The sequence below is a fragment of the Longimycelium tulufanense genome, assembly GCF_014645795.1.
In the GTDB taxonomy this organism is placed as follows: domain Bacteria; phylum Actinomycetota; class Actinomycetes; order Mycobacteriales; family Pseudonocardiaceae; genus Longimycelium; species Longimycelium tulufanense.
In genome coordinates this window covers 1-56,006 of sequence record NZ_BMMK01000004.1, presented here as the reverse complement: position 1 = coordinate 56,006, position 56,006 = coordinate 1, and the positions used below count along the sequence as shown (strand labels likewise).

Below are 56,006 nucleotides of genomic sequence, written 5' to 3'. Positions count from 1 at the left end.
CGCACCTGGCCGGTGGTCGGGCGGAGCAGGCCGGAGACCGAGCGCAGCAACGTGGACTTACCGCAGCCGGACGGTCCCACGATGCACACCAGCTCCCCGGACCCGACGGTGAACGAGAGCCCGTCGATCGCGGTGTACACACCGTCCTTGGCGGCGTAGCGGTGACCGAGGTCGGTCACCTCGAGCATGGTCGGCACGTCATCCTCCAGTCGCCTGGGCGTGGTTGCCCACCGGCTGCCAGGCCAGGGCCCGGCGCTCCACGGCGAGCAGCAGTGTGTTGAACACGTATCCGAGCACCCCGAGCAGCACGATGCCCGACCACATCGCGGGTAGCTCGAACTGCCGTTGCGCGTAGATCATCTGGTAGCCGATGCCGTTGGTGGTGCCCACCAGCTCGGAGATCACCATCAGGATCAACGCCAGCGACAGGCTCACCCGCAGCCCGGCGAAGATCTTCGGCAACGCCGACGGCAGCACCACACCGAACAGCCACTGCGGACCCTGGATGCGGAAGGCGCGCGCGGTGTCCACCTTGACCTTGTCGACCGCCCGCACACCGTCCACGGTGTTCAGCACGATCGGCCACACCGTGCCGAACACGATGGTCGCGAGCTGCATGGGTGTGCCGAGACTGAACAGCACCAGGAACACCGGCACCAGGGTGGGCGGCGGAATCGCCCGGCCGAACGCCAACAGCGGGCCCACGAAGTCCATCGCCACCGCGGACCGGCCGAGCAGCACCCCCAATGCCACCCCGACCACCGTCGCACCGGCCCAGCCGCCCAGCATCCGGCCGATGCTGGGGAAGACGTGGTCGAACACGTCGTCGGTGAGGAACAGCCGGGACGCCGGACCGGACAGCCACTGCTGGTACATCGCCCGCGCGATCTGGCTGGGCGGTGGGAAGAACGGGGCCCGGGCGGCACGGGTGGCCAGCTCCCACACCGCCACCAGACCGGCGAACACCAGCCACTGTTGCAGGAAACGCGTTGTCCGGGCGGTCACTGCGGCACCTCCCCGGTGGTCGCGCTCCACGCGAACAGCTTGCGTTGCAGGCCCTCGAAACCGGCGTTGACCAGGTAACCGAGCACGCCGGCAACGAGGGTGCCGGCGAACACCAGGTCCATGCGCCCGCTGCCGCTGCTCGCCTCCAGGATGAACTTGCCGATGCCGGCGCCGGCGCCGGCGAGCAGCTCCACGCTCACCACGAGGATGAGCGCGATCGAGGCCGACAACCGGATCCCGGTGGCCACGAACGGGGCGGCGTTGGGCAACACCACCCGGGCCAGCACCTGGCCGCGGTTCAGGCCGAACGAGCGGGCGGTGTCCACCAGCAACGGGTCGACCTCGTCCATCGCGTAGATGGTGTTGAACAGGATCGGCCACACCGCGGCGTAGACCGCCAGGAAGATCTTGGTGTCCGGCCCCATGCCGAACACCACGATCGCCAGCGGGATCAACGCCACGGACGGGATCGGACGCAGGAACTCGACGACGGCGCGAGTCCCGTGCCGCAGCACCGGAACGCTGCCCAGCAGCAGGCCCAGCGGTACCGCGACCGCGACCGCGATGCCGAGCGCGATCGCCCACGCCAGCACGGTCGCGACCACGTCGAGCACGAAGGATTGGTCGCCGAGCAGCTCGACGAGCCGGGTCAGCACGACGGAGGTCGGGGGCAGGTATCCCTCTGGGGCCAGCCCGGACCGGCCGACCACCTCGCCGAGGGCGAGGAGGCCGGCCAGCCCGAGCAGGCCGCGAACGGCTCGCCGCATCAGTTCTGCGGGAGGTGCAGGAGCAACGGCTTGACGTCGAGGCGACTGTTGACCACCCCGAAGGTCTTCATCAGGTCGGCGACCCGCTGCAGCCGGGTGGCCTCCAGCGTGGTCGGGAAGGTGCCCAGGTGCACCAGCGGGGCGATCTCCGCGCTGATGCCGGCGTAGTCGACCAGCAGGTTCTCCACCTTCTTGCGGTCGGCGGAGCACTCCCCCTGGGCCTTCTTCATGGCGCGTTGGAACGCCGCCACGGTCCTGGGGTTCTGCTCGGCGAACTTCTTCGTCGCCACGTAACCGGCGATCGGCAGGTCGGCGGTCGGGCCCTGCATGGAGTCCAGCACCGGGAGCGCGCCGAACTTGTTCTGCGCGAGCGTGGCGAACGGCTCGATCACCGAGGCGGCGTCGACGTTCTTGTTCTGCAGGTTCGCCGGCATGTCCGGGAACGGCATGGTCGCGAACTTGATGCTGTCGGTGTCGACGTTGTTGGCCTGCAGCACCGACTTCAGCGTCAGCTCGTTGACGTTGCCGGTGGTGTTGACCGCGACCGTCTTGCCCTTGAGGTCGGCCGGGCCCTTGATACCGGAGTCGGGCCGGGCCAGCACCATGAACATGCCGGGCTTGGCCTGGTAGCCATCGGACACCACGCGCAGGTCGAGGGTGCCCTTGGCCTGCGCGGCGAAGAACGAGATCCAGTTACCGAAGGCGATGTCCAGGCTGCCGCTGGCCAGCCCGGGCACCGCGTCGGCGCCACCCTGGATGGTCCGCAGCTCGACGTCGAGGCCCTCGTCCTTGAAGTAGCCCTCCTTGAGGGCGAGGTGCACCGGGGCCACGTCGATGGCCTTGGTGATCAGGCCAACGGTGATCTTGGCCTTCTCGACCTTGTCGTTGCCGCCGTCGGCGCCGTTCGAGCCGCCGAGCAGACTGCAACCGGAGACGGTGATGGCGAGCAGGGCAGCCGAGGTGACGGCCAGTGCCCTGCGCAGGTAGCGGGTTCGGCGGCCGGGGAAGCCGTCGCGTCGAGCCATTCTTCAGCACTCCCTGGGGGATGGGATCGAGCACTGTTTTTCGCGGGTAACCGAATTACTAAAAGTCACTACTTGTCACTTCAAGTAACCCGACTGCGGAACATCCTATAGGTGGGCATCGGATACCTTCCGTGGCGTGCAGACCCCCGATCACTCCCCCGAGCCGACCCCGGCTGATCCGGGGATCCCGGAGCGTGTCAAAACGACCAAGGTGGCCGTCATCGGCGCCGGCCCAGCCGGCCTCACCGTGGCCAACCTGCTGCGGAAAGCGGGTGTCGAGTGCATCGTGCTGGAACGCCACACCCGGGAGTACATCCAGACCCGCCCGCGTGCCGGCATGATCGAGCACCGCGTGGTGGAAATGTTGCGCAAGTATGGGCTCGCCGACCGTCTCCTCCGAATGGGTGATACGCACGGTGCGTGCGAATTCCGCTTTGGCGGTCGTCGGCACCTGATCAACTATGCGGAGCTCTACGGTGGGCGGCAGCACTACATCTACCCGCAGCAGGAACTCGTCACCGATCTCGTCGACGCCTTTCTGGCCGCGGGCGGGGACCTGCGGTTCCATGCCTCCGAGGTCGAGCTGCACGACCTGGACGGGTCGCGGCCCACGGTCACCTACACCGACGAGACCACCGGCGAGCGGCACCGGATCGAGTGTGAGTTCGTCGCCGGCTGCGACGGCTTCCACGGGGTGAGCCGGCAGAGCATCCCGGCCGGCGAGATCACCGAGCACAGCTACCAGCACGGCATCGGCTGGCTGGCCGTCCTCGCCGAGGCGCCGCCGTCGACGAGGTACCTCATCTATGCCAGCCACCCCGACGGCTTCGCCGGCCACATGCTCCGCACGCCGACCGTCAGCCGGTTCTACCTGCAGTGCCCGGTCGAAGACAGCGTGGGCAACTGGCCGGACGAGCGGGTCTGGGCGGAGCTGCGGAAGCGGTTCGCGGTGACCGACAGCGACTGGCAGCTCTCCGAGGGGCCGATCATCGAGAAGCGCGTCCTCGACATGCGCTCCCACGTCACCGAACCGATGCGTTACGGCCGGCTCTACCTCGCCGGCGACGCGGCGCACATCATCACCCCGGTCGGTGCCAAGGGCATGAACCTGGCGATGCACGACGCGGAGCGGCTCGCCGAGGCGTTGGTCGCGCACCTCGGCGAGGGTCGCTCCGACCTGTTGGACACCTACTCGCAGACCTGCCTGCGCCGGGTGTGGCGCTGCCAGGAGTTCTCCCGCTGGATGACCGAAATGGTGCACGCGCCCGCGGAGGGCTCGGGGTCCTTCCGCGCCCGGCTCGCGCAGGCCCGGCTGGAACACCTGCTGACCTCGCCGAGCTACGCGACCTCGTTCGCGGAGAACTACCTCGGTCTGGACTGAGATCTGGACTGGGACGGCACACATCGGCACATGTCGGCGCTCAGTCGACGGGCAACCAACGGGTCCGGTCGGCCGCGCGGGCACCCCGGGCGGCCGACCGGACCACGAAAATCAGTGCGGCAACGGCACGATCATGTCCTTGACGTTGATCCGCTGATCGATGACGCCGAACGCGTTGAGCAGGTCCGGGACCCGCTGCAACCGGGTCGGCTCCAGGCTCGACGGGAAGCTCCCCAGCTTCAGCAGCGAGGCGGTCTCCTTGTCGATGCCGGCGTACTCCGGCAACAACGCCTCCACCTTGGTGCGGTCCTGCTCGGCCTCCCGCTGTGCCCGGAGCAGTGCCCGCTGGAATGCCGCCACCGTCTTGGGGTTCTTCGCCACGAACTCCGCGGTCGCGCCGTAGCCCGCCAGCGGAAGTTCCGCGGTCGGGCCCGATGCGGCGTCCAGGACCGGCCGCGCGCCGATGTTCTTGGACGCCTTGGTGATGAACGGCTCCACCAGCAACGCCGCGTCCACGTCACCCCGGTCCAGGGCGGCTTCCATCTGGGGAAACGCCATCGGCACGAACTGGATCGTCTCCGGCTTGCCCCCCAGTGTCTTCACCGCGGACTTCACGCTCAGGTCGGAGATGCTGCCCGTGCTCGTCACCGCGACCCGGCGGCCGGACACCTCGCGCGGGTTGTGAATCGGCGAGTCCCTCCCGGCCATGAGCATCATCGTGTTCTCCTTGGCCGCATAGCTCTCGGCGACGATCCGCACCTCGGCAACCTTCTTCGCCTGCGCGGCAATGAAAGCCGGGTAGCTGCTGAACGCGATGTCCAGATCGCCGCCGATCATCTTGTTCAGCGCCTCGGGACCGCTCGGCGTGACCTGCAGCTCCACGTCCAGGCCCTCGGCGTCGAAGTAGCCCTCCTTCTTGGCGAGGTGGAGCGGGGCGAGGTCGATCACCGGCAGCACGCCGACGACCACCCGCGACTTCTCCAGGCCGTTGCGGGTGGGCCCGCTGGCGTCGGACCGGTCGCCGAGAAGGGAACAGCCACTGAGGGTGACGAGGGCGGTGATCGCCGCCAGGACCCCGGTGAGCAGGCGAAGCGGACGTAACGCCGATCTGGCGCCGTCACGTCGAAGCATCATTGCACCCCTCGTAAAGATAACTCTGTGTAGTTGTTTATGCGCCATGAGTGGCGGCGAACACCCTAGACGCGGTGTGGTATTCCCAACAGGGCGTGTTGACAGCGCAAGCACCCCGCGCTTTGCTGCGCCCGAACGGTGGATAGTCACCCGTTGGGGTTGCCGGGGGTGAGTACACTCCGCCGCGTCTGGGGTGTCCGGCGCCACGCGAAGCAGACCGAGGAGTGGGATGACTGGTCCAACGGCTGCGGCAGCGGGTGCCCGGCCAACCCCGGAGCGGGGCGGGTCAGCCTTAGCTGGCCGGCTCCCGGCACCCAGACCCGCACGCGGGCGCACCGGCGCGCCCGACCGACCCCCGACGACCCCCGACACGACAACCCCCGACACATCGAGAAACCCCGACATCACAAGGCCCGCGCGGGCCGGCTCGCCGCCGCCCCGGACCGCCGGACCAGCGCTGGACCCGGCTCTGTCGAACCGCACCGCAGCCCGGGTGGGCGCTGGTGCGACGTGGAGGACCTGTTAACCGTGGCCCGTCAGGACACCACCCCCTCGGTCAACGCCGGTGACGGCTCGGCGGGACCGTTCGAGGACCACCACACCGAACACGAGGAGACCCACCCCCGCTCCTCGGCCGAGTCCTCCGCGACACCCGAGTCCACACCGGACCATGCCGTCGATCCGCGGCGCCCGCGCCCGTCCGGCTGGTCCCGCTGGAGGCTGCAGAACTTCCGGCTGCGCACCAAGCTGATCGCGGTGTTCCTGGTCCCGGCCGCGGCCGCCGTCGTGCTGGCCGGCATGCGGATCGACACCGAGCTGGACAACGCCGAGCAGTTCGACAAGTACGTCCGGCACGTCGAGCTGGCCGAGCGCACCGCCGAGCTGGTGCAGGACCTGCAGGGCGAGCGCAACCTCGTCGCCGCCTACGTCGCCAACGGCCGCGACGGCGACCGCAGCGCCATGGACAGCCAGACCGCCAAGGTCGACAACGCCATCTCCCAGGTCGTCAGCACCGCGGTCGCGCTGGACCAGACCAACAGCGCGGTCAAGGAGCCGTTCCGCCGCGCGCTGGACCGGCTCTCCAGCGTCCGCCCGCTCCGCCAGGCCGCGTTGAGCAGCAAGTACCCCGACACCGCGGTGGTGGCCAACTACACCGAGATCATCGACGCGCTGCTGGAGGCCAACCACGCCGCGGCCAACGCCACCGCCGGCACCGAGATCGCGCAGACGGCCCGCGCCGCCGACGCCGTCGGCCGCGCCAAGGAGCAGGTCGCCGAGCAACACGCGCTGTTGCTGGTCGGCGCGGCGCACGACACGCTGCTGCCCGCCGACATCGAGGAGGTCCGCGACGCCGACGCGCGGTTCCACGCGGCCCGCGAGGAGTTCATCAACGCCGCCACCCCCGACCAGAACGTCCTGTTCACCGACAAGGTCAGCGGCCCGGAGGTGGACGAGCGGTCCCGCATCAAGCAGGCCGCGCTGGCCCGCGCCAGCCAGAGCACCGGCCTCGGCTTCCAGGCCGACCTGTGGGACAAGGCATCCACCGTCACCACGCAGCTCGTCCGCGACGTCGAGAAGAACCTGGCCCAGCAGCTGCGCGTCAAGTCCCAGGAGCTCGCCGACGAGGCCCGCGGCAACGCGCTGCGCGACGCCGCGCTCGTGCTCGCCGCCCTGCTGCTGGCCCTGGGCGTGACGTTGATCGTGGCCCGCGCCATGCTCCGCCCGCTGCGCGTCCTGCGGGTCACCGCCCTCGACGTCGCCCGGGCCCGGCTGCCCGAGGCCATCCAGCGGATGCGCGACGCCGAGAACGAGGTCCCCGAGGTCAAGGTCGAGCCGGTCCGGGTCCGCTCCACCGAGGAGATCGGCGAGGTGGCCCGCGCGTTCGACGCGGTGCACAACCAGGCGGTCCGGCTGGCCGCCGAGCAGGCCCTGCTGCGGGCGAACGTCAACGCGATGTTCGTCAACCTCTCCCGGCGCAGCCAGACGCTGGTCGAGCGGCAGCTGTCCCTGATCGACCGGCTGGAGCAGGACGAGCAGGACCCCGACCAGCTCGGCCACCTCTTCGAGCTGGACCACCTGGCCACCCGGATGCGGCGCAACTCCGAGAACCTGCTGGTCCTGGCCGGCACCGACCTCACCCGCCGGCTCAGCCGGCCGATCCCGGTCTCCGACGTCATCGGCGCCGCGGTCAGCGAGGTCGAGCAGTACGCCCGGGTCGACGTCGCCCCCACCCCGGAGCTGGCGGTCCAGGGCCGTGCCGTCAACGACCTGGTGCACCTGATCGCCGAGCTGCTGGACAACGCCACCGCGTTCTCCGACCCCAGCTCGCGGGTCAGCGTGCGCACCGCGCGCACCCGCGGCTCCGAGCTGGTCATCGAGATCACCGACCGCGGCGTGGGCATGCCCGACGAGGACCTCGCCGTCATCAACGAGCGGCTGGCCGACCCGCCCCGCGTCGACGTCGGTGTGTCCCGCCGGATGGGCCTGTACGTGGTCGCCCGGCTGGCGAAGCGACACGACATCAAGGTCCGGCTGCGCTCCGAGGAGCTCGAGGGCGGCCTGATCGCGCTGGTCACCGTGCCGCGCGAGCTGCTGGTGCAGCTCAGCCCGGACCCCGGCCCCAGCTCGCTGCCCTCCGGCAGCGGCACCATGCCACCGCTCACCGGCACCCAGCCGGGGTTCCTCCCGCCGCCGGGCCGCAACGAGACCACCGGCGGCCAACCCGCGGTGCCCGACCCCGGTCCGCGCACCGGCGAGCAGCCGGCCGTCACCGAGGCGCCCACGAGCTTCACGCTGCCGGTCAGCTTCACCACCGGCGACGGCGTGCAGGACCCGGCCGCGGTGCCCCAGGTATCCGCCGACGGGGCGCCGACCGAGCGCTGGCCGGAGTCCGGCCCGGACTCCCGGCCCGAGCTCGAGCTGGAGCTGGCCGACGCCGACGGCCGGTGCGACCCGGCCGAGAGCCCCGGCAGCCTCTTCTGGTCGGCCTCCGAGGCGGAGACCGCCACCATGGACGCCGCCGAGATCGCCGCCGGCCATCCCCTCCCCGCCGCCCAGACCGGGGCGGCCGATGCCACCGCGGGGTGGACCGTCGGGACGAGCCAGGAGGGCGTGCACGAGGTGGTGGACGCGCCGACCGAGCGGCTGCCCATCTACGAGGCGGTCCTCACCCAGTGGTTCCAGAGCGTCGCCGACGAGGTGACCGACGAGAACTCCTCGCCGAAGTCGTCGGCCGGCGCGCGGCCCGACCCGCTGGCCTCGCTCGGCCGCTCCGGAGAGCCCGCCGAGCCCCCGGCCGCGGCCCCGGAGCCGGAGCCGGCCGAACCGCTGCCCAAGCGCACCCCGCGCCGGCCGGAGGACATCGCGGCGGAGGCGGCGCCGTCCCGCCCGGCGCCGTCCCGGCCCAGCACCCGGCTCGGCCGGCCCCGGCCGGACCAGCCGCCGGTGCCCTCGGTCCCGTCGTCCCCGGCCACCCCGCAGAACAACTCCAGCTGGGGTTCCGGCGACGAGGGGTGGGCCAAGGCCAAGGAGCTGCTGACCCCCAAGAGCGACGGGGTCACCTCCGCCGGCCTGCCCAAGCGCGTGCCCAAGGCACACCTGGTGCCCGGCTCGGCAGCGCCCCGCCAGCAGCAACAGCCCAGCAAGCCGCTGCTGCCGACACCACCCCGTTCCGCCGACATGGTGCGGGGCCGGTTGTCCAGCTTCCAGCAGGGTCTGCGTCGTGGCCGGCACCGGCTCGACGACCGGCCACCGGCCGATGAGACCCCCAATCCGTCCCAGAGCCGTCACGACGAGGAGCACGAGTGACCACCGCGTCCGTCCAGCAGCCTGGCAGCTTCGGTTGGTTGATCACGGACTTCGTCCGCAGGGTGCCCGGCGTCGCGCACGCCGTGGTGGTCTCCGCGGACGGTCTGCTGCTCGCCGCGTCCCAGGGACTTCCCCTCGACCGCGCCGAGCAGCTGTCCGCCGTGGCCTCCGGCCTGGTGAGCCTCACCCAGGGTGCCGCCCGGTGTTTCGAGGCCGGCACCGTCGCCCAGACCGTGGTCGAGATGGAACGGGGCTACCTGTTCCTGATGTCCGTCAGCGACGGCTCCTGCCTGGCCGTGCTCGCGGCGCCGAACTGCGATATCGGTCTGGTGGCCTACGAGATGACATTGCTGGTCGAACGGGTCGGTCAGCAGTTGACGCCGGAGCTGCGCGCGCAGCTGCACGGCAATGTGCGCCAGTGAGCGGGCCAGTAGGGGGTGACGGTGCGGTGAACGCAGGTCCGGACTACGGCGACGATCGCTTCAACTACCGCGAGTGGGCCGCCAGCGGGTTCCGCTACGACGGTTACCTCGGCCCCGAGGAGGACGAGCCGGAGCCGCCGCGGCAGCGCGGGTCCGAGCCCGTGGACGAGGTGCCGGCGCCGACCGGTATGGACGGTTACGGCAGCGGGCTGTTCGGTGGCCCCGGTGCGGACCTGTTCGGCACCAGCGGTGTGCCGGACTATCCGCCGCCGGACGCGCGTCCGGCGCGGCCGGTGAACGAGTGGTCCATGGCACCGGGCTCGGCGGGAGCGCCCGAGCCGGTGGAGGAGGTCGGATCCCTGGTCCGGCCCTACACCAGGACCCGGGGCCGCACCCGGCCCGACTACGACCTGGCGATCGAGGCCCTCATCTCCACCAGCGAGCGGGGCCTGGACCGCGAGGCCACCGCGCTCCCCGAACACCGGTCCATCTGCGGGTTGTGCGTGGAGACCCGCTCGGTGGCCGAGATCGCGGCGCACCTACGGCTCCCGCTCGGGGTGGTGCGGGTGTTGATCGGCGACATGGCCGGTCTCGGCTTAGTGCAGATTCACGAGGGCGGCTTCGTGACGGGGGATCGGCCGTCCCTGGCGTTCCTGGAGAGGGTGCTCAGTGGGCTCCGCAGGCTCTAACCGTCCGGACACCAGGCAAGCGACCACCTCGGCCAAGATCGTCGTGGCGGGCGGGTTCGGTGTCGGCAAGACAACCTTCGTCGGCTCGGTGTCCGAGATCGTCCCGCTCACGACGGAGGCGGTCATGACCCAGGCCAGCGTGGGCGTGGACGACCTGTCCGCCACGCCGGGCAAGGTCACCACCACGGTCGCGATGGACTTCGGGCGTGTCTCGCTGGACAGCGACCTCATCCTGTACCTGTTCGGCACCCCCGGCCAGCACCGCTTCTGGTTCATGTGGGACGACCTGGTCAAGGGCGCCATCGGCGCGGTCGTCCTGGTGGACACCAGGCGGCTGGCCGACGCGTTCGCGTCCATCGACTTCTTCGACGACCGCGGTCTGCCCTACATCGTGGGGATCAACTGCTTCGACGGGCTGCTGCACCACCGCGTCGAGGATGTGCGGGACGCGTTGACGATCGACGAGTCGGTCCCGATCGTCACGTGCGACGCGCGCACCCGCGAGTCCACCAAGCAGACCCTGATCACGCTGGTGGAGCACGCGATGCGGCAGTGGATGACCGTCAAGGCCGGCTGAGGAGCTCGTCGCCGACAGCCGCGGGGCGCCGCGCCTCACGGCTGTCGGTCATCCGCGGTCCACAGGCTGGCGCCGGGGGCCGGACGGACGTTCGCTCGCGCCGGGCGCGGCCGAGGCCCGCGACCAGCCGGGATGTATGGGTGAGGCGGCGGGCACCGGCCGCGCCGGACGCCTGACCCGTCAGAACGCGCCTGGACAATGTGCCGCGGTGGGCGGTCAGGCCACTGATTGCGGCGACTGCCCTTCGGGGACCAGATCTCGTGCTCTCCCCGGGGGCTTGGCAGCAGGACCTTCGGCGACCGGCAGATGCGGGTCCGGGGCGGGTGACTCGAGCACCGGCCGGAAGGCCCACCTGGCCCGGCCGTGCCGCCCTTCTGCCATGCCCTCCCCGCCCCAGCGACTCCCCACACGTCGCGGGGCCCGGGCAGTGGCGCACGAGGCGTGGGCTGGCCACGCCGAGATGGGTTCGCTCCGTAGCCGCCCGCACCCCGTGCCCAGACCCTTGCCTGCCTCGCCGAGCGCGGTGTGGCGTTTCGGGAACCACTCCGGTTGATCCCGCAGCGTGCGCGAGTGGCCGCGGAATGTCATCCAGGCCGACATGATCTGGCCAGGGCGCGCGTTTTCCACTCTCCGGCGTGCGGTCCGTCACTTTTTGGGCATGATCGGGAGAGATGTCGCGTGCCCCTATCTCCCGTTTCTCCGGTTTGTCCGTCCTGGTTGCCGAAGCGACACAAGTCCGGCGATTCCGTTCCCGGGAGTCTATAAATTCCGCGTATACACTCGGCTTATAGTCACTGTGCGTGCAGACGGGGGAGAAGCCTTGGTTTCGGAGAGCGGAACGACTGACCGCCCGGTTCCAGCCGGTGTTGCGTCCGGAACCGGCCAGCAATCGCCACTCTGGGTAATCGTCCTTGTCTTGTTCGGTGGTTTCCTCGTGCCCGTCGTGGGCTGGGTGGTCGGCGTTGTGGCGCTGTGGACCCGGCATTGTTGGAACCTCCGCACCAAGGTGCTCGCCACCCTCGTCTGGCCGTTGTCCGCCCTCCTCATCTCCGGGTTCAGCGCCCTGTGGTACTGGCTGCTGCTCCCACTGAAGGCGCCGTACTCCTCCCTGGGAACCTCGCTTTTCCTGCTGGTCCCGAACAGCTGGCTGGTGGCGCTCCTGCTCGTCGGCCGCTGGCTGTACCTGACGGCACGGCCGATTCCGGCCACGCCGCGGGACATCCGCTGAGCCGCACCAACCCTCCGGTCCCGCAGGAGTCGCAATGCGTCGAACCACGCGCCGTACCGCGTCTGGCGTGCTCGGCACGGCAGCCCTGATCCTGGTAGCGGGGTGCGGTCCGAACCAGGCGGCGGGCGGCTTCCCGCCACCACCGCGGCCCGCCCTCGTCGGTGCGAAAACCGCCAGCGAGCCCGAGGACCTGCCCGCAATTACCCCCAAACCCCGACAGATCCGGCGAACCAGCCCCGACATCCCGATTCCGGAACGCGTCCAACTGCGCACCGGGCAGGGTGTCGACGAGGCGACGAAGGAACTCGTCCGCAGGACATTCGAATCAGCCGGCGCACAGCACGTGGACTCCGGTGAACAGGGGAACGACGCCGGAAACACCGCACTGACCGTAATCGTCGGGACGACCGACGACCCGATGGTCACCCAATCCCTGAAGGCCGCCGATGTCACCGTGACGGCACCGCTTCCCGACGAGGGATACGTGCTCACCGTCGAGCAGCGCGACGACGGCGGGCTGGTGGTCCTGGCCGGCAACGACTCCTCGGGCGCCTACTACGCCGCGCAGACCCTCCTTCAGTTGGCGGGCGGGGGAAAGATTCCCGGCGTCTCGATCGTCGACTATCCGGCCGCGCCCCTGCGCGGGGTGGTCGAAGGCTTCTACGGCCGGTCCTGGTCCTTCACCGAACGCCTGGATCAGCTCGCGTTCTACGGGGCCATGAAGATGAACACCTACCTCTACGCCCCGAAGGACGACCCTTACCACCGGGACCGGTGGCGCGAGCCGTATCCGCCGGACGAGAGGGAGAAGCTCCGCAAGCTCGTCGAGCAGGCCCGCAGGAATCACGTGCGCTTCACCTTCGCGATCTCGCCCGGGCAGTCCGTGTGCTACAGCAGCACGAGGGACAGGGATGCACTGCGACAGAAGATGCGTACCGTCCACGACCTCGGCGTGCGGGACTTCTCGATCGCCTTCGACGACACCTACCCGCTACCGACATGGGGCTGCTCCGAGGACATCGCGCGATACGGCGTGCTGTCCGAGGCGACTGCCGGCATGGCGCAGGCGGACCTGCTCAACGCCATCCAGCGTGACTTTCTCGACACCCTGGACGGAACGCGGCCAGTGCGGATGGTTCCCGTCCAGTACAGCGAGGTGCGGGAGTCCCCCTACAAGCAGGCCCTCCGCGAGCAACTGGACCCCCGGATCCAGGTCATGTGGACTGGGACCGACGTGCTGCCCGCCGCCATCAGCACCGAAGACGCGCGCCAGGCGCGCGCGGTGTGGGGGCGGAAGGTGTTGCTGTGGGACAACTACCCGGCCAACGACTTCGACAAAACCAAGGGACGGCTCCTGCTCGCGCCCTACGACAAGCGCGACAGCGGAACCACCGACGAACTGGCCGGTTTCGTCCTCAACCCGATGAACCAGGCTTCCGCCAGCAAGCCGGCACTCTTCACCGCCGCCGACTTCACCTGGAATCCCGAGGGATACGACCCACAGCGGTCCCTACGGAACGCCGCCGAGTTCCTCGCCGGTGGCGACGAGGCGACGGCGGAGGCGCTGCGGGTTCTCTTCGACGTCGAGCACTACGCGGCGAGCTGGACCGGAGAGATCTGGCAGGCCCCGGCACCGGAGCTGAAGCGCCGCCTGGACATCTTCCGCACGAAGTGGGCCACCAGTGACCGTAAGGAAGCCATTGCCGAGCTGCGTTCATATGCCAAACGCATGACCGACGCCCCGGCGACCATCCGGAAGGGCGTGGTTGATTCGAGGTTCGTCAGCGACATCGAGCCGTGGCTCGACGCGTTGCAGATCTGGGGGCAGGCACTCGCTTCCGCCTGCGACGCGCTCGACGCCCGCGTCGGTGGGAACGAGCGCGAGGCCCAAGCCCGCTTCGCCGAGATGAGGAACCTGGCTACGCAGGCGGAGAAGATCCGTACCCGTCCCGGCACCACCCGCGAACAGGGTCCGATCAAGATTGCCGATGGTGTGCTCGACGCCTTCCTCCGCGAGGCACCAGGGCCGTGAACGTCAACAGAGCCGGGAGCTGCCCGCCCGGTCAGTCGTCGGACTGCTCGGGCTCGGGCAGCCTTCGGAGGACCTCGCCGACCATCTGGGTGAGCGAGCGCATCTGCGCGTCGACCGAGTCCAGGCGACCGTCAAGCGAGTCGAACCTGCGGGTGTGCTCGTCCAGGGTGCTGCGCACCTGGCGCATGTCGTCGCGCAGTTCCTTGACGTCGTTGTCGACCCGGAGCGACAGCCAGCGGGTTTCGGCGTGCTCGACCCGCAGACTGCGTACCTGTCGCTCAAGCTCGTCGACGGCCATGCCCGTACTTTACCGTTCGAGATCGTCCTCGACGAGGGCGGCGCTCGTAATGCGGTGCAGCGGGAACCTCCGCACGGAGCCCTGCGCCTGGTCGAATCCTTCCAGCACACCGCCGCCCACGTTGACCGGCTCCACGATCCGTTGCGACGCAACACCGTGCGAGTCGACGAAGCCGATCCACACGCTGCGCCGGTCCCGGGCCGCCCCGCGCAGCAGGGCCAATGTCGCCGAGGTGCTGGCGGGGGTACCGCCCCGCACCGCGGCGCCGCGTGGCGCCGCGGCCGCGCGATCCCCCGCCCGAATCTGCCGGACCAGCGAGGTGAGCTGGTCGTCGCTGGGGCGGGTCGGGCCCTGCGCCCGGCGCTGCGGCCGCCGCCCGGGCACCCGCCGTCCCGGGGGCCGCAGATCGAGGATCCGGCCGTCCGGTCCCTCCGCGGCCGGGGCGAACCCCGCCTCCCGCAGCCCGTCCAGCACGTCCACCAACGCCAGCGGGCTGACCAGCACGGTCGGCGCGATCCGGCGCAGCTCCAGCTTGCCGGCCATCGGCTGGGCCAACACCTCGGCCAGCAGCACCGGGTCGTCGCACCGCAGGAACGAGGCCGCCGCGCCACCCCGGAGTTGGCCGTGCCGCCGCGCCACGTCGTCGATGAGGTAGGTCAACGACTGCGGGACCGGGGTGCGCGACCGGCCCGAGAACAGCTCGTGCAGCTCCGCCGAGGTGCGGCCGGCGTCCAACGCCCGCCGCACGCTGCGCTCGCTCACCCGGTAGACGGTGGCGCCGCCGGTCGACTCGACGTCCGCCGCCAGTGCGATGTCGGCGGCCAGCTCGGGCTCGAGGGGGCCCGGCGCGACCACCGTGAGGTCCGGCTGCACCAGCACGTGGTCGACGGGGGTGGGCAGTGCCTCGGCCATCCGCTTGGCGGCGTCGGCTGGACCACCCTCGTCGTCCGCGGCCAGTAGCGCGCGGCCCGGACCGCTCAGCGCGCCGAGCGCCACCACGCCCATGGCCGTGCCCTCGTCGAGCGTCCAGCGCACGAGATCGTCGCGTAGCCGCCCGCCCCGCCGGGGCGCCCGCCAGGCCAGCACGGCCGCGACCGCCTCCGGGCGGCGCACCGCCGTGCCCGGCTCCAGGTCGGCCAGCACCGCGAGCACGCGTCGCCGCTCCCGGGCCGCCGGCAGCCGGCGGACCTCGTCGGAGAGCGGGTTGACCAGGCGGTCCCGTTCGTCGCGCAGGCCCACCAGCCCGGGCAGCCGAGGCAACTCGAGCCAGGTCGCGGCCAGGGTCGCCCAACGCTGCTCGGGCGCGGCGGCGAGCCAGCCGTCGGCCAGCGTGGTGGGCGTCCACTCCGGCTCGGCGCCCTCGCTGTCGGCCACCAGCCCGGCGCCCGCGGCCACCTCGACCAGTAACGCGGCCCGCCGCTCGTCGACCTCCAGCCCGCGGGCCAGCCGCCGCAGCTCGCGTACGCCCAGCCCACCGGAGCGCAGCACCGGCGCGGGTTCGTCGGACCACACCCGGATCAGGGTTTCGATGTGCCGCACCAGGCTCAGCGCCTCGCCGGCGGCCGCGGCATCCACTGTGGACGGATCCTGCGCGGTCGTCGGAAGGGCCGGGGGCTGCACCTCGGCTGTCCCCAGTGGACGGTCCCCGCGCAGGGCCAGCGCGACCTGCCGGGGCAGCTCGACGGTCTCGGCGTCCCGCCGCAACAACAGCCCCTTGGCCAACAGGCGTTGCACCGGTGTCGTGGCGCGCTCCAGCGACACCACCTGTCCGGCGTCCCTGGTCCGGCCCACCGGTGGGCCGGCGGCCAGCTTCTCCAGCAGGGCCCGCTCGGCCTCGTCCAACCCGGACAGCTCCCGGTCCAGGTCGATCTCGTCCAGCGGGGGAGCCGGCCGGCCCAGGCCACCGGGGAAGGCACCCACCGCCTCCCGCGCCGCGGGCAGTACCGAGATCGCCTCGTCGGAGCCCCAGGCCAGGGCCAGCCGCTGGAGCGTGGCCAGGGCGGGTCGCAGGCGCGTCATCGGCACCCCGCGCCCCAGCAGTCGGGCCAGTGCGAGCACGCTCGTCGGCTCGCGGTCGGCATCCAGCACCAGCAGGGCCTCCAGGACCGCAAGCGTCAGCGCGTCCAGGTCCTCGCAGGCGCGGGCCACCGAGGCCCGGATGCCGGCCCGGGTGGCGAGCACCGTGGTGTCCGCCGGCGGCGGGGTGGCCAGGTCGGGGCGGGCGCGCAACAAGGCCGCGAGCGCGTCGTCGTCCTGCGCCCGCAGCCATTCCACGAGAGACGTGCCGGCCATCGCTACCACGGTATCCGGGGTCACGTCCGGCGGGAGCGGCGTAGGGGATCAGGCACACTGGAACCGTAGGCGCCCGCCCCGCGGGCCCGGACGCAACGAGGAGGAACCGTGGCCAAGGCCCGGCGCACCGAGCGCACCGACCCCACCTGGCCGGACCTGCCCAACGGCGAAAACCCGGTCACCGAGCTGGCCAGCCCGCTGCAGGGCGCGCTGTCGCCCTACGGCGAGGTCACCTTCCCGCTGCCCAGCGACGAGCTGCCCTACCGGCACCCCGTCACCGAGATCAACCGCTGATCCACAACGCGGAAGAACTCTTCCGTTCCGTATTGGGCGGATGCGGTCGGTCCCGGGCCGGGAGTTAGGCTCCTATCTTGGCGAAAAGGCCATCCGAGCAGCGCAGCTTAGGACTCGCCAGGAGGGTGAGATGCCGGTTCCCGGCCCCGGGTACTCCATCACGATCCGGCTGGAGGCGCCGCCGTCGGCCAGTGCGGCCGGCGACCTGACCGGCGCGGTCGGCCGGGTCGGCGGCGTCATCACCGCCTTCGACGTGGTCGAGTCGCACACCGACCGCATCGTGGTCGACATCACGTGCAACGCGCTGTCGGCCAACCACGCCCAGGACATCCAGGACGGGCTGGCCGCGCTGCCCGGCGTGACCGTACGGAAGGTCTCCGACCGCACCTTCCTGGTCCACCTCGGCGGCAAGATCGAGGTCAACGCCAAGATCGCGATCCGCAACCGGGACGACCTCTCCCGCGCCTACACGCCCGGTGTCGCCCGGGTCTGCCAGGCCATCGCCAGCAACCCCGAGGACGCGCGCCGCCTCACCATCAAGCGCAACACGGTGGCCGTGGTCACCGACGGCTCCGCCGTGCTCGGCCTGGGCAACATCGGGCCCGCCGCCGCGCTGCCGGTGATGGAGGGCAAGGCCGCCCTGTTCAAGAAGTTCGCCGGCGTCGACGCCTGGCCGGTGTGTCTGGACACCCAGGACACCGACGAGATCATCCGCGCCGTGGAGCTGATCGCCCCCAGCTACGGCGGCATCAACCTGGAGGACATCGCGGCCCCGCGCTGCTTCGAGATCGAGGCCCGGCTGCGGGAGAAGCTCGACATCCCGGTCTTCCACGACGACCAGCACGGCACGGCCATCGTCGTTGTTGGCGCGCTGCGCAACGCGTTGCGCGTGGTGAACAAGAACATCGAGGACTGCCGGATCGTGGTGTGCGGTGTGGGTGCCGCCGGCTCGGCGATCATCCGGTTGCTACTGAAGCAGCAGCCCGCCGACGTCGTCGCCGTGGACGTTGGCGGCGTTGTCCACGGTGGACGAGACGATCTCGACCCGAACCGCGAGTGGATCGCCGCCAACACCAACCGCAACGGCCTCACCGGCGACCTGCACAAGGCACTGGTCGACGCTGATGTCTTCATCGGTGTCTCCGCGCCGAACCTCTTCGGCGCCGACCAGGTCGCGACCATGACCAAGGACCCGATCGTCTTCGCGCTGGCCAACCCGGACCCGGAGATCGATCCCCTGGAAGCGCAGCGGCACGCGGCCGTCGTCGCCACCGGGCGCAGCGACTACCCGAACCAGATCAACAACGTGCTGGCTTTCCCGGGTGTCTTCCGCGGGCTGTTGGACGCGCACGCGCACAAGATCACCGACGACATGCTCGTCGCCGCGGCAAACGCGGTCGCCGATGTGGTGGATGCGGAGAAGCTCAACGCGTCCTTCATCGTGCCCAGCGTGTTCGACCCGCACGTCGCGCCCGCCGTCGCGGAAGCCGTCCGCGCCGCCGTACTCCAGGCCGGCGCCTGAACTGGTTTCCTTGCTGCTGTTCCCGTGCCCGAAGGCCGGGGAGAGTTAAGGGGCACCGCAATAGCATCTTTGCTGCTCAAAGGGGCACGGTCGTAAGTCAGTGCGTTGCGGCCGAACGTCATCGCGCGGCGGCTGAGAGCGTCCCGGAGCACACGCTGCTACGTTCGCGGTGAGTGCCCCGTGCCCAAAGGAGTTGCCGGTGTCTCAGCCCGACTACGTGCCGCGCGCCTTCCCGATCTCCATTAAGGGCGTTGTCGTCCGTGACGGCAAGGTGCTGTTGCTCAAGAACGAGCGTGAGGAGTGGGAACTGCCAGGCGGCAGGATCGAGCCGGGCGAACTCCCGAAGAGTGCTTAGCGCGGGAGATCACCGAAGAGACCCAGTGGAAGGTCACCACGGGGCCGATCTTGGATTCGTGGATGTACCACATCGCCACTGTGGAAAAAGATGTGTTCATCGTGACCTACGGCTGCTGTCCGGACACCACGACCGAGCCGGTCCTCTCCCATGAGCACAAGGAAGTCGGGTTGTTTGGGGAGTATGAGGTACCCGCGCTGAACATGCCTGACGGCTATAAGCGGTCGATCGCGACTGGTTCGCCCGTCTCCGAGAGCACGCCCCCGAACTGGTCGAATAGACCATGGCGGGCCGACGGTGCGAGTCGTGCGGTGCCGAGCTGAGCCGCTTTGCCCTCGACCACGTGTGCCCCACGTGCTACGCAACAGCGAACCGTGAGCCGCCCCCGTTTCCAGCCCGCCGACTGACGCCATCCGTGTGGCTCTGGTCAGCACCAGAGGCCAGCGCTGCCCTCGCAACCCGAGACCTGCGGAACATCCTCCGCACCTACCGCCGACTGAACCGACTGAGCCAGGAGAAGCTTGCTGCGCTCCTGGGCTACGCCGGGCCGGTGCCGAAAGATCGTCTCGCGATCATTTCCCGCGTTCCCCGGTAATTCACACGATTAGGGCGTTACGCCCGGTAACAATTACATTCGTGGGTTCTTGAGTCACGATTATCACGCGCAGTGACCGTTTGGGTCACCCAAATTAATTAGACCCACTCGCCCAGGTGTCACCTATGTGGGGGGACAGTGGTCACGGGGCCGGCGGGCCGGTGCCACGGAGGTCGACATGAACTCCCATGATCTCGCACACGCGGTGCACCAGGTGGTTCGGCGCTACGAGGCCGCCGGCGTCCCGCGGCAGGACGCCGAGGACTGCGTGCACGACTCCCTCGTCAAGATGCTGGCTCGGCTGGCGCGGGGAGACGGCGAGGTCGAGCGGGTGGAGGCGTGGCTGGCCGTCGCCACCCAGCACCAGCTCGTCGACCGGCACCGGCGCGCGCAACGCGAGCGGGCGGCGCTCAGACGGGTTCACGCCCCGGTCGCCCCCGATCCCGGCGAGGCGGTGGCCGACCGCCAGCTGGCGCGGTGGCTCGTCGACCACCTGTCGGCGCTGCCCCCGGTGACGCAACAGGTCTGCTGGGCGCTGGCCGACGGGCTGACCACGGAGCAGGCGTCCGTCCAACTTGGACTATCCCGGAGATCCGTCGAGTCCCATCTCACCCGGGCGCGACGTCACCTTCGGGGTCTGGCCGCCGGCACCACCCACCCGACCATCACGCGAAGAGCACCCACCGGAGCACCATGATGTCCGTTACCAAGACCGAATCCCTTCCGTTCGGCGCTCCCGACGCGGGACGCTGCATCCGACGCGCCGGCGTGCTGCACGGCCAGGCGATGCGCCAGCTTTACGCCACCCACGACCTCGCCGAGATGGGTGGTGTCCTGGCCCAGCTCAGCACCGCGCTCGCCACCGACGCCGACCTCGCCGGGCGCACCGGTGACCGGAGCCGGGCCGACCACCTGGGCGGCATGGCCGACATCTGTGCCCTGCTGGCCGACGTCGCCCGCGACCACAGCTCTCGTGACGGCCACCGAAGCAACAACGGCAGACAGTGGGCTCCCGTCGGACAGGAGCCGGTGCAGATGATTCCGGCTCGCATCATGCTTTCCCGCGGGGTGGTGACCGCGCTCGCGGAGACGACCGCAGCCCCCGGGGTGCTGCTCGCGCCGGAGGTCACCCGTCGCCCCCGCACGCAGGACGAGGGCCGGAGTCGTGGCTACGACACGATGTTCACCGGGCGATTCGTCCTCGTCCACGCCGGCTCGGGCTGGTCACTGGCCGGCAGCGGACCACCACACGACCCGCAGTCCTGTCCGCAACTTCGCCGGATGGCCAGGCACCTCGCGGCCACCGGGGTCGACTGGACCCAGCCGTTGACCACCCTGCTCGATTCCGGCAACGCCGACCGGGTGCACCGCGCTGTCCGCGATGCGCGACATACCACGGAGTTCGGCTAGGTGTCCCGTGCTCAGGGGAGATCGGAAACAAAGATTTTGTTGCGTGTTCGGAGCGTTTCGAGCGTCTTATGAGTAGAAGGCACGACGCCAGAAGGGAAATGACGAGTGCAGCTCACGCGGCGGCCGTCCGCTGCCGCCATGGAGGTCTTGCTCATGGAAACGCTCCGCATTCAACTTCGCAGATTCCTCATGTACGCCGCGGCGCTCACGCTGTTGAGCACCGCGCTGTTCGTCGGTCAGGGGCTCGTCCACGCCCCCGCGGCACATGCCCAACCGAAGTGCTCCACGACGATCGAGAACCCATCCTCGGTCCCGGGTGCGCTCCCCCTGACCCAGAAGATCACCTACACCAGCGTGACCAACTGCACGGGGTTGCCGCCCAGCACCCAGGCGGCGGTGGCGGCCATCGGTGTGAACATTGCGGTGAAGGTGGCGCCGGGAACTCCGGTGGGTCTTCCCGTCCCAACGGTCCTTCTCGACACCGACACCCCTATGACCGACAAGGACGGGAACCTCTCGGTGAAGCTCTCCCACGAGTTCCCGCTCGCTCTCGCCCAGGAGAGCGGAACGTCCAACACGATCCTCCACCTTGGGATCATCACCACGGCCACCCCGCCGACGGCGACTCAAGCCGTTGGTTCGGCGACTTTTGAGTCCACATGAGACTCGCTGTCGGCCGGCCGGGGAACTCGCGCGCGGCGGTGACCGCAACCAGGTCGTTGTTGAGGCGATCGATGAGGCGTTGCACGGTGACCGAGCCGTCTCTGGGCGCGTGTTCCCCGGTCGGTGTGGCCGCGCGGTAGTGATACTCCAGGTAGAGGAAGGTCGCGCCGGTCAGGGTGAGGAGGACACCGAACACCACGAGATTGATCACGCGATTTCCTTTCTCCGATCGCAACGGCACGCCCGGCTGTGGGCGTGCCGACGCATCTGGACCCTGAGGTTGGGCAGGACCTCGACATCGGTGACGCAGACCCGACGTTCGGAGCCGTCGGGGTTGATCCGGTCGACGATGACGAGCCAGTGACCGGGGTGCCGGAGATGGCTGGAGCTGGCTTGGTGCAGCGAGTCCTCGAGTAACGCGGCGGCGTAGGCCGCCGCGTTCTCGCAGACGTCCAGTTTCCGGGTGAGACCCAGGTAGAAGCCGTAGTCGTCAACGACCTCGGAGCAGACGCGAAGGCGCCGGCCCTTGACGATGCGGACATAGCTCACCCGATGCGGGTTCGCCATGCTCCGCCAGGAGTCGCCCATCAAGATCACTTCCTGCCCGGCCGATGATCGGATCTGGATGTGGTACAGACGCTGTAACGGGTACATCGTGTCGACCGGTTACAGATCGCGCCATCGTTCGATCGGGCGGATCTCCTGCCCCCGAGCAGGGCTAGGCTGCGTCCCGTGGGCAGTTACAAAAGCACACCTCGGGCGCGTGCGTTGGGCGCACAGCTCCGGCAGGCGCGCAAGGAAGCCGGCCTGACCATGCGTGAGCTTGCGGAGAAGCTGAAGTTGCAGAGTCACGCGCCCATCGGCCACTGGGAGTCGGGCGCACGACCCCCGAAGGTTGAGGACGTAGCTACCTACTTGGCCGCTGTCGGTGTCAGTGGGAGCAGGCGAGAGGAGATACTTGCGCTTGCCAGGCGGCCGGACGGACCGCAGTGGGTGTCAGTCGGGATGCCTGCCCAGCGGGAGCAATTGGCAGCACTTTGCGAGTTCGAGCGGACCGCAACACATATCACCGAAGTGACGCCGCTGTTGGTACCTGGCCTGCTTCAGACGGCTGACTACGCCCGCGCGATCATGGCCAGAAGTGGCAAGTCGCCAGCCGAGGTCGAGACTCGTGTCGCAATCCGGCTCGGCCGCCGCTCCGTATTGGAGCGTGACTCGCTGCGGTTCATCGCTATGGTGGGCGAGGCGGCCCTGCGGACGGTGGTTGGCGGTGTTCACGCTATGACCGAGCAGCTCCGTTTCCTTCTCAAGGCGGCAACGTGGCCATCCGTAGGGATCCGTGTGATCCCGCTGGAGGCCGACTGGTACCCGGCGATGGAGGGAGCCTTCACGATATTCAGGTTTTCGGACTCCGATCCCATCGTGTGCCTTGAGAATCGAATTTCGGGGATGTTCCTGCATCGACCCGAGGACGTGGATGCTTACGAGGCTGCGCAAGCGATGATGGACGGCATCGCGATGGGCGTGACCGAGTCCCTAAAGTTCATATCGGATCGGGTAAGTCGTTTGGAGATGATGTGATGGAGTGGCGAAAGAGCAGTCGGAGCAGCGAGTTGCAGAACTGCGTAGAGGTCGCTGCGCTCAGCCGCGGCGTGGCTCTGCGGGACAGCAAGGACCCGGCCGGTCCGGTGCTGGCGTTTGGTCGCGACGCCTTCTCCTCCTTCTTATCCCAGGTGAAGAACGGCACGTTAGACCTGGACTGAGCTGGCCAGAGCGGCGGAGGGATGCGGTGGAGCCCTCCGCCGCTCTCCCACCTACCGCCTGCCAAGCGTTCTCCCGGGCATTCCTGTAAGTCGACGTTCATCGCGACGCCATCTGCCGATCTTCGTCTGGCCGCACAGGCGAACGACGCTCTCCGCCATGCGATCACGAGTCGTTCCCATCCTGTTCGCGCTGGCGGTTATCGGCCTGACGTTATCGACGGCACCCGTCGCATCCGCCGTTCCCGCGGACCTGAAAGTCGCCACCTACAACGTGTTCCTGTTCTCGCGGACCATCTATCCCAATTGGGGCCAGCAGACGCGCGCGGATCTCATTGATTCGCAGGGCGTGTTGGACGGGCAGGACGTGGTGGTGCTGCAGGAGGCGTTCGACAACGGATCCTCCGACCGGCTGCTGGCCAGCCTCGCGGACACCTATCCGCACCAGACACCGGTCATGGGTCGCTCGCGCAGCGGGTGGGACGCCACCATGGGCTCGTATTCCGACACGGTCGTCGAGGACGGCGGCGTCGCCGTGATCAGCCGCTGGCCGATCGCCGAGCAGATCCAGTACGTCTACAAGGACGCCTGCGGCGCCGACTTCCACGCCAACAAGGGGTTCGTGTATGTGCGGCTGAACTCGCCCGCCGGCCCGGTGCACGTGATCGGCACCCACATGCAGGCCGACGACACGGGATGCTCGCAGGGCGAGGTGTCGGTGCGGGCCAAGCAGATCGCCGAGATCGCCGGTTTCGTGCGGTCCAAGAACATCCCGGCGAACGAGACCGTCGTGGTCGCCGGTGACCTGAACATCGACCGGCACTCGGGCGAGTTCGGCGAGGCCCTGCGCGCGTTGGGTGCACGTGCGCCCGAGGTCACGAGCGGCCACCCCTACTCCTTCGACCCGCAGACGAACTCGATCACGGCAGACCGGTACCCCGACCACGCGCGCCAGCAGCTCGACCACGTGTTGCTGCTGTCCGGGCACGCCGGCCCGAGCCGCTGGGGCAACGAGACACGGATGGTCCACTCTCCGAAGTGGACGGTCACCTCTTGGGGCAAGGAGTACAGCTACACCGACTACTCCGACCACTACCCGGTGTTCGCCACCGCCGCCCGCTGAGCTTGCCCGTGATCCTGGTGTGGTGGGCTTCCGAACACCGCGGAAGCCGACCACACCAAGGACGCGGGATGGCTGAGGGATCATGCTCGCGGTCGGAGAGCATGATCTGGTCGTGTTCGGGCGCCGGTTCTTGACACCTCACAGACCTCGTTTGCACTCGTAACGAGTGGTCCCTAAAGCGGTGGGCGGTCGACCGGTAGTCGATATACAGCACCGCATGATCAGGTGCGAGAGATGTGACCTCCCGGTGGGGGCAGGGTGCGCCTGCCACATCCCGGACCGGGCCATGGGGCGTACCCGGGCGACGGGAGGCCGACAGCATTTCCAGCCCGACACCATCCTCATCCACGAGAGCGGCTGCGCTCACATCCCCGGTGCCTGTGGCCACCTGTCGGAATCCGACATCGCGCCCCCAACGTGGGGGTGGATCATCAACCCGGCGGCAGGACTGTGGGGCCAGATCAGTAAGGAACTGCCCGCAGCGGCCACCCACGGGAACACCGCACTGAAGGCAACCCGGCGATGCGGGTCCTGTATGGGGACCCTCGGCTGACCGACCGTCTCATCGGGTTATAGGCGGGCCTGTTCGGGCGCGGCGTCCCCGCGGAGCGACTCCACTACGAGGTGTTCGGCGCGGACGCCTGGCTTCCCGACGCCGCGCCGGCTGCGCCGGTCGGGTGATGCCCTTCACAGTCAGCCATCTAGCATCGCGGTATGGGCGAAAGGTTGACGCACGTCGACGCCTCGGGCGCCGCGCGCATGGTGGACGTCTCCGGGAAGGAGCCGACCGCCCGCAGCGCCGTGGCGACCGGTGTCCTGCACACCACCGAAGAGGTCGTCGAGCTGCTGCGCCGGGACGGGCTCCCGAAGGGCGACGCCCTGGCCACGGCCCGCATTGCCGGGATCATGGCCGCCAAGCGCACGCCCGACCTGGTGCCCCTGTGCCATCCGATCGCCCTCTCCGGCGTCACGGTCGACCTGGTCGCGGAGGGCGGCGAGGTGCGCATCACGGCCACCGTGCGGAGCACCGACCGTACCGGGGTGGAGATGGAGGCGCTCACCGCCGTGGCGGTCGCCGGGCTCACCCTGCACGACATGGTCAAGGCCGTGGACCCGGCGGCCGTGCTCGACGCGGTGCGGGTGGAGCGCAAGGAGGGCGGGAAGGGGGACACGTGGACCAGGCCGCAGGACAGGTGAGCCGGGAGCGCACCGCACGCGTCGTGGTCGCCTCGAACCGAGCCAGCGCGGGCGTCTACCCCGACCGCACGGGGCCGCTGATCGTCGAGTGGCTGCGCGAGCGCGGGTACCAGGTGGGCGAGCCGGTCGTGGTCCCCGACGGGGATCCGGTGGCTGACGCCCTCCGCGACGCCGTGGTCGCCGGGGTCGACGTGGCGATCACGACCGGGGGCACCGGCATCAACCCCACCGACCGCACGCCCGAGGCAACCCGGGCCGTCCTCGACTACGAGGTGCCCGGGATCGCTGACGCCATCCGCGCCGCGGGGCTGTCCGCCGTCTCGACCGCCGTGCTCTCGCGAGGGGTGGCCGGCGTCGCCGACCGCACCCTCGTCGTCAACCTGCCCGGCTCCACCGGGGGCGTCCGGGATGGTCTCGACGTGCTCGCCGGGGTGTTGGATCACGCGGTCGACCAGCTCGGCGGGGGAGACCACGCCAGCACCGGCCACGGGCACCAGACACACGGGCCGGTGCGCCGCGACCCCGCCGAGGTGGTGCGGGCCGTGATCGTGGACACGCCACTGGACGTCGAGGAACACGCACGGCTGGTCGCCGACCGCGGTGCCGGCGCGGTCGTCACGTTCGACGGAGTCGTCCGCGACCACGACCACGGCCGTGGTGTCCGCGAGCTCGAGTACACCGGCCACCCGGGCGCGGGCGCGGTCATCGACGAGGTCGCCCACGAGGTCGCCGGCCGGCACCCCGGATTGCGGGCCATCGCGGTGAGCCACCGGCTCGGGCTGCTCGCCGTCGGCGACGTCGCGCTCGCGTGCGCGGTCGCGGCGGAACACCGGCAGGAGGCGTTCGCCGCCTGCGCCGAGCTGGTCGACGAACTCAAGCGGCGACTGCCCATCTGGAAGCGCCAGGTGTTCGCCGACGGCACCGAGGAATGGGTCAACTGCCCCTGAGACCATGCCGCCGATGCGCGGCAGGCAGCCCGACGGGTGTGGGGTGAGCCGGTGCTTCGGCGTGAAGTGGCAGCGGTGTCGAGGGTGTGACGAGGCCCTGGTCGGGTCCGGGGGACGTCGACCCGACCAGGGCCTCGCTGACCGTGTTGATCATCCGCGGATCAGCCATTCGACCACGAAGCTCGACCGTGCGGCTCGATCACACCGCTGATCATCCGGGTGGACACACCACTCGACCACAGTGCTTGATCGCGACGCTCGGCCAAGCGCATGACTGCACGCTTGGCCGAGCGTCGATCACGATCGATCAGCGCTGGCCGATCAGCTGGCTCACTTGGGCAGCTTGATGGTGTCGCCGGCGTAGATCAGGTCCGCATTCGGGATCTTCTCGGCGTTCAGCGCCTGGATGGCCTGGTAGCCACCGTTGACACCGAACTTCTCCGCGATGCCGGACAGGGTGTCGCCGGAGACGATCGTGTAGTCGCCACCCGCCTGCGGGGCCGGCGGCGCGGCCGGGGCCGGAGCCGCCGGCTTCGGGGCGGCCTTCGGCGCCGGGGCGACCTGCTTCCTCGGGGCGGCCTTCGGGGCCGCGGCCGGCCGGCCGCTCAGGCCCAGCTTGGCCGTGCAGGCGGGCCAGGCGCCCCAGCCCTGGCCGGCCAGGACCTTCTCGGCAACCGCGATCTGCTGCTCGCGGGTGGCCTGGTGGGCGCTCGGGGCGTACTGGGTGCCGCCGAAGGCGGCCCAGGTGCTGGGGGTGAACTGCAGGCCGCCGGAGAACCCGTTGCCGGTGTTGATGCTCCAGTTGCCGCTCGACTCGCACTGCGCCAGCTGGTCCCAGGTGGACTCGGGGGCGGCCTGGGCGGTGCCGGCCATGGCGACGGGGGTGCCGATCACGACGCCGGCGAGGGCCAGGCGCGCGACGTGCTTACTGGCGGCGGACGGCTTGCGATGCTTGCCTCGGTAAGAAGCCATGTCCCTCTCCGTACCGCACCTGCGAGGTGAGCTGTCGGGTTCGGGCTGAGGGCAGCCCGGCCGGCTCGCGCCGGCTTCACCCCAAGGGCGCCTGGTCGGGCGCCCGGCGGTTGGTTCCCCCGCCCCTGTCCGGTTGTTTCGCTCGGGGTTAGGAGCCCGCTGGACAGGGTTCGGTGCACGGGCTCCAGCTCCTTGCTCAGTCGGTCGGGGCCGACCGGAGAGCGACGCTAAGTGACCGCGAACGGTTTTGCGAACCCCGCGGGCCGTGACCATGGTCACAGTAACAACGCGTGAATCACTCACGATCCCGGTTGTTTTCGCTGATCAGGCCACCGTTATCGGCCCGTTTCCAAGCTGAGATCGATCACTCTGGGTGAGGCTTGGCTCACGTCAATTACGACGTCCGGCATGTTCTTGAGCACGCTAAGTGTGTGTGAGCGTACTCACAGAGCGTGACCGGAATGATCGTTTTGTTCGTTTTGTCGTTTGTGATCCACTGGTTCGGGTGGCGGCCGGCGGGTGCTGGATCGATGCCGGGGGAGGTTGATCGATCGCCGGCGCCGTTCCCGATGGATCAAGGCCGTCCCCTGCGGGTGAGGGGTGGGCCAAGCCCGCCCCGATGATCGGTCGCCCGACCCTAGGGGCCGGACATGACGGGGGTGTTAACGCGAACGGGCCAATGCGGTGGATCGGTCAGAGGTGAGGAAGGCGGCCAACCCGTCGAGGTCGTCCGAGCCCAACAGGTCCACGTCGGCCGCGCGCAGCTCCCGCCACACCGCCAGCCGCGCTTCTCCAGCGGCATCGGCGGTCGTGTCCCGGGTGCTGCCCGGCATTCCCCAGTCGCAGTTCGGTCCGGTCACGGGGACCGGAGCGGAAACCTCGCTCGTGCCAGTGGCGTGGCCCGGGAGCGTGCAGGAGCGTCGATCGTCACGAGCGGTCGCATCGTCGGCGGGGCCGTCCGGCGTCCCCCAGAACCGCACCCGCTTGCCCTCGGCGTGCGCCGTCGCCACGTACTGGTGCAGCCGGGCGCGCTCCTCCTCGGGCATCGGCCCCACACCGCGCCAGCGGAACAACGTGTTCCAGTCGGCGCTCACCAAGGGCATCAACGTTGACGGCACGCCGGTGCCGAGGTCAGCCGGGTTGCCATCGAGGAACGCGTACCGGTCATTCTGGCCGGCCACCAGGTCGCGGGCCTGTCGACCGCTGATCACCACCGTGACCGGCCCCCGCCACACCGCCCCGTTGACGTAGCGGGTGAACAGGTCGGCGTAGCGTGGGTCGCGCAGGGCTTGGTCGAGCCACCGGTACCCGTCGCGCTCGTTGTCCTTCACGTCGACCAGCAGTTGGAACTCGCCGTCCCATCCCGGGAACACCCGGCCACCGTTGGCGGCCACCCGCTGCCGCAGCGGTTCCAGGTAGAGCGACTGGAGGGTGCGGTCCGGGCGCACGTCCCACGGGTAGTGCCCGATGTAGAGCTTGCCGAACGTGGGGTAGATGTCCGCCTCGACGCTGGTGAAGCCTCGGTCCAGCGCGTCGAAGAGTGGCCGCTGGTGCTCGTAGTCGTTGTGCGCGTGCGCGTTCGGCAGCGGGGTGACGGTGACGGCGGGAGCCGCCGAGACCGGTCCGGCCAGTAGGAGTGTGGCGAACAACGACACGAGGACAGCGCCCAACTTCGTCCGGCCGGCCACGGGACCCCCTCGTGATCAACGACACGATCGAGATCACACGTTAGCGGCGCGTGGTAGCGGTCTCATCACCGGGGGTGAGACAAGACGCGGCGCCAAGGTTGCCGAAGGGGGAAGAAGCTGGGCCGCGCGAGGAGAATCCAGCGACCCTCGGTGCACTGTCGCGCGGCCCGCCGAGCGAGCCCGCCGGATCAGCCGCCCGCGAACGGGGGCAGCACGTCCAGTTGACCGCCGTCGGTCACCACGATCGACCGGTCCCGAACCGCTACCCCATCAAGAAGGAAGCTGCACGCGCCGAGCACCTGACCCAACCGCTCGCCCCGCTCGCGCACCGCGGCTTGGAGCACGTCGGCCACCGTCGCGCCACCGGGAACGTCCATCACGTCCTCCGGCACGCCGGCCGCCGCCCGCGCGCCGGCGAAATAGCGGACGGTCACCTTGCTCGAACCCGCCTCCACGCTCAACCCCCGATCGCACTCATCGGCCGTTCCGGTTGGACGAAGTCGGCGTTGTCGATACCGTGCCCGGCGGCCTTGGCCCACATCGCGGCCCGCCACAGCTCGGCCAGCTCCTCGTCGTCGGCACCGCCGCGCAGGACGTCGCGCAGGTCCGTCTCGGTGCGCGCGAACAGGCAGTTGCGCACCTGGCCGTCGGCGGTGAGCCGGGTCCGGTCGCAGGTCGCGCAGAACGGGCGGGTCACCGAGGCGATCACCCCGACCATCCCCGGCCCGCCGTCGACCAGCCACCGCTCCGCCGGGGCGGAGCCGCGTTCAGCCGGGTGCGGGGTCAGCTCGTGCGCCGCCCGCAGCGCCGCGAGGATCTCGTCGGCGGTGACCATGTTCTCCCGGTCCCAGCCGTGCTGCGGGTCCAGCGGCATCTGCTCGATGAACCGCGGCTGGTAGCCGTGGGCGAGGCAGAAGTCGAGGAGGTCCACCGCCTCGTCGTCGTTCACTCCTCGCAGCAGCACGGCGTTGACCTTGACCGGGGTCAGGCCGGCCGCGCTCGCGGCGGCCAGCCCGGCGAGAACGTCGTCCAGCCGGTCCCGCCGCGCGATGGCGCGGAACCGCTCCGGGCGCAGCGTGTCCAGCGAGACGTTGATCCGGTCCAGCCCGGCCCGCACCAGACCGGTGACCCGGCGGTCAAGGCCGATGCCGTTGGTGGTCAGGGCCAGTCGCGGCCGCGGGTGCAGCGCCGCCGCGGCGCCGATGATGTCCTCCAGGTCGCGGCGCAGCAGCGGCTCCCCGCCGGTGAAGCGGATCTCGGTCACGCCCAGCCGGTGCACGGCGATCCGGATCAGCCGCGCCAGCTCCGCCGTGGTCAGCAGCTCCGGCCTGGGCAGCCAGTCCAGGCCGTCGGCGGGCATGCAGTAGGTGCAGCGCAGGTTGCACCGGTCGGTGAGCGAGATCCGCAGGTCGGTGGCGACCCGGCCGAACCGGTCGAGCAACGCCGGGGTGTCCGGGCGGGACGCCGCACCGGCCCCCGGGCCCGGCCGCGCGCCGGCCGAGCCCGAAACCCGCGTGGTCGGCAAGCCCAGGTGCACCGCTGTCACGCCCGCGAGGGTAGTCCGGCCGGCCAGCGGAAAAACTGATCGCGAGTTACGGGCGCATCACCTGACCGTGACCTGGGTCACGGTCAAGACCCGGTGGATGGCATCGTCTCCTTCCTCTGATGAAGCGCGCTGCCGGCTGCCTCTTATTAGTGCTGCCGGCTGCCTCTTATTAGTAAGGAGCACCCGGGGCGCCCCGGCCGATGGCGTTGTCGGGTGATCGTCCAAGCGACGGCCCGCTGCCGGGCAGCAGATGCGGAGGAACATACGGAGCGATTTCCGCTGATGCGGACCTAGACTCGGCGCGTGCCGCAGTACCGGGTCTCCGAAGCCGCCAACCTGCTCGGCGTCAGCGACGACACCGTCCGCCGCTGGATCGACGGCGGGCAGCTCACCGGCCATCGTGACCAGGCCGGCCGCCGGGTCGTCGACGGCGCGGAGTTGGCTGCCTTCGCCCGGGAACAGGCCCGGTCCGCGGCCGACCCCTCCACGGTCGGCAGGTCCGCCCGCAACCGGTTCGTCGGGCTGGTCACCGAGGTGACCGCCGACCGGGTCATGGCCCAGGTGGAACTGCAGTGCGGACCGCACCGCGTGGTGTCGCTGATGAGCACGGAGGCGGTCCGGGAGCTGGGCCTGCGCCCCGGCGTGCTGGCCGTCGCCGTGGTGAAGTCGACCCAGGTGGTCGTGGAGACCCCGGGAGACCGGTCGTGAGGCTGGCCGCCGCGTTCGCCACCCTCGCGTTGGTCGCGACGTTGTCGGCCTGCGGCACCGGCCCGGGCGGCGAGTCCGGGCGGCGCACCCTGACCGTCCTCGCGGCGGCCTCGCTCACCGAGACCTTCGGCCAGCTCGAGAAGCGGTTCGAGGCCGCCCACCCCGATGTCGACGTCCGGCTCGCCCTCGGCGGCTCCTCGGACCTGGCGCAGCAGATCGTCCACGGCGCCCCCGCCGACGTCTTCGCCGCCGCCAACCCCGACACCATGGGCTCCGTCGTCCGGGCCGGTCTCGCCGACGGCGCGCCCCGGACCTTCGCGCGCAACGAGCTGAGCATTGCGGTGCCGCCGGACAATCCCAGGAAGATCGGCAGCCTCGCCGACCTCGCACGCGACGGCGTCGTGGTCGTGTTGTGCGCACCGCAGGTGCCCTGTGGCGCGGCGAGCACGAAGGTGCAGCGGGAAGCCGGCGTCCGGATCAGCCCCGCAAGCGAGGAGCAGGACGTCAAGTCGGTGCTCGGCAAGATCCTCGCCGGTGAGGCCGACGCCGGTCTCGTCTACGTCACCGATGTCAACGCGCAGCAGGGAAAGGTGCGGGGAATCCCGTTCCCCGAGGCCGCCTCCGCGCGGAACGACTACCCGATCGCCGTCGTACGCGGGAGCGAGCGGGCCGACCTCGCCCGGCAGTTCGTCGAACTCGTGCGCGGCGAAGCCGGACGTGACGCCCTCACCCGGGCCGGGTTCGAGGTGCCGTAGCCGTGACCGCCACCTCTCCGGGACCACTGCGCCGCGACACCGGCGACAGGCGGGAGGACACGCACACCGCCCGTACCGCCCTGCCTACGTTGCTGTGGATCCCGGCGGTGGGCGGCTTCGCATTGATCGCGCTGCCGGTGTTCGGCCTGGCGTGGAAAGCCGACTGGATTCGGTTGCCCGAGCTGGTCACCCGCCCGGCGGCGCTGCAGGCCCTGGAGCTGTCCCTGCGCACCGCCTTCGTGTCGACCGTGTTGTGCGTCGTCCTGGGTGGGCCGCTCGCGGTGGTGCTGGCCCGCGGCCACCTGCCCGGGCTGCGGGCACTGCGGGCCGTGGTCCTGTTGCCGCTGGTGCTGCCGCCCGTGGTCGGCGGGCTGGCCCTGCTCTACCTGCTGGGCCGCGCCGGTCTCGTGGGGCAGTACCTCGAGACCTGGTTCAAGATCCGCATCCCCTTCAGCACGGCCGCCGTGGTGTTGGCCCAGACCTTCGTGGCGATGCCGTTCCTCGTGGTCAGCCTCGAGGGCGCACTGCGGATGGCCGGGGAACGGTACGAGGAAGTCGCGGCGACCCTGGGCGCCCGGCCGTGGACGGTGTTCTGGCGGGTCACGGTGCCGTTGCTGTTTCCGGGCCTGGGGTCGGGAGTCGTGCTTGCCTTCGCCCGGGCGATGGGCGAGTTCGGCGCGACGATCGCGTTCGCGGGCAGCCTCGCGGGGACGACCCGCACGCTCCCGCTGGAGATCTACCTCCAACGGGAGTCCGATGTGGACGCCGCTGTCGCGCTGTCGCTGTTGCTCGTGGCGGTCGCCGCACTGGTCGTGGTGTTGGTGCGGCCCCGGTCCGCGGAGGGCGTGCGATGAGCACCGTCGTCCCGGCCCGCGCCACCGCCCTGGCGGCCGAGATCGAGTTGGCACGGGCGGGGTTCGCCCTCTCGGTGGCTCTCGGCCTTGCGCCGGGTGAGGTCCTGGCGGTGCTCGGCCCCAACGGCTCCGGCAAGTCCACGCTGCTCGCCGCGCTCGCCGGGCTGCTCCGCCCCGACCGGGGACGGGTGACGCTGGGCGGACGGATCCTGACCGATGTCACGGCGGGGCGTCATGTTCCGCCGCATCGGCGAGGCATCGTCCTGCTTCCGCAGCGACCGTTGCTCTTTCCTCACCTGAGCGCGCTCGGCAACGTTGCTTTTCCGCCGCGTTCGCGGGGAGTGCACCGTCGTACGGCGAGGGTGGTCGCGGAGCAGCTCCTGTCCGAAGTGGACTGCCTCGAGCTGGCAGCCCGGAAACCGGCCCAGTTGTCGGGTGGGCAGGCGCAACGGGTCGCGGTGGCACGCGCGTTGGCGGCCGACCCGGAGCTGCTGTTGCTCGACGAGCCGATGGCGGCCTTGGACGTGGATGCCGCGCCCACGCTGCGTGCCCTGCTCCGGCGGGTGCTGCGAGGTGGCGGGCGCACCGCCGTCGTGGTCACCCACGATCCCCTGGACGCCTTGGTCCTCGCCGACCGCGTGCTGGTGCTCTCCTCCGGCGCGATCGTCGAGCAGGGACCGACCCGTTCCGTGCTCGGCCGGCCACGGTCCGCGTTCGCGGCGCGGATCGCCGGGCTCGAGCTGGTCTCCGGCACCGCCTGCCCGGATGGGGTTCGCACTCCCGAGGGGGCCGTGTTCGCCGGGCATCGCGATCCCACCCTGCTGGCCGGGGAGCCCGCGGTGGCCGTCTTCCCGGCGCGCGCGGTGTCGGTCCACTGGGAACGTCCAACCGGGAGTCCCCGGAACATTTTCCCGGTCACGATCGCGACCCTGGAGCCGCGCGGCGATGTTGTGCGGGTGCGTGCGGGGGCGGCAACGGGCGGTCCGGCCTGGGCGGATGGCCTGCACGCCGAGATCACCGCGGCGGCCGTGGCCGACCTGGAACTGGTGCCCGGCGCACGGGTGTGGTTCGCGGTCAAGGCCGCAGAGGTGGCGCTGCATCCCGCGGCCGGGCAATCATGACGCCGTGAGTGCAGCGGAGGAGACCAGGACCAGGGTGGAGACCAAGCCGGTGGGCTGGAACTACCTGATGGACATGGACGGGGTGTTGATCCACGAGGAACACCTCGTCCCGGGCGCGGACGCCTTCCTCGCCGAGCTTCGGGAGAACGGCGTGCCGTTCCTCGTGCTCACCAACAACTCGATCTTCACCCCACGCGACCTGCGTGCCCGGTTGCTGCGCACCGGCCTGGACGTGCCGGAGAGCGCGATCTGGACCTCGGCCCTGGCCACCGCGCGCTTCCTGAACACCCAGCGGCCGCACGGCAGCGCCTACGTGATCGGTGAGGCCGGGCTGACGACCGCGCTGCACTCGATCGGCTACGTGCTCACCGACCGCGACCCGGACTACGTGGTGCTCGGGGAGACCCGCACCTACAGCTTCGAGGCGATCACCAAGGCGATCCGGCTCGTCGAGGCCGGCGCCAGGTTCATCGCGACCAACCCGGACGAGACCGGGCCCAGCCGGGAGGGCGTGCTGCCCGCGACCGGGTCGGTCGCCGCGTTGATCGAGCGGGCCACCGGGCGCGGGCCCTACTACGTGGGGAAGCCGAACCCGTTGATGATGCGGTCGGCGCTACGTGCGCTCGGGGCGCACTCGGAGAACACCCTGATGATCGGCGACCGGATGGACACCGACGTCCGGTCGGGACTTGAGGCCGGTCTGCAGACGATTCTCGTGCTCTCCGGGATCTCGGTGGCCGACACCGCGGAGCGCTTCCCGTACCGGCCGACCAAGGTGCTGGGGTCCGTGGCGGACCTGGTGGGCCGGGCGACCGACCCGTTCGGGGACGAGCCGACGAGGTAGCGGGCGAGCGCGCCGGGCGGGGCGACCCCGTCCCCGCCGGAGCGCCGCCCCACCCGGGTCAGACGCGGGGGGCGAAGGCGTAGCTGGAGTCCAGGTCGACGATGGCCTTCCCCAGCGGGAACAACGACACCGGGATCAGCTTGAAGTTCCCGAGCCCGAGCGGGATCCCGATGATCGTCAGGCACTGCAGGATCCCGGTCAGCAGGTGGCCGAGTGCCAGCCACCAGCCGGCGAACACCAGCCACACGATGTTGCCCAGGCACGAGGCCACCCCGGCGTCGGACCGGTCGACTACCGCCCGGCCGAACGGCCAGAGCGCGAACGCCGCCATGCGGAACGCGGCGATGCCGAACGGGATCGTCACGATCAGCAGACAGCAGATCACCCCCGCGATCGCGTAACCGACGGCCATGAACAGGCCGCCGAACACCAACCAGATCACGTTCAGCAGGAATTGCACGTCCCCGATTGTGCCTGGTGTGCCGGCTGACCCGTCACTCCTGGTCAGCGGTGTCCGCGGCGCGGGCGGTCGTGTCGTTCCACAACGGAATGACGGACCCGCCGGACGCCACTCCCTGGACCGGAACCGCACCGGCCGGCCATTCCGGCCCCACCTCCGCCGGCAGCACCCCGGTGAGCTGGTCGGCGAGTCGTTCCGCGTGGTCGCGCAGCAGCTCGGCCCGATGGGCCAGGGACCCGTGCCAGGACCGCTGCGCCGCGGCGAGCCGGTCCAGTAGGTCCGCCTTCAACCGCAGCCACTCGACGTGCTCCCAGCGGCTGCGTGGCTGGGCGGCGGCGATGTCGCGCATGGCGTCATCGATGGCGGCGGCGATCCGCTCCAGGTCGCGATCCGTGATCATCGGCCCCCCTCCGGGTGAATAACGGTCGCTGCGAGAGGGAGCATCGGTGGCATGCCCCGGGCACGCCCCAGTGATGCGACTCACGTCAGCCAGGGTTGCGACTACCCCCACCCCGGCAGTCGCACACCCACGTGACGGTGCGATCGCCCGTCCGTGACGCGTCGGCTCGGATCATCACCCGGTTCGCCTATCGCGACACCGGAATCAACTGCTCACGGTTAACACCACGAGAACGGCGTTCAGCGCGATCACGGCCAGTGACACAACAACGGCGAGCCCCGTGGTGATCGGATGGTTCACGGCCGCGCCCATCACCCGCCGGCTCCCCGTCAACAACACGAGCGGAACCAGCGCGAACGGGATCCCGAACGACAGCACGACCTGCGACAGCACCAGCGCCCACGTGGGGTCCATACCGAGCGCGAGCACCGCGAGCGCCAGCACCAAGGTGATCACCCGCCGCGCCAGCAGTGGCACGCGCCACCGCAGCAGGCCGTCCATGATCACCGCGCCCGCGTAGCAGCCCACGGCCGTCGAGGCGAGGCCGGAGGCGAGGAGTCCCACGGCGAACAGCAACGCGATGCCACCGCCGAGGGTCGACCCCAGTGCGCTGTGCACTCCCTCCAACGAGTCCACGCCCTCGAACCCGCGCAGCGCGCTCGCCGCCAGCAGCAGGATCGCGAGGTTCACCGCGCCCGCGACCACCATCGCGACCCCGACGTCAGCCCTTGTCGCGGCCAGCAGGCGCGGGAGCGAGCGGGAGTCGGCCCGCCCGTGCCGGTCGCGCGCCAGCGCGCTGTGCAGGTAGACCGCGTGTGGCATGACGGTCGCACCCAACATGCCGGCGGCCAGCAGCACGCTGTCCGCGCCGTCGAAGCGCGGCACCAATCCGGCGACGGTGCCGCCCGGCGCCGGCGGTGACACCAGCAACCCGGCGGCGAACCCGACCGCGATCACCACGAGCATGGCGGTGACCAGCCGCTCGAACGGACGTTGCCCACGCCGGTCCTGGGTGAGCAGGAGGACGGTCGACACCACACCCGTGATCAGGCCGCCCCACAACAACGGAACGTCGATCAGCAGCTTGAGCGCGATCGCTCCGCCCAACACCTCGGCAAGGTCGGTGGCCATCGCCACCAGCTCGGCCTGTGCCCAGTAGGCCAGCCGGACAGGCCCGCGGAGCTGGTCCCGCACCGCCTCGGGCAACGTCGCGCCGGTGGCCAACCCCAGCTTCGCCGACAGGTACTGCACCAGCCCGGCCATCACGTTGGCCGCCACCAACACCCACACCAACAGGTAGCCGTAGCGGGCACCCGCCGTGGTGTTGGTCGCGACGTTGCCCGGGTCGACGTAGGCGATCGCGGCAACGAGGGCCGGTCCCAACAGGGCGGCGCCAGACCGCATCCGGGGCAATGCGGTCCGAACGGCTTCGCCCACCGAGACCATGCGCACCACCCCCGCGGATCAGCCAACTTGTCGCAAACCTTATGCAACAAGGCTCTGATCGGTGCAGTGGTGCTGACCACACGGTGCCGAAGCCCGAAAACTCCTGCGGCGGCAGGTGTTGGCCCGGGAACCCCAACGCGGCCACGCCCGATCACACCGGCTGGAGGTTGATCATCCAGGGGTTCTTCTTCGGTGTGAAGAGGGTTGGCCCGGCGTGGCCGGGCCCGTGGCCTAGACCGGGAGCTGCGGCGCGAGCGCGGCAGCCCCCATCGCCGCCACCGCGTCCGCGGCCTCCTCCGGTCCGGAACTGGGCAGCACCAGATGGCTTAGGGTGAGCCGCACCAGCGAATCGGCGATCAACGCCGCGTGCCCCGTGGGCAGCCGCGGCAGGTTCTCGCGCAGGTACCGGGTCACCATCTCCGAAGCCGGCCGCACCACCGGCCCAACCCGGGTGGTGAGGAACGGCAGCAGGTCCGCGGCATGGTCGCCGACCAGGATTGCCGAGATCAACCGGTCCCGCGCCCCGTAGCGCAACGTGTACAGCGCGGCCGAGCGCAGCCCGCTCACCACGCTGGGGGCGACTCGCAGCGAGTCCGCCAGTCCGTCCAGGAAGTGTGCGGAGGCCCGTTCGGCCACCGCGGTCGCCAGCCCCGTCTTGTCCCCGAACTCGTTGTAGACGGTCTGCCGGCTCACCCCGGCGGCCTTGGCCACGTCGACCATGCGAAAGCCCCGGAACCCGTGCTCGGCGAGCAGGTCCGTGGCGGCGTCGAGTAGTTCCTCGCGCAGCGACGCGCGGACGCGTTGCCGCAGGCTTGACTCCACTGGCGCAGTCTTGACACGGTCCGCAAACCCGTCAAGTACCTCAACCGGGGGATGCGTCTCGTCGAACGGCGTAGGGTGGCTCGAGTGCCGTTGACCGTGGGCTTCGACCTCGACATGACCCTGATCGATCCGCGACCCGGCATGGTCCGCGCGTTCGAGGTCCTCGAGGCCGAGACCGGCATCCCACTGGACGGCGAGGAGTTCGCGGCCAACCTCGGCCCGCCGCTGCCGACCGTGTTCGCCGGCTACGGCCTGGACCAGGACACCATCGACGCGCTGGTCACCCGGTTCCGGGTCATCTACCCCGAGGCCGTGGTGCCCGCCACCGTGGACCTGCCCGGCGCGGCCGAGGCGCTCGCCGCCGTCCGCGCCGCCGGCGGCCGCACCCTCGTCGTGACCGGCAAGTACGCGCCGAACGCGGAGCTGCACCTCCGGGCGCTTGGCTGGACCGTCGACGAGGTCGTCGGGGAGCTGTGGTCCTCCGGCAAGGGCGCGGCACTGCGCGAGCACGGCGCCTCGATCTACGTCGGCGACCACGTGGGCGACATGAAGGGGGCCCGGGCCGCCGGTGCCGTCGCCGTGGGGGTGACGACCGGGCCCTGCACGACCGACGAACTGTCCGTGGCCGGGGCCGACGTCGTGCTCGCGGATCTGACCGGCTTCCCCGCCTGGCTCGACCAGCACCTGTCCGGGCACCGGGACGTCGCGGCCGGCTGACGAGCGGGTCCGCCTAGCGGCGGCGCCCCTTCCGGACCAGCGCGAACACGCCCAGCGCGAGCCCGGCCGGCAGGCACAGCCCCGCGACCATGTTCAACCACACCGGCAGCTCGGCGTGCCCGGTCGCGTACAGCCCGAAGATCACGACGAACGCGAGCAGGCCGACGGCGAACAACGCCACCGCGACCGGAAACAACCTGGTGCCACCAGCTCGAGCCGTCACGCCGACGAGCTTAGGCCGACCGGGGGTGGTCGGTGGTCCGGGAGGGTGGGCGACGCGACCGGCGCCACGCCGCCGACCAGCTCTGGTACCGCCTGCGCCGTTCGAGTGGGATCTTGGTGATGGTGCGGAGCAGAGAATGTTGCTTCGCACCGCAGGCGGTGTGCTCGCTACGCTTGGGTCGCGCGTCCCGGGCACGCCTGGGGCGCGTTCGTCGTGCGCGGGCCGCAAGGTCCGCGCCCGACGTGGACCAGCAGACGAGGGAACGGTGAGGACAGTGCCAACCGGCAGGGTCAAGTGGTACGACGCGGACAAGGGCTTCGGCTTCGTGACCCAGGACGGTGGGGAGGACGTCTACGTGCGCGCCTCCGCATTGCCCCAGGGCGTCGCGGCGTTGAAGACCGGGCAGCGCGTCGAGTTCGGCGTGGCCGAGGGCCGGCGTGGGCCGCAGGCGCTGTCGGTCAAGCTCGTCGACCCGCTTCCGTCGGTGGTGGAGGCACGCCGGCGCCCCGCCGAGGAGTTGCACGGCCTCATCGACGACATGATCAAGTTGCTGGAAGCCAAAGTGCAGCCGGAGCTGCGCCGCGGTCGTTACCCCGACCGCAAGGCCACCAAGCGCATCGCCGAGGTCGTGCGTGCCGTGGCACGGGAGCTGGAGCCGTAACCGGTCGGTTCGTCAGCGGGTGGATCCGGCTCACAACGATCCGGTGAGCCGGGCCAGCTCGGTCTGACCACGGAACTGGGTGCGCGATCCGCGTGCAGATTGCGCACCCACCGTGTCTTGTGACGCGCCTCGCGAAGGAGGCCGCGTCTCACGGTCGGCCGTAGCGCGGCTGGGTCGGGGAGTGCGTCAGCAGCACCGGGGCACCTCGGGGCACATCGCGACCAACCTGGTCGAGGTGGACCCGCCCCCACGGGGGAGAGCCGTTTCGGCATGGCCCGAGACCCGGGTGACCGGCCGCGGTCAGGACCGGTCGTCGACGGAGAGCACCCACGTCGCTCGGGCCGGGAAGTCGACCCCGCCGTCGGGACGCTGCAGCATCACCGCACCGAACTGGTGGATCTCCGCGGTCTCCAGCTGGGCGCCGGCTTCGGGCAGGCGCAGCGAGTAGGCGAGCTGCTCGCCGGGCCGGAAAACCTCGCTGCGGCCGTCCACGCGCTCGCCGCCGGGCAGCCGGTAACGGAACACCACCTGCCACGGGGCCGCGGCGATCTCCTTGGCGACCGAGATCTGCAGCGGCTTGCCCGCCGGCACCCGGAGCACGGCCTCGGCCTGCGGGTCGGCGCCGCAGTTCTCCAGGTTCTCGTCGCAGAACTGGGTGGGGCCCACGGCCACGGTCCGGTTGTTCGCGAAGAACGACACCTCGGGCCGGGGTGGGGCCGAGCAACTCGCCGCGAGCAGCCCCACGCCCGCGACCAGCACCAGGGTCCAACGACGAAGCACGAGCACCGACCCTACGTGGTGGAGGAGGGCCGTTCCGCGCCGGGGACCGGCTCGCCCGTGCCGTCCCACCGCCCGTCCCAGCGTGCGTCCCGCCGTCCGTCCCGGCGCACCCGGCCGGAGTCCCCGCCGGCCCGACGTTCCGGTTCCGCCGGTTGCCGGCGGTGCGGGCGCCGCCCGGTCCGTGCCGTCCGGCGGGTCCGGGACGGCCGCTCCGACCGCTGGCCACCCAGGGCCGGAATCAGTGACGTGCCGCGGTGCAGCATCAGGGTCTGCACCAGGCCCAGCGCCAGGACCCCGCCGGCCACCGCGAACCCGATCCACCAGCGGGCCGGCAGCAGCAGGCCGATCGCGCCGCCGAACACCCAGGCGAGCTGCAGGACGGTCTCCGAGCGGCCGAACGCGGACGCCCGGGACTCCTCCGGCATGTCGTGCTGGATCACCGCGTCCAGGCAGCCCTTGGCCAACGCACTCGCGGTCGCGCCGACGAGGCCGACCACCGCGGCCGTGGTGATCCCCTCGGCGAGAGCGGCGAACAACGTGGCCGCCAGCGCGCCGCTCAGGCAGCCGATGATCACCTGGTCCGGCTTCTCGAAGTGCAGCCGCGCACCGATGCCGTTACCGAGGAAGCCGCCGGCGCCGGCGGCCACACCGATCACCCCGAGCAGCAGCACCTGCCGCAGCGGGGAGTGCTCGGTCTCGCCCTTGATCACGAACGCCGCGAACAGGGTGAGGAAGCCGGTGAGCACGCGGATGGTGGAGCTTCCCCACAGCGCCACCACCACGTGCCTGCCCATCGGCTGCCAGCGCGGCCGGTCCGGCCGGTCCCGCAGGGACGCCGGCACCTCGCCCTCGGTGGCCTCCACCCAGGCGGGGATGCGCAGGCACAGCATGGCGCCGCCGATACAGAGCGCGGCCGTGTACCAGAGCGCGCCGGGGGAGTCGAAGAGCTTGGCGAAGCCGGCTGCCACCGCACCGAACGCGGCCCCGGAGACCAGGCCGAACATCGTCAGCCGGGCATTGGTCTTGACCAGGGTGATCTCCGGCGGCAGGACCCGTGGCGTGACGGCGGCCCGCAGCACGCTGAAGGACCGGGACAGCACCATCGTGCCCAGCGCCGCCGGATACAGCAGCCAGTCGTCGAAGTGCAACGCCATCACGGCCGCGAGCACGGCCCGGCCGACGAAGGAGGCGGCCAGGGCGAGCCGCCGCCCGCGCTGCAGGCGATCCAGTGCCGGCCCGATCACGGGCGCGACCACCGCGAACGGCGCCACCGTGATCAGCAGGTAGAGCGCGACCTTGCCCTTGCTCTCGGCCGTCGCCGCGGAGAAGAACAGGGTGTTGGCCAGGGCGACCGCGATCGCGGCGTCGATCGCGTAGTTCGCCATCGTGGCGTAGGTCAGCCTCGCCAGGCCGGACTTGTCGGCGCCGTCGGCGTGTGCGGCACGCCGGAAGGCGTGCACCGCCTGCTGGGTAAGCTGCCGGCTCCGCCACATCGCGACCCGGGTGACGGTGATCTTCCGGGGCGGCCGGGTGGCCGCGGGCCGCTCGGCGTCCTGCTCCGGTAAGGGTCGGGTGCCGTGGGGAGGGTGCCCGGTCGGTGGCGTCGACAGGGGACGCGTGCGGTGCCCGGCGCCGAGCGGATCCCGGGTTGGTTCGGTGGGCGCCCACTCGACCGGGGTCGGCCGGGGCCGGAGCTGCCGGGTCGGTCGGGGCGCGGGCGGCGGGGAACCCGTCGAAGAGGACGCCGTGTAGTCGGGGTCGTCCTGCCACGGATAGCGGCGGTCCGCGGCGGAGGCGGCCGGGGACGCAGGGTCGGGCATGCCGGTGGGGACGTCCCGACCCGTCCTGCGACGCCCGGCACCCCAGCCCTTGCGCGCACCGCCGGGCTGATCAGCAGGACCGGACCGAACCACGAACCCAATCCTGCCGTAACCGGTGCCCCGATCGCGTGCGCTTCACCACCGCGCCGGCGTGGTTTTTGCCGCTTGGCCCGCTTCGGGCTGCCTTGTCCGGTTCCGGCTCAGTCGCCGGCGGGCACGAACTGGACCCGGAAGATGCTCGGCCAGCGCTTCCCGGTGACCAGGAATTCCGTCGTCCCCGGCACCGCGGCGACGCCGTTGAGCACGTCCGCCCCGGCGGCCTGATCGGCCGGGAGGAGCCCACCGGCGTCCACCACCCCGGTCACCTGGCCCGAGGCCGGGTCGATCCGAAGGATCTCGTCGCTGCCCCAGACGTTCGCCCACACCGAGCCGGCCACGCACTCCAGCTCGTTGAGCCGCCTCTGCTCGCCACCACCACGGCGCACGACGACCTCCCCCGTGCGCTCGAACGTGACCGGGTCCCGGAACGTGAGGCGGGCGCTGCCGTCGCTCATCACCAGCCGGCCGCCCGCCCGGTCGAAGCACAACCCCCAGCCCTCGCCGGGATAGGAGACCTGGCGCGTCTGCCGCAACGTCGAGCGGTCCCACTCGACCGCGACGCCGTTCCGCCACGTCAGTTGCCAGATCCGGTCGCCGACGACGGTCACGCCCTCGCCGAACAGCGGCGGCGCGAGTTCAGCCTGCCGCCGCACCCGTCCCGTCTCCGGTTCCACCTCGCGCAGGCTGGATTCACCCACCAGGCCGGTCCCCTCGTAGAGCACCCCGTCGGCGAGTTCCAGGCCCTGGGTGAACGCCGACGGGTCGTGCGGCAGCACGGCAAGTACCTCGGGTCGCAGCCGCTCCGCGGGGTCGGCGTGGCCGAGCGCACCGGCGCAGCCGGCGACGAGCAACCCCGCGGTGAGCACACCGGCGATCGGAAACCCTGGCCGTCGCACGCGCTCCAGCGTGGCACGCCCACCGCCCGGATGCGGGGTGAGTCGGGATCGGGCAGGTGGGGCACAATCAGGGACGTGACGCCAACCCCCATCGCAGGACAACGCCCGTCGGGGGCGCTCGGTTCCGGGCAGGTCGGCGGCACGGCCGGGCAGACCCCGGATCCCGTGCTGGCCGGCGCGGTCGAGCTCGCCCGCGAGGCCGCACTGGAGGAGGCCGGCGTCGAGGGGGTCGGCGAGCACGTCGGGGTGCAGGCCGAGGACTCCGCCGCCGCCACCCACCTGTTCGAGGCGTTGCACGCCGGGTACGTCGGCTGGCGCTGGGCGGTGACCGTGGCGCACGCCGGCCCGGACGAGCCGGTCACCGTCAGCGAGGTCGTGCTGCTGCCCGGCCCGGACGCCCTGGTCGCCCCGGACTGGGTGCCCTGGCAGCAGCGGGTGCGCGCGGGCGATCTCGGGGTGGGCGACCTGCTGCCCACCACCCGGGACGACCCACGGCTGCTCCCGGCCTATCTGTACAGCGACGACCCCGCCGTGGAGGAGGTCGCCCGGGAGATCGGTCTGGGCCGGGTACGGGTGATGTCCCGGCAGGGCCGCCTGGAAGCCGCCGACCGGTGGTATCGCGGCGAGTTCGGCCCGCGCAGCGAGATGGCCAGGAGCGCGCCGGCCAGCTGTGGCACGTGCGGCTTCTACCTGCCGGTCGCCGGGTCCCTGCGCGCCGCCTACGGCGTCTGCGGCAACGCGCTCTCCCCCGCCGACGGCCACGTGGTGCACACCGAGTACGGCTGCGGCGCGCACTCCGAGGCGGAGATCGACACCTCGCCGCAGGTGCCGGTGGCCGAGCTGGTCTACGACGACTCCGTGCTCGACGTCGAGCCGACGCGGCGGCGGGGGCGGTCGGAACGGGGCTCGTGAGGCCATGACCGCCGACCCGTTCGGCACGGCCGCCCTGCGTGGTGCGGTGCTGGACGCCTGGCGCGGCTCGCCGACCCGGTTCCGGGAGGACGCGAACGCCGAGGAGGACCTGCACTACGGCGGCTACCGCGACCGGCTGCTTGTCGAGCTGGCACAGAACGCCGCGGACGCGGCCGCGCACGCGGGTCAGCCGGGCCGGATCCGGCTGACGGTGGTCGACGGCGAGCTGCGGGTCGCCAACACGGGCGCTCCGCTGGACGCGGCCGGGGTGGCGGCACTCGCATCGCTACGCGCTTCCGCGAAACGAGCCTCCGGCACGGTCGGCCGGTTCGGCGTGGGCTTTGCTGCCGTGCTCGCGGTGACCGATGCGCCCCGTGTCGTCTCGACGAGCGGCGGGGTCGCGTTCTCCGCGGACCGCACCCGGGCGGAGATCGCCGGTATGGCCGGGCCGGCGGAGGAAGTCGGCAGCAGGGCCGGCGCGGTTCCGGTGCTGCGCCTGGTGTGGCCGACCGAGCCCGACGAGCCCGCCCCACCGCCGGGTTTCGACACCGAGGTCCGGCTCCCGCTGCGGACCGACGTCGATGCCGACGCGCTGCTGGCCGCATGCGCCGAGCAGGCCGCCGACCTTCTGCTGGCATTGCCGTGGCTGAACCGGATCGAGGTCGGCGGTGCTGTGTGGCGACGGGAGGACGAGCCCGGGGGCCGTGTTGCGGTGCACGGTGGCGGACGGACCACCCGCTGGTTGCTGCGGCGGGAGCACGGCCGACTCGCCGGACCCGAACTGAGCGGGTTGGCTACCGAGGCGCGGGAGCGTCCTGAGTGGACGGTGTGCTGGGCGGTTCCACTGGCGGGCAACGATGTTCCCGCGCCGCTACAGGAGGATGTGCTGCACGCGCCGACGCCGACGGACGAGAGGTTGTCCCTCCCGGCGCGGTTGCTGGCCACCCTGCCGGTGGAGCCCTCGCGCCGCCGGCTGCTCCCCGGCCCGGCGACGGACGCGGTGCTGGACGCCGCTGCGGCCGCGTACCCGGAGCTGGTGCTCGCTGTGCCCGCCGAGCATCGCACCGCGCTGGTTCCGCTCCCGGAGTTCCCGCTGTCCGAAGTGGACGGTGAGCTGCGGGATCGGGTGTTGGGGCGGCTGCGGGACACCGAGTGGTTGCCCGCGGCCGAGTCGGACCAGCTCCGTGCGCCGGCCGTCGCCCGTGTCCTGGACACCCCGCAGGACGATCTCGTCGCCCTGCTCGCCGATGTGCTGCCCGGCCTACTGGCGGCCGAACTTGCGGCGCCGCGGCACGCACAGGCGTTGGCCGCGCTGCACGTGCCACGGGTGCGGCCGGCGGACATCGCGGCGGCGCTCGCCGAGGTCGAGCGAGAACCGGCGTGGTGGGGACGGCTCTACGTCGCACTGGAAGGTGTGGTGGCCGCGGATCCCGCTGCGCGCGAGGAACTCGGCGCGCTTCCGGTACCCCTGGTCGATGGGCGTACCGTGACCGGACCGCGGGACGTCCTGCTGCCGGAGGCGGATCGCGCCACCCTGGACGCACTGTCCGGTGTGGACACTTCTGGCCTGCGCATCGCGCACAGCGAGGCCGCACACGCGTTGCTCGAACGACTCGGCGCCCGGCGCGCGGGGCCGATGGAACTGCTGGAGGCGTTGCGGGAGGCCGTCGAGCGCAGCGTCGAGGACGCCGAGGCCGGGGTGGACGTCGCCGCACTCGTCGACGCCGTCCTGCTGCTCGCCGACCGGGCCGGCCTGCACCCCGGTGAGCTGCCATGGCTGGCCGCCCTGGCGTTGCCAAACACCGAGGGCGAGCCCTGCCGTGCCGACGAGCTGGTCCTGCCCGGCTCGGCGCTGCTCGAGGTACTCGCCGAGGACGCCCCGCTCACCGCGCTGTCGGACAAGGTGGCCAACAGCTGGCCGAGCAGCCTGCTCACCGCGATCGGCGTGCTCGAGAGGTTCCCGGTGCTGGTCGACGACGCGCCCGGCGGTCCGGACCACGAGCTGGCCGACGAGGAGGAGTGGTGGACCAGCCGCCCGGCGCCGCCCGCCCGGCTGGAGGCCGTGCGCGACCTCGACCTCGTCGCCGAGGACCGCTGGCCCGAGGCGTTGCGCATCCTCGCCCACGATCCGGACGCGCGACGGGTGCTGCGCGAGCCGGGCTACACGACCTGGTGGCTGGCCCGGTACGCGCGGCTGGGCGGCCGGCCGCCCCGGCACTGGTGCCTGGCCGACGCCGAGGATCTGGTGGGGCTGTACGAGATCGTGCCGGCCGAGGCCGCGACCGACCTCGACCCCGCGGTGTTGGCCGCGGCCGGGGTCCGCGCCGGTCTCACCGTGGCCGACGCCGACGACGCCGCGGACCTGTTGGCGCGCCTGGGCGACCCGGAGCGGTGGGTGGCCGCCGGCACCGCGCTGCGGGCGCACGCCGCGCTCGCCGAGGCCGTGGTCGACCACCGGCTGGACCCGGCCGCGCTCGACCCTCCCGCGCGGGTGCGTGCCCTGTCCGGCACCGTCGTGTCGGCTGACCGGGCCGTGGTGCTCGACGTGCCATGGGTGCTCGGGGTACTCGGCCCGGACCGCGTGGTCGCCGGCGACCGGGCGCACGCCGAACCGCTCGCCGAGCTGCTCGACCTGCCCCTGGCCGGGGACGAGATCGTGGCCGAGGTGCGCGACGAGGGGCGGGAGCTGCCGTGGTCGGAGCTCGACGGGGTGCCCGAGGCGTGCGGCCTGCTGGGCCGCGAGCTGCCCGAGGACCCGCTCGTCGTGCACGAGCGGCTGGTCGTCCGGGTTGAGGACGCCGAAGTGGCGGTGCCCTGGTGGATCGACGACGACGGCGTGTTGCACGCGGTGGACGACCCGGCCGGGCTCGCCCGCGCGTTGGCCTGGGCGACCGGCCGATGGTCGGAACGCCACCTGCTGGCCGCCCTGCTCGGTGAGCCCGAAGGACCCTCCCCGGTCACCCTCCTGGCTTGATGAGCCAACATGGCAATCCTGGATGACTCGGCCAAGATGTATCTGGGACCACTGCACTCCCCCAGTTGGTACACCGCGGCTCACGACGGTGGGGAGTCGGCGAAGGAGGAGCGCAGGTCGGGCAGGCGGTTCGGCAGGACCGTGACGGACGCGCCGCGGCCGTTGAGCCAGCTGGCGAGCTCGTCCTCGTGCAGGTCCCGATCATCCACGTGTGTCGGGCCGTAGAGACTGCCGGTGAGCCCCCGGACGATCGTGCTCCTGTCGATCCAGACATCGAACGAGGTGCGGTCCAGCCTGGCGTAGGTGAGGTCCGCGCCGCGTAGGTCGAGCCGGACCAGGCCGGCCTCGGTCAGCGTCGCGGTGTGCAGGTCGGCGCGCAGGGCGGTGGCCCCCCACAGCGACGCCTTGTGCAGGATGGCGTGCTCCACGCACGCATCGCTGAGGTCCGAGCTGTCCAACTCGGCGCCGGCCAGGTGGGCGTTGGTGAGGTTGGCGCCGGCCAGCCGTGCCCCGTTGAGGTGGGCGTTGGTCAGCTCGGCCCCCGAGAGCACGACCCCACGCAGGTCGGCGTCGTTGAGCCAGGCCCCCGCGAGATCCGCCCCGGTCAGGTTCGCTCCCCGGAAGTCCAGGCCGTCGGCGAACAACGCGCCACCCGGCTCGTTGAGCCACGCCTGCAGGGCCCGGACCGCGTCCGGGTCCTCCGGCCACGCTTCGACCGCGCGCTGGGTGTCCATCTCGCACCGTCCGTGAGTCCTGGTACGAGTACACACCGCACGCCGCTGTCGCGCCTACCGGCAACGGTGGCGAACCCGACCTGTCACCGGCCCGACCGAAGATCGGCCTGCTCGGAGAGTCCCGGCAGCCTGTGGGCACAACTACGCCCCGCTTGGCCGGGCCCCGCGCGATCTAGAGGCCCTGCTGCGCCCCGCGCGAGCCGCGCCGCGCGGCGGACCGCTGCCACCGGATCACCAGGAAGCCGATCCCGCCCAGCACCCAACCGGCGAGTGCGGTCCACAGCCACACCGTGGGGCCGTCCCCCAACAGCACCTGGGTCACCAGCAGCACGCAGAAGACGACGAACCACGCCGCGCTGCCGACCGCGACGACCGGGTCCGGGTTGACCAGGGCCCGCGGCAACGACGGGAGGGCCCGCGGCTCGACCGGTCCCCCGGCCGGCCGTTCCGGCCCGAAATCCGGGTCGCGTTCCCTCGCCTCCACCACGTCAGGCAGGCTACCTGCCGCAACACGTCCCACTAACGGGGGAGAGGATGGCGACCACCACGATCACGCGCTCCGCGCTGGACCGCTTCTTCAAGATCTCCGAGCGCGGCTCCACCCTCGGCCGTGAGGTCCGCGGTGGGGTGGTCACGTTCGTGACCATGGCCTACATCATCGTGCTCAACCCGCTCATCCTCGGCAGCTTCTCCGCCGACGACGCGGCGGCCAAGCGCGACGTGCTGGGCAACATCCTCCCGGTCCCGCAGGTGGCCGCGGTCACCGCGTTGGTGGCCGGTGTGCTGACGATCCTGTTCGGGCTCGTCGCCAACTACCCGTTCGCGCTGGCCACCGGCCTGGGCATCAACACCCTGGTCGCGGTGACCATCGCCCCGCAGATGACCTGGCCGGAGGCGATGGGCCTGGTCGTGGTGGACGGCCTGATCATCCTGCTGCTCGTGGCCACCGGCTTCCGCACCGCCGTCTTCAACGCGGTACCCAGGGAACTGAAGGCCGCGATCTCGGTCGGCATCGGCATGTTCATCTGCTTCATCGGCCTGGTCGATGCCGGCTTCGTGCGGCGGCTGCCCGACTCGGCGCACACCACCGTCCCGGTGGGGCTGGGGATCGACGGCTCGATCGCCTCCTGGCCGACCGCGGTGTTCGTGTTCGGCCTCCTGCTCACCGGGGTGCTGGTTGCCCGCCGCGTGCGTGGCGGGCTGCTCGTCGGCGTGCTGACCACCACCGTGCTGGCCATCGCGGTGGAGGCGATCGTCCACGTCGGACCGTCGAAGGGCGGCAACCCGAAGGGTTGGGGCCTCGGTTACCCGGCCGTGCCGGACAGGCTGTTCGACCTGCCGGACCTGTCGCTGGTGGGCGACTTCTCGTTCGGTGCCTGGAGCCGGCTGCCCGCGGTCACGGTGGCACTGCTGGTGTTCAGCCTGGTGCTGGCCAACTTCTTCGACGCGATGGGAACCATGACCGGGCTGGGCAAGGAGGCCGGGCTGGTGGACAGGGACAACCAGCTTCCCGGCGTGGGGAAGGCGTTGTTCGTGGAGGGTGTGGGCGCCGTGGCAGGCGGCGCCGGGTCGTCCTCGTCCAACACGGTGTTCGTGGAGTCGGCGTCCGGCATCGCCGAGGGGGCCAGGACCGGGCTGGCGAACGTGGTGACCGGGCTGCTCCTGCTCGCCGCGATGTTCTTCACGCCGCTCTACCAGGTGATTCCGCTGGAGGCGGCGGCACCGGCGCTGGTGATCGTCGGGGCGTTGATGATCGGCCAGATCCGGGAGATCGACTTCACCGACTTCTCGATGGCGTTGCCAGCCTTTCTCACCATCGTGGTGATGCCGTTCACCTACTCCATCGCCAACGGCATCGGCGCCGGCTTCGTCAGCTACGTGCTGCTGCGCGCCGTGTCCGGGCGGGCCCGGTCCGTGCATCCGCTGATGTGGGTGGTGGCGGTGGCCTTCCTGGCCTACTTCGGGATCGGCCCGATCCGGGCCGCACTGGGGGCGTAACTCGTGCCGACGGGCCGCTCCAGGCGAGGGGAGAGTGGCCCTTCTCGCACGTCAACCACAGTTCGAGAGGCAGATCGTGAGGTATGCTAACGACGTGTCGGGTCGTGAAGAGGAGCACGAGCCGTCGCTGGCCAGCCGGCTGCGACTGGCGGTGGTGCGCCTCAACCGACGCCTCCGGGCCCAGCGCACCGACTCGTCGGTGACGTTGACCCAGATCTCGGCCCTGTCCTGCCTGTACAACTGGGGCCCGATGACCCCGGGTGAGCTCGCCGCGAAGGAGGGCGTCCAGCCCCCCTCGATGACCCGCGTGATCGCCGCGCTGGAGGAGCACGGGTTCGCCAGCCGGCGCCCGCACCCCACCGACGGCCGGCAGGCGATCGTCGAGGTGACCCAGGCGGGCCGGGACTTCGTGCGGGCCGAGGTGTGCGCCCGCGAGCGGTGGCTCGACCGGAGGCTTGCCGACCTGGACGAGGAAGAGCGGGAGGTGCTCTCCCGCGCCGCGGAGATCATCGACAGGATGGCGGGGCAGTAACGAGTGACGACGCACGCGAGTGGCCGTGAAGTCCAACCCTCGGGCGACACCAGCCACCCGCCGGACGTCGTTCCCTCCGCGCGACCCGAGACCGGTCGGCACCGGGACCCCTGTCGCGCCGACCCCGTCGCACCCGTCCCGACCGCCGCCCGACCTGGCGAGGAGTCCGGGCGGCGCGGCGGCATGTTCGCCTCCCTGCGCGTCCGCAACTACCGGCTCTTCGCCTCCGGACAGGTGGTGTCGCTGGTCGGTACCTGGATGCAGCGGGTGGCGCAGGACTGGCTGGTGCTGCAGCTGTCCGGAGGCAACGCGCTGGCACTGGGCATCGTTGCCGCCCTGCAGTTCCTGCCGACCCTGTTCCTCTCGCTGTGGGCGGGCATGCTCGCCGACCGCTACGACAAGCGGAAGCTGCTGCTGGCCATCCAGACCGGCATGGGCCTGACCGCGCTGGTCCTCGGCCTGCTCGACGTCACCGGCGCGGTCCAGCTCTGGCACGTCTACCTGCTCGCCCTGCTGCTGGGCGTGTTCGGCGCCCTGGACACCCCGGTACGCCAGGCGTTCGCCCACGAGATGGTGGGCCGCGACCAGCTGACCAACGCCGTGGCGCTGAACTCGATGACCTTCAACGCCGCGCGGATCGTCGGCCCCGCCGTTGCCGGCGTCGCGATCACCATGGTCGGCACGGGCTGGGTCTTCCTGGCCAACGCCGCGACCTTTGCCGGCGTGCTGGTCGGCCTGTTCCGGATGAACCCGCACGACCTGCACCGGAGCAAGCCGGTTCCGCGGCAACGCGGGCAGGTGCGGGAGGCCATGGCCTACGTGCGCCAGCGGCCCGACCTGATCATCGTGCTCACCCTGGTCGGTCTGGTCAGTACGTTCGGGCTGAATTTCCAGACCACACTCGCCTACATCGCCAGCAGCGTCTTCCACCGCGACGCCGACGGTTATGGCCTGCTGTCCACGATGCTCGCGGTCGGCACCCTCGCCGGTGCGACGCTTGCCGCCCGGCGCAGTACACGTGGTCGCCCCCGGATGCGGCTGCTCATCGGTGCCGCCGCAGCATTCGGATTGCTCGAGGCGCTGGCTGGCGTGATGCCGTACTACCTGGCGTTCGCCGCGGTACTCGTGCCGACCGGTGCGGCCACGTTGACCTTCACCACCGCTGCCAACTCGACCATGCAGCTGTCGACCGACGCCGCCATGCGCGGCCGGGTCATGGGCCTCTACGTGCTGATCTTCATCGGGTGCACGCCCGTGGGCGGCCCACTCATGGGGTGGGTGGCCAACGAGTTCGGTGGCCGGGCCCCGCTCGTGCTCGGCGGGCTGGTGTCGTTCCTGTCCGCCGTGGCCTGCGGACTCGTGCTCGCCCGGCGCGGCGGCTTCCAGCTCCGCCGGCTGCGCAGCTGGTCGGGCAGCCGCCTGCTCCGCCGGGGCTGACCGGGCGCGACAGCGGCAAGCGAAAGCGTGGCGCAGGTCGCGGGCTGCTCGCTCAGCCGCACGCTTCTGGCCAGGATCTCCCTCACCGGACGAGGGAGGATGGCCGTGATCGTGCTGAACCACGGATGGTTGTGGCTCGTAGTCGTGGGCGTGGTTTTCGTGGCCACTGCCGCCGCGGTCGGCCGTCTGGTGGGACTGTTCCCGGGCCGCCCCGTCGTCTGGGCCGCGGCACGCGCGGTCGTCCAGCTCGCGGTCGTCTCGACCATCGTCGCCGCGGTGCTCGCGTCGTTACCGTTGTCCGCGGCCTTCCTGCTCGTCATGGTCGCGGTCGCCACACTGACGTCGGCGCGCCGGGCGAAGGTCGGCTGGGCCGGGGCATGGCTCGCGCTGGCCATCGTCGGGGGTGCGTTGCCCGCGTTGGCGCTGCTCCTGGTGACCGGCGTGGTGCCGCTGGCAGGGGTGGCGGTGGTGCCGATGGGCGGGATCCTCGTCGGGGGAGCGATGACGGCCACCACCCTCGCCGTCCGGCGGGCACTGGACGCTCTGGTGCAGCGGTACGGCGAGTTCGAGGCCGCGCTGGCGTTGGGCTTCCCGGAACGTGATGCCGCGCGGGAGATCGTGCGCCGGCCCGCGGTTGACGCGTTGCTTCCGGCGCTCGACCAGACCCGGACCGTGGGCTTGGTCACGCTTCCCGGCGCGTTCGTCGGGATGTTGCTGGCCGGTGCGCCCGCATGGCAGGCCGGAGCTGTGCAGCTCATCGTGCTGTTGGCGCTGCTCGCGGTGGAGTCGGTGGCGATCGCGGTGGTGACCGAACTGGTCGCACACGGATTCGTCCGGAGGGCTTCCCAAGTTGGTGAAGTTAGGCTAACCTAATTCTCGTCCGCTTCGTGGTGGGAGCGGCAGTCAGTTCGGGAACATGCGAGACCCCGCCCTCCGCACCGGAGGGCGGGGTCTCGTGTTACCTGCCGTGCCGGGAGCAGGCACGGGCTCACCAAGTGGCAGGTCTGCACGCCCTGTGATGCTCTGCTGATACTTCGCTCGTGAGTGACGGTGGATCGTCGAGGGCTGGCGCTGGTTGGACTGCTAATTGGACTCGGCCCTGATCAAGGGGGAAGCCGATGGTGTCTTCCGATGTGCTGATCCCTGGCGCACCTGATTCGGCGCTTGCCAAGGCCGCGACCGAACTGGTCATGTCGTGTTCGCCCCGCACGCTGGCCAATCACGTCCTGCGGACATATCAGTTCGGGATGGCCCTGGCGGAGCATGACCGATTGAATCCGGATCGGGAGCTGGCGTATCTCGGGGCCGTACTGCATGACCTCGGCTACACCGAGCGGTTCGCCGGACCACGTTCCTTCGAGGTGGAAGGCGCGGATGCGGCCGCGACGTTCCTCCGCGAGCGTGGGGCGAGCGAGGAGGACGTCGCGTTGGTTCGGGACATCATCCTGCTACATCTCATTCCCGAGGCGGTGAATGACCCCCGCCCGGAGGTGGTGCTGGTCAAGATCGGTGTCTCCGCGGACAACTTCGGGCGGCGGCTGGACGACATCGATTCGAAGCTGGTAGCCGCGATCCTGGCGGGTGCGCCACGCCTGGGTTTCAAGGACTTCATTGTCAGGGCCCACAACGAGGAGGTGCGGCGGAAGCCGGACGGCACCGCGGCCATGCTGTCTCGGCAGTACGACATCACCAAGAGGTTCGCCACCGCACCGTTCGATTCGTAACCGTTGGCGACCGGTGCGGACGTCCTGACACTCGATCTTGACCGGCTTCCGCCCTCCGCCTTGTCGCCGGTAACCGGGTGACTCGGACGTGACAACAGAAAACCCCACCCTTCGAGGGTGGGGTCCTCCGTGGCAGCTTCGCTTGTCGGAGCATTCACTGCCAAGTCATTGGACTACTTGGCCTCCGGCATCCACAGCCCGCCGTTGCTGGCGGCGCGGGCCGCCTCGAACCGGCGCTGCACGTCGGCCCAGTTGACCAGCGTCCACAGCTTCTCGACGTAGTCCGGGCGCACGTTCTTGTACTGGAGGTAGTACGCGTGCTCCCAACGTTGTACGTTCTACCCATGAAGATCAGGAAGGAGCTGCTGGAGAAGTTCGGGCCACTTCCCTGGGGGGACCCGGACTGGGAGGACGAGGGAGGGGCGTATCTCCGACTCTCCGATCTGCCAACGGAGTACGAGGCTGAGAGCACGATCCGGCAGTGTGAGGTCGAACTTGGCTGGGCCCGCAGCCATCGCGTTCGGATCACTCGTGTCTATGAGGACTTGGACAAGAGCGCCTTCAAGAGGAACGTCGTCCGCGAAGACTTTGATCGGGCCATCGATGACCTCCGCAAGCGGAAGATCAAGTATCTGATCAGTGCCAAGGTGGACAGGTTCTCTCGGCGGGGCATGGGGCAGGTGGGAACCATCCTCGACGAGTTGGAGGATGTCGGTGGTGTTCTCGTGTTCGTCGCCGACGGGATTCTTTCCAACCAGACGTTCGGTCGTACCGCCTTGGCGCTGTTGTCGGAGCAGGCTCGCGCGGAGTCGAAGAATACTCAGTGGCGTGTCGGGATCTGGCACGAGTCGAATCGGAAGAAGGGGCGTTGGACTGCGGAACGCCCTTTCGGTTATGTGAAGCAGGCGGATGGGATGCTCAAGCGTCATCCTGAAGAGTGGCTTATCCGGCGTCAGGTGCTTGAGGATGCCTTGGCTGGGAAGACCTTGCGGGAGATCGCCATCGGCTTCAATGAGCAAGGGGTTGAGAGCCCGGAGATGTGGAAGTATCGCGAGAGACTGGCGGCCGGTAAGGCGGCGAAGAAGCCGGGAGCTACGACGTGGTCGACATCGACGGTGAGCTATCTGCTGCATTCTCCGACCATGGCCGGCCTCTACTCGCACGGGCGACAACCGGTTCGCGGTGAAGATGGCGAGTACATCATGGTGGTCGCTGATGAGGGGGAGGCCATTGCCACCTTCGCGGAGTGGGAGCGGGCCAAGGCGATCATCAACAAGCGGGTGAAGCACCGTCAAACCGGGCGTCGTAGGGGACAGCGCACCGGGGCTGGGCGCCCTTCGTCCTTCCTCCTGGTCGGCCTCAGTTTCTGCCCCGAGGATGGACGACTGGTCGGTGTGAACCGGACCGTGGGCGGTAAGGAATACTTCTACTACCGGTGCTGGAGGGGGACCTCCGGGCATGAGTGCACCAGGGTGTCCGTCTCGATGCGGAAGCTCAACGAACACGTGGTCGCCACTGCCCTGGAAGCGACTGCCGCCGCCCTGTCCATCGCCCATGACGAGTTGGGCCCCGGCAACCACGTCGAGAACAGCATTGCCGAGGTCTGGATCGAAGAGACCCTGCCGGACCACAGCGCGGAGCGAGCGAACGTCCGACAGCAGCTTGCCGAGGTCGAAGCCCTGATCAAAGACCTGGAGGAGGCACGCTACCTCCGCAGGGAGTTCAGCGACCCCGAGGGGCTGAAGCGATACGAGCTGCTGCGGTCCCGACAGCTTGAACAGAAGCAGAGGCTCACCGAGAAGCTGGCGGAACTCCCGGACCATCTCCCGGACCTGTCCTTCCTGCTCGACCCCACCCAGTCCCGGCAGGTGTTCAACCTGGAGAGCTTGGATCGCAAGCGCTCGATCCTCCGGCTCGCGATCGAGAAAGTGGTGGTCCACCCGGGAGACCAGACGGCGCCGATCGAAGATCGGGTCGAGATCACCTACCGTCCAGAAATTGCTGAAATGCTGAAGCGAATCAATAAGATCGCCTCATGACAAACAGAGGGCCCCGGAACATCCGGGGCCCTCTGTTTCTGGCAGCTTTGCTTGTCGGAGCATTCACTGCCAAGATATTGGACTACTTGGCCTCCGGGACCCACAGTCCGCCGTTGCTGGCGGCGCGGGCCGCCTCGAACCGGCGCTGCACGTCGGCCCAGTTGACCAGCGTCCACAGCTTTTCGACATAATCGGGACGCACATTCTTGTATTGAAGATAATATGCGTGTTCCCAGCAATCGAACACTAGTAGTGGAGTTGTGGAGATCGACAGGTTGGAGTGGTGGTCGTAGAGCTGGTGGACCACGAGTCGCTTGCCGATGG

At 70.5% G+C, this 56,006-nt stretch carries 58 protein-coding genes, 1 pseudogene and 1 riboswitch (1 of these 60 running past the window's edge); of the genes and pseudogenes, 34 read left to right on the top strand and 25 right to left on the bottom strand.

All coding sequences use genetic code 11. From position 1 onward, the window contains the following. The 4 genes in view from IEY55_RS06440 to IEY55_RS06425 are tightly spaced (at most 1 nt apart) and all read right to left on the bottom strand, a layout consistent with a single transcriptional unit that may run on beyond the window. On the bottom strand, window positions 1-197 hold the 5' portion of the coding sequence (locus IEY55_RS06440) for an ABC transporter ATP-binding protein (protein ID WP_189054966.1). Its footprint begins 622 nt before the window's first position; the window shows 197 of its 819 coding nt (coding positions 1-197); its start codon is at window positions 195-197; the stop codon falls past the left edge of the window. 1 nt (window position 198) lies between these two features. Next, entirely contained in the window at window positions 199-1,005 is an 807-nt protein-coding gene (locus IEY55_RS06435) for an ABC transporter permease (protein ID WP_229686119.1), read from the bottom strand. Further along, window positions 1,002-1,772 carry an ABC transporter permease gene (locus IEY55_RS06430; protein ID WP_189054962.1) on the bottom strand — a complete coding sequence of 257 codons (771 nt, stop codon included), beginning with the start codon at window positions 1,770-1,772 and terminating at the stop codon, window positions 1,002-1,004. The genes IEY55_RS06435 and IEY55_RS06430 overlap by 4 nt, the downstream gene beginning before the upstream one ends. Further along, complete coding sequence (locus tag IEY55_RS06425; protein ID WP_189054960.1) at window positions 1,772-2,797, bottom strand: ABC transporter substrate-binding protein; 1,026 nt, start codon at window positions 2,795-2,797, stop codon at window positions 1,772-1,774. Before IEY55_RS06425 ends, IEY55_RS06430 begins: the two co-directional genes overlap by 1 nt. Before the next feature lie 136 nt (window positions 2,798-2,933). Between IEY55_RS06425 and IEY55_RS06420 the strand changes: the two genes are divergently transcribed. After that, entirely contained in the window at window positions 2,934-4,178 is a 1,245-nt protein-coding gene (locus tag IEY55_RS06420; protein WP_229686118.1) for a 4-hydroxybenzoate 3-monooxygenase, read from the top strand. Window positions 4,179-4,289: 111 nt separating this feature from the next. Here IEY55_RS06420 and IEY55_RS06415 read toward each other — a convergent pair whose 3' ends face one another. Continuing rightward, window positions 4,290-5,309 carry an ABC transporter substrate-binding protein gene (locus IEY55_RS06415; RefSeq protein WP_189054958.1) on the bottom strand — a complete coding sequence of 340 codons (1,020 nt, stop codon included), beginning with the start codon at window positions 5,307-5,309 and terminating at the stop codon, window positions 4,290-4,292. Between the two features lie 168 nt (window positions 5,310-5,477). Here IEY55_RS06415 and IEY55_RS06410 point away from each other — a divergent pair, with 168 nt between their 5' ends. From IEY55_RS06410 to IEY55_RS06385, 6 genes are all read left to right on the top strand, one after another. Continuing rightward, window positions 5,478-9,116, top strand: coding sequence for a sensor histidine kinase (locus IEY55_RS06410; RefSeq protein WP_189054956.1), 3,639 nt, complete (start codon window positions 5,478-5,480; stop codon window positions 9,114-9,116). After that, window positions 9,113-9,538: a roadblock/LC7 domain-containing protein gene (locus tag IEY55_RS06405; RefSeq protein ID WP_189054954.1), complete on the top strand. Its 426-nt coding sequence runs from the start codon at window positions 9,113-9,115 to the stop codon at window positions 9,536-9,538. The genes IEY55_RS06410 and IEY55_RS06405 overlap by 4 nt, the downstream gene beginning before the upstream one ends. Window positions 9,539-9,564: 26 nt before the next feature. Next, on the top strand, window positions 9,565-10,227 hold the full coding sequence (locus IEY55_RS06400; protein WP_229686117.1) for a DUF742 domain-containing protein: 663 nt from the start codon (window positions 9,565-9,567) through the stop codon (window positions 10,225-10,227). Then, window positions 10,208-10,804, top strand: a complete 597-nt coding sequence (locus IEY55_RS06395) for a GTP-binding protein (protein WP_189054953.1) — start codon at window positions 10,208-10,210, stop codon at window positions 10,802-10,804. The genes IEY55_RS06400 and IEY55_RS06395 overlap by 20 nt, the downstream gene beginning before the upstream one ends. A gap of 934 nt (window positions 10,805-11,738) precedes the next feature. Next, a complete protein-coding gene (locus tag IEY55_RS06390; RefSeq protein ID WP_229686116.1) occupies window positions 11,739-12,032 on the top strand; it encodes a hypothetical protein in 294 nt (97 codons plus the stop codon). A 34-nt stretch (window positions 12,033-12,066) separates the two neighbouring features. Continuing rightward, window positions 12,067-14,064, top strand: coding sequence for a glycoside hydrolase family 84 protein (locus IEY55_RS06385; protein WP_189054951.1), 1,998 nt, complete (start codon window positions 12,067-12,069; stop codon window positions 14,062-14,064). A gap of 31 nt (window positions 14,065-14,095) precedes the next feature. Here the strand turns inward: IEY55_RS06385 and IEY55_RS06380 are convergent, their stop codons facing one another. Both IEY55_RS06380 and IEY55_RS06375 read right to left on the bottom strand, forming a co-directional pair. Then, window positions 14,096-14,362, bottom strand: coding sequence for a hypothetical protein (locus tag IEY55_RS06380; RefSeq protein WP_189054949.1), 267 nt, complete (start codon window positions 14,360-14,362; stop codon window positions 14,096-14,098). A gap of 9 nt (window positions 14,363-14,371) precedes the next feature. After that, window positions 14,372-16,654, bottom strand: a complete 2,283-nt coding sequence (locus IEY55_RS06375) for a helicase-associated domain-containing protein (protein WP_189054947.1) — start codon at window positions 16,652-16,654, stop codon at window positions 14,372-14,374. Window positions 16,655-16,762: 108 nt separating this feature from the next. On the opposite strand from IEY55_RS06375, the gene IEY55_RS06370 reads away from it, so the two are divergent. The 7 genes from IEY55_RS06370 to IEY55_RS06345 all read left to right on the top strand — a co-directional run bounded on the left by IEY55_RS06370 (window position 16,763) and on the right by IEY55_RS06345 (window position 21,493). After that, entirely contained in the window at window positions 16,763-16,948 is a 186-nt protein-coding gene (locus IEY55_RS06370; RefSeq protein WP_189054945.1) for a hypothetical protein, read from the top strand. A 130-nt stretch (window positions 16,949-17,078) separates the two neighbouring features. Further along, window positions 17,079-18,470, top strand: a complete 1,392-nt coding sequence (locus IEY55_RS06365; RefSeq protein WP_189054943.1) for an NAD-dependent malic enzyme — start codon at window positions 17,079-17,081, stop codon at window positions 18,468-18,470. A gap of 199 nt (window positions 18,471-18,669) precedes the next feature. Then, window positions 18,670-18,825, top strand: a complete 156-nt coding sequence (locus tag IEY55_RS33270) for an NUDIX domain-containing protein (protein ID WP_229686115.1) — start codon at window positions 18,670-18,672, stop codon at window positions 18,823-18,825. Then, window positions 18,771-19,148 carry an NUDIX domain-containing protein gene (locus IEY55_RS06360; RefSeq protein ID WP_229686114.1) on the top strand — a complete coding sequence of 126 codons (378 nt, stop codon included), beginning with the start codon at window positions 18,771-18,773 and terminating at the stop codon, window positions 19,146-19,148. The genes IEY55_RS33270 and IEY55_RS06360 overlap by 55 nt, the downstream gene beginning before the upstream one ends. A 450-nt stretch (window positions 19,149-19,598) precedes the next feature. Further along, on the top strand, window positions 19,599-20,117 hold the full coding sequence (locus tag IEY55_RS06355) for an RNA polymerase sigma factor (RefSeq protein ID WP_189054941.1): 519 nt from the start codon (window positions 19,599-19,601) through the stop codon (window positions 20,115-20,117). Next, the gene (locus tag IEY55_RS06350) at window positions 20,114-20,830 is read left to right on the top strand and encodes a hypothetical protein (protein ID WP_229686113.1); all 717 of its coding nucleotides are present in this window, start codon (window positions 20,114-20,116) and stop codon (window positions 20,828-20,830) included. The genes IEY55_RS06355 and IEY55_RS06350 overlap by 4 nt, the downstream gene beginning before the upstream one ends. A 138-nt stretch (window positions 20,831-20,968) precedes the next feature. Then, window positions 20,969-21,493: a hypothetical protein gene (locus IEY55_RS06345; RefSeq protein ID WP_189054937.1), complete on the top strand. Its 525-nt coding sequence runs from the start codon at window positions 20,969-20,971 to the stop codon at window positions 21,491-21,493. Here the strand turns inward: IEY55_RS06345 and IEY55_RS06340 are convergent. Both IEY55_RS06340 and IEY55_RS06335 read right to left on the bottom strand, forming a co-directional pair. After that, window positions 21,429-21,704: a hypothetical protein gene (locus tag IEY55_RS06340; protein ID WP_189054936.1), complete on the bottom strand. Its 276-nt coding sequence runs from the start codon at window positions 21,702-21,704 to the stop codon at window positions 21,429-21,431. The genes IEY55_RS06345 and IEY55_RS06340 overlap by 65 nt on opposite strands. Then, complete coding sequence (locus IEY55_RS06335; protein ID WP_189054934.1) at window positions 21,701-22,081, bottom strand: hypothetical protein; 381 nt, start codon at window positions 22,079-22,081, stop codon at window positions 21,701-21,703. Before IEY55_RS06335 ends, IEY55_RS06340 begins: the two co-directional genes overlap by 4 nt. 144 nt (window positions 22,082-22,225) lie before the next feature. Between IEY55_RS06335 and IEY55_RS06330 the strand changes: the two genes are divergently transcribed. From IEY55_RS06330 to IEY55_RS06310, 5 genes are all read left to right on the top strand, one after another. Further along, entirely contained in the window at window positions 22,226-23,074 is an 849-nt protein-coding gene (locus IEY55_RS06330) for a helix-turn-helix domain-containing protein (protein WP_189054932.1), read from the top strand. Beyond that, window positions 23,074-23,256: a DUF397 domain-containing protein gene (locus tag IEY55_RS06325; protein WP_189054930.1), complete on the top strand. Its 183-nt coding sequence runs from the start codon at window positions 23,074-23,076 to the stop codon at window positions 23,254-23,256. The genes IEY55_RS06330 and IEY55_RS06325 overlap by 1 nt, the downstream gene beginning before the upstream one ends. Before the next feature lie 157 nt (window positions 23,257-23,413). Continuing rightward, complete coding sequence (gene sph / locus IEY55_RS06320) at window positions 23,414-24,376, top strand: sphingomyelin phosphodiesterase (RefSeq protein WP_189054928.1); 963 nt, start codon at window positions 23,414-23,416, stop codon at window positions 24,374-24,376. Window positions 24,377-25,090: 714 nt separating this feature from the next. Then, window positions 25,091-25,573 carry a cyclic pyranopterin monophosphate synthase MoaC gene (moaC, locus tag IEY55_RS06315; protein ID WP_189054926.1) on the top strand — a complete coding sequence of 161 codons (483 nt, stop codon included), beginning with the start codon at window positions 25,091-25,093 and terminating at the stop codon, window positions 25,571-25,573. After that, window positions 25,549-26,520, top strand: a complete 972-nt coding sequence (locus tag IEY55_RS06310; RefSeq protein ID WP_229686112.1) for a molybdenum cofactor biosynthesis protein MoaE — start codon at window positions 25,549-25,551, stop codon at window positions 26,518-26,520. Before moaC ends, IEY55_RS06310 begins: the two co-directional genes overlap by 25 nt. 330 nt (window positions 26,521-26,850) lie before the next feature. On the opposite strand, the gene IEY55_RS06305 is transcribed toward IEY55_RS06310, so the two are convergent. From IEY55_RS06305 to moaA, 4 genes are all read right to left on the bottom strand, one after another. Beyond that, window positions 26,851-27,492, bottom strand: a complete 642-nt coding sequence (locus IEY55_RS06305) for a LysM peptidoglycan-binding domain-containing protein (protein ID WP_189054925.1) — start codon at window positions 27,490-27,492, stop codon at window positions 26,851-26,853. Window position 27,493: 1 nt separating this feature from the next. Further along, window positions 27,494-27,657, bottom strand: a riboswitch (cyclic di-AMP (ydaO/yuaA leader). A gap of 497 nt (window positions 27,658-28,154) precedes the next feature. Then, window positions 28,155-29,180, bottom strand: coding sequence for a phosphatidylinositol-specific phospholipase C/glycerophosphodiester phosphodiesterase family protein (locus tag IEY55_RS06300; protein WP_189054923.1), 1,026 nt, complete (start codon window positions 29,178-29,180; stop codon window positions 28,155-28,157). 188 nt (window positions 29,181-29,368) lie between these two features. Beyond that, a complete protein-coding gene (locus IEY55_RS06295; protein WP_189054921.1) occupies window positions 29,369-29,641 on the bottom strand; it encodes a MoaD/ThiS family protein in 273 nt (90 codons plus the stop codon). Then, window positions 29,638-30,726 carry a GTP 3',8-cyclase MoaA gene (gene moaA, locus IEY55_RS06290; RefSeq protein WP_189054919.1) on the bottom strand — a complete coding sequence of 363 codons (1,089 nt, stop codon included), beginning with the start codon at window positions 30,724-30,726 and terminating at the stop codon, window positions 29,638-29,640. The genes IEY55_RS06295 and moaA overlap by 4 nt, the downstream gene beginning before the upstream one ends. Before the next feature lie 303 nt (window positions 30,727-31,029). Here moaA and IEY55_RS06285 point away from each other — a divergent pair, with 303 nt between their 5' ends. The 5 genes from IEY55_RS06285 to IEY55_RS06265 all read left to right on the top strand — a co-directional run bounded on the left by IEY55_RS06285 (window position 31,030) and on the right by IEY55_RS06265 (window position 35,008). Beyond that, complete coding sequence (locus IEY55_RS06285) at window positions 31,030-31,434, top strand: TOBE domain-containing protein (protein WP_189054917.1); 405 nt, start codon at window positions 31,030-31,032, stop codon at window positions 31,432-31,434. Next, window positions 31,431-32,189: a molybdate ABC transporter substrate-binding protein gene (modA, locus tag IEY55_RS06280; RefSeq protein WP_189054915.1), complete on the top strand. Its 759-nt coding sequence runs from the start codon at window positions 31,431-31,433 to the stop codon at window positions 32,187-32,189. Before IEY55_RS06285 ends, modA begins: the two co-directional genes overlap by 4 nt. 80 nt (window positions 32,190-32,269) lie before the next feature. Beyond that, a complete protein-coding gene (locus IEY55_RS06275) occupies window positions 32,270-33,043 on the top strand; it encodes an ABC transporter permease (RefSeq protein WP_189055314.1) in 774 nt (257 codons plus the stop codon). Continuing rightward, window positions 33,040-34,164 carry a sulfate/molybdate ABC transporter ATP-binding protein gene (locus IEY55_RS06270; RefSeq protein WP_189054913.1) on the top strand — a complete coding sequence of 375 codons (1,125 nt, stop codon included), beginning with the start codon at window positions 33,040-33,042 and terminating at the stop codon, window positions 34,162-34,164. Before IEY55_RS06275 ends, IEY55_RS06270 begins: the two co-directional genes overlap by 4 nt. 67 nt (window positions 34,165-34,231) lie before the next feature. Continuing rightward, window positions 34,232-35,008, top strand: a complete 777-nt coding sequence (locus IEY55_RS06265; protein WP_189055312.1) for an HAD-IIA family hydrolase — start codon at window positions 34,232-34,234, stop codon at window positions 35,006-35,008. A gap of 58 nt (window positions 35,009-35,066) precedes the next feature. On the opposite strand, the gene IEY55_RS06260 is transcribed toward IEY55_RS06265, so the two are convergent. From IEY55_RS06260 to IEY55_RS06245, 4 genes are all read right to left on the bottom strand, one after another. After that, window positions 35,067-35,468 carry a YccF domain-containing protein gene (locus IEY55_RS06260; RefSeq protein ID WP_189054911.1) on the bottom strand — a complete coding sequence of 134 codons (402 nt, stop codon included), beginning with the start codon at window positions 35,466-35,468 and terminating at the stop codon, window positions 35,067-35,069. Window positions 35,469-35,502: 34 nt separating this feature from the next. Continuing rightward, window positions 35,503-35,868: a hypothetical protein gene (locus tag IEY55_RS06255; protein WP_189054909.1), complete on the bottom strand. Its 366-nt coding sequence runs from the start codon at window positions 35,866-35,868 to the stop codon at window positions 35,503-35,505. Between the two features lie 204 nt (window positions 35,869-36,072). Further along, window positions 36,073-37,314 carry an Nramp family divalent metal transporter gene (locus IEY55_RS06250; protein WP_189054907.1) on the bottom strand — a complete coding sequence of 414 codons (1,242 nt, stop codon included), beginning with the start codon at window positions 37,312-37,314 and terminating at the stop codon, window positions 36,073-36,075. A gap of 231 nt (window positions 37,315-37,545) precedes the next feature. After that, a complete protein-coding gene (locus tag IEY55_RS06245) occupies window positions 37,546-38,136 on the bottom strand; it encodes a TetR/AcrR family transcriptional regulator (protein WP_189054905.1) in 591 nt (196 codons plus the stop codon). 84 nt (window positions 38,137-38,220) lie between these two features. Here IEY55_RS06245 and IEY55_RS06240 point away from each other — a divergent pair, with 84 nt between their 5' ends. Further along, complete coding sequence (locus IEY55_RS06240; RefSeq protein WP_189054903.1) at window positions 38,221-38,853, top strand: HAD family hydrolase; 633 nt, start codon at window positions 38,221-38,223, stop codon at window positions 38,851-38,853. 13 nt (window positions 38,854-38,866) lie between these two features. Here the strand turns inward: IEY55_RS06240 and IEY55_RS06235 are convergent, their stop codons facing one another. Further along, window positions 38,867-39,076: a hypothetical protein gene (locus IEY55_RS06235; protein ID WP_189054901.1), complete on the bottom strand. Its 210-nt coding sequence runs from the start codon at window positions 39,074-39,076 to the stop codon at window positions 38,867-38,869. Between the two features lie 274 nt (window positions 39,077-39,350). Between IEY55_RS06235 and IEY55_RS06230 the strand changes: the two genes are divergently transcribed. Continuing rightward, on the top strand, window positions 39,351-39,737 hold the full coding sequence (locus IEY55_RS06230; protein WP_189055310.1) for a cold-shock protein: 387 nt from the start codon (window positions 39,351-39,353) through the stop codon (window positions 39,735-39,737). A 300-nt stretch (window positions 39,738-40,037) separates the two neighbouring features. Here the strand turns inward: IEY55_RS06230 and IEY55_RS06225 are convergent, their stop codons facing one another. The 3 genes from IEY55_RS06225 to IEY55_RS06215 form a co-directional block, all read right to left on the bottom strand. After that, window positions 40,038-40,517: a DUF2771 family protein gene (locus IEY55_RS06225; RefSeq protein ID WP_229686111.1), complete on the bottom strand. Its 480-nt coding sequence runs from the start codon at window positions 40,515-40,517 to the stop codon at window positions 40,038-40,040. Between the two features lie 11 nt (window positions 40,518-40,528). Beyond that, window positions 40,529-42,337, bottom strand: coding sequence for an MFS transporter (locus IEY55_RS06220; protein ID WP_189055304.1), 1,809 nt, complete (start codon window positions 42,335-42,337; stop codon window positions 40,529-40,531). A 200-nt stretch (window positions 42,338-42,537) separates the two neighbouring features. Further along, window positions 42,538-43,332, bottom strand: a complete 795-nt coding sequence (locus IEY55_RS06215) for a glutaminyl-peptide cyclotransferase (RefSeq protein ID WP_229686109.1) — start codon at window positions 43,330-43,332, stop codon at window positions 42,538-42,540. Window positions 43,333-43,497: 165 nt separating this feature from the next. On the opposite strand from IEY55_RS06215, the gene IEY55_RS06210 reads away from it, so the two are divergent. Together IEY55_RS06210 and IEY55_RS06205 are read left to right on the top strand one after the other, a co-directional pair. Further along, window positions 43,498-44,244: a DUF3027 domain-containing protein gene (locus IEY55_RS06210; protein WP_444543285.1), complete on the top strand. Its 747-nt coding sequence runs from the start codon at window positions 43,498-43,500 to the stop codon at window positions 44,242-44,244. A gap of 4 nt (window positions 44,245-44,248) precedes the next feature. After that, complete coding sequence (locus IEY55_RS06205) at window positions 44,249-47,218, top strand: sacsin N-terminal ATP-binding-like domain-containing protein (protein WP_189054897.1); 2,970 nt, start codon at window positions 44,249-44,251, stop codon at window positions 47,216-47,218. Between the two features lie 80 nt (window positions 47,219-47,298). Here IEY55_RS06205 and IEY55_RS06200 read toward each other — a convergent pair whose 3' ends face one another. After that, complete coding sequence (locus IEY55_RS06200; RefSeq protein ID WP_189054895.1) at window positions 47,299-47,952, bottom strand: pentapeptide repeat-containing protein; 654 nt, start codon at window positions 47,950-47,952, stop codon at window positions 47,299-47,301. 172 nt (window positions 47,953-48,124) lie between these two features. Then, window positions 48,125-48,439 carry a DUF2530 domain-containing protein gene (locus IEY55_RS06195; RefSeq protein WP_308424728.1) on the bottom strand — a complete coding sequence of 105 codons (315 nt, stop codon included), beginning with the start codon at window positions 48,437-48,439 and terminating at the stop codon, window positions 48,125-48,127. 47 nt (window positions 48,440-48,486) lie between these two features. Here IEY55_RS06195 and IEY55_RS06190 point away from each other — a divergent pair, with 47 nt between their 5' ends. From IEY55_RS06190 to IEY55_RS06170, 5 genes are all read left to right on the top strand, one after another. Next, the gene (locus IEY55_RS06190; RefSeq protein WP_189054893.1) at window positions 48,487-49,950 is read left to right on the top strand and encodes an NCS2 family permease; all 1,464 of its coding nucleotides are present in this window, start codon (window positions 48,487-48,489) and stop codon (window positions 49,948-49,950) included. 94 nt (window positions 49,951-50,044) lie between these two features. Next, window positions 50,045-50,482 carry a MarR family winged helix-turn-helix transcriptional regulator gene (locus IEY55_RS06185; protein ID WP_189054891.1) on the top strand — a complete coding sequence of 146 codons (438 nt, stop codon included), beginning with the start codon at window positions 50,045-50,047 and terminating at the stop codon, window positions 50,480-50,482. A 3-nt stretch (window positions 50,483-50,485) separates the two neighbouring features. After that, entirely contained in the window at window positions 50,486-51,919 is a 1,434-nt protein-coding gene (locus IEY55_RS06180; protein ID WP_229686107.1) for an MFS transporter, read from the top strand. A gap of 105 nt (window positions 51,920-52,024) precedes the next feature. Continuing rightward, complete coding sequence (locus IEY55_RS06175; RefSeq protein WP_229686106.1) at window positions 52,025-52,792, top strand: ABC transporter permease; 768 nt, start codon at window positions 52,025-52,027, stop codon at window positions 52,790-52,792. Between the two features lie 245 nt (window positions 52,793-53,037). Beyond that, window positions 53,038-53,643: an HD domain-containing protein gene (locus IEY55_RS06170; RefSeq protein ID WP_189054888.1), complete on the top strand. Its 606-nt coding sequence runs from the start codon at window positions 53,038-53,040 to the stop codon at window positions 53,641-53,643. Window positions 53,644-53,816: 173 nt separating this feature from the next. Here the strand turns inward: IEY55_RS06170 and IEY55_RS06165 are convergent. Further along, a pseudogene (locus tag IEY55_RS06165) lies at window positions 53,817-53,978 on the bottom strand (Fe-Mn family superoxide dismutase); the annotation flags it as partial. A gap of 9 nt (window positions 53,979-53,987) precedes the next feature. Here IEY55_RS06165 and IEY55_RS06160 point away from each other — a divergent pair. Next, window positions 53,988-55,682, top strand: coding sequence for a recombinase family protein (locus IEY55_RS06160; RefSeq protein WP_189054886.1), 1,695 nt, complete (start codon window positions 53,988-53,990; stop codon window positions 55,680-55,682). 82 nt (window positions 55,683-55,764) lie between these two features. Here the strand turns inward: IEY55_RS06160 and IEY55_RS06155 are convergent. Continuing rightward, window positions 55,765-56,006, bottom strand: a 242-nt coding sequence (locus IEY55_RS06155; protein WP_189054884.1) for a Fe-Mn family superoxide dismutase, incomplete at its 5' end; no start/stop codon positions are given.

What these genes read in the sequence shown, in the direction of transcription:
- IEY55_RS06385 (WP_189054951.1), top strand. Translation starts at nt 12,067, where the DNA reads ATGCGTCGAACCACGCGCCGTACCGCGTCTGGCGTGCTCGGCACGGCA.
- moaC (WP_189054926.1), top strand. Translation starts at nt 25,091, where the DNA reads ATGGGCGAAAGGTTGACGCACGTCGACGCCTCGGGCGCCGCGCGCATG.
- IEY55_RS06190 (WP_189054893.1), top strand. Translation starts at nt 48,487, where the DNA reads ATGGCGACCACCACGATCACGCGCTCCGCGCTGGACCGCTTCTTCAAG.
- IEY55_RS06305 (WP_189054925.1), bottom strand. Translation starts at nt 27,492, where the DNA reads ATGGCTTCTTACCGAGGCAAGCATCGCAAGCCGTCCGCCGCCAGTAAG.
- IEY55_RS06335 (WP_189054934.1), bottom strand. Translation starts at nt 22,081, where the DNA reads ATGGGCGACTCCTGGCGGAGCATGGCGAACCCGCATCGGGTGAGCTAT.
- IEY55_RS06430 (WP_189054962.1), bottom strand. Translation starts at nt 1,772, where the DNA reads ATGCGGCGAGCCGTTCGCGGCCTGCTCGGGCTGGCCGGCCTCCTCGCC.
- IEY55_RS06365 (WP_189054943.1), top strand. Translation starts at nt 17,079, where the DNA reads ATGCCGGTTCCCGGCCCCGGGTACTCCATCACGATCCGGCTGGAGGCG.
- IEY55_RS06325 (WP_189054930.1), top strand. Translation starts at nt 23,074, where the DNA reads ATGGAGTGGCGAAAGAGCAGTCGGAGCAGCGAGTTGCAGAACTGCGTA.
- IEY55_RS06350 (WP_229686113.1), top strand. Translation starts at nt 20,114, where the DNA reads ATGATGTCCGTTACCAAGACCGAATCCCTTCCGTTCGGCGCTCCCGAC.
- IEY55_RS06250 (WP_189054907.1), bottom strand. Translation starts at nt 37,314, where the DNA reads ATGGTCTCGGTGGGCGAAGCCGTTCGGACCGCATTGCCCCGGATGCGG.
- sph (WP_189054928.1), top strand. Translation starts at nt 23,414, where the DNA reads ATGCGATCACGAGTCGTTCCCATCCTGTTCGCGCTGGCGGTTATCGGC.
- IEY55_RS06425 (WP_189054960.1), bottom strand. Translation starts at nt 2,797, where the DNA reads ATGGCTCGACGCGACGGCTTCCCCGGCCGCCGAACCCGCTACCTGCGC.
- IEY55_RS06380 (WP_189054949.1), bottom strand. Translation starts at nt 14,362, where the DNA reads ATGGCCGTCGACGAGCTTGAGCGACAGGTACGCAGTCTGCGGGTCGAG.
- IEY55_RS06355 (WP_189054941.1), top strand. Translation starts at nt 19,599, where the DNA reads ATGAACTCCCATGATCTCGCACACGCGGTGCACCAGGTGGTTCGGCGC.
- IEY55_RS06270 (WP_189054913.1), top strand. Translation starts at nt 33,040, where the DNA reads ATGAGCACCGTCGTCCCGGCCCGCGCCACCGCCCTGGCGGCCGAGATC.
- IEY55_RS06160 (WP_189054886.1), top strand. Translation starts at nt 53,988, where the DNA reads ATGAAGATCAGGAAGGAGCTGCTGGAGAAGTTCGGGCCACTTCCCTGG.
- IEY55_RS06375 (WP_189054947.1), bottom strand. Translation starts at nt 16,654, where the DNA reads ATGGCCGGCACGTCTCTCGTGGAATGGCTGCGGGCGCAGGACGACGAC.
- IEY55_RS06415 (WP_189054958.1), bottom strand. Translation starts at nt 5,309, where the DNA reads ATGCTTCGACGTGACGGCGCCAGATCGGCGTTACGTCCGCTTCGCCTG.
- IEY55_RS06265 (WP_189055312.1), top strand. Translation starts at nt 34,232, where the DNA reads ATGGACATGGACGGGGTGTTGATCCACGAGGAACACCTCGTCCCGGGC.
- IEY55_RS06170 (WP_189054888.1), top strand. Translation starts at nt 53,038, where the DNA reads ATGGTGTCTTCCGATGTGCTGATCCCTGGCGCACCTGATTCGGCGCTT.
- IEY55_RS06200 (WP_189054895.1), bottom strand. Translation starts at nt 47,952, where the DNA reads ATGGACACCCAGCGCGCGGTCGAAGCGTGGCCGGAGGACCCGGACGCG.
- IEY55_RS06345 (WP_189054937.1), top strand. Translation starts at nt 20,969, where the DNA reads ATGGAGGTCTTGCTCATGGAAACGCTCCGCATTCAACTTCGCAGATTC.
- IEY55_RS06205 (WP_189054897.1), top strand. Translation starts at nt 44,249, where the DNA reads ATGACCGCCGACCCGTTCGGCACGGCCGCCCTGCGTGGTGCGGTGCTG.
- IEY55_RS06255 (WP_189054909.1), bottom strand. Translation starts at nt 35,868, where the DNA reads ATGATCACGGATCGCGACCTGGAGCGGATCGCCGCCGCCATCGATGAC.
- IEY55_RS06220 (WP_189055304.1), bottom strand. Translation starts at nt 42,337, where the DNA reads ATGCCCGACCCTGCGTCCCCGGCCGCCTCCGCCGCGGACCGCCGCTAT.